This is a genomic window from Amycolatopsis ruanii (assembly GCF_003385175.1).
Taxonomy (GTDB): domain Bacteria; phylum Actinomycetota; class Actinomycetes; order Mycobacteriales; family Pseudonocardiaceae; genus Amycolatopsis_E; species Amycolatopsis_E thermalba.
On record NZ_PQHY01000025.1, the window covers coordinates 1 to 57671 of the forward strand.

A 57671-nucleotide genomic window follows, 5' to 3' on the forward strand; every position below is an offset into this window, starting at 1 on the left:
GGGCCGCCGCGGACCCGGCCAGCACGCCCTTGCGCTTCAGCGGTGACGGCTTGGCCTGCTGGTGCGGCTTCGGTGGCGGGATGAACGCCGCCGTCGGGTTGCGCGGGCTGCGCTGCTGCGACAGGGCGGGGGGCGGGGCGGGCGGCGCCGCGGTGGCGGCGCCGGTGCGCTGCCACGGCGGCCGCTCGGCAGGCGCCGGGGCTTCGGCGGGCACGGCCGCGGGCCGCCGGCCGCCGTTGAACAGCGGCGGCGACACCAGCGTGCCCTTGGTGTCCTTCTCGCCGTTGGCGAGCGCGGCCAGCCGGTCGCGGGCCTCCAGCATGGTCGGCCGCTCCTCCGGCTCGACCCGCAGCAGGCTCATCAGCAGCGCGGTCGCCTTGCCGGCGCTGCGCGGCGGGATGACCTGCCCGTTCGCCGCCGTGTAGAGCAGGGCGAGCTGGTTGGAGCTGTTGCCGTAGGGCGGCTGGCCCTCCAGCGCGTGGTAGAGCGTCGCGCCGAGGGAGAAGACGTCGGAGGCCGGCGCCGGGTCCGAGCCGCGCGCCAGCTCGGGCGCGAGGTAGGCCGGGGTGCCGCCGATCAGGCCGGTCTGGGTGAGCGTGAGGTCGCCCGCCGCCCGCGAGATGCCGAAGTCGGTGATCTTCGCGGTGCCGTTCTCGTCGATCAGGATGTTCGCCGGCTTGATGTCCCGGTGCACGATCCCCGCGCGGTGCGCCACGACCAGCGCCGAGGCGACCTGGTGCCCGATGCGGGCGACCTCGGCCAGCGGCAGCGTGCCCTGCTCGGCGATCACCGCGGAGAGGCTGCGCGAGGGCAGGTACTCCATGACCAGGCACGGGTCGCCGCCGTGCTCGGCGATGTCGAACACCACGATGGCGTTCGGGTGCTGGAACCGTGCCGCGTTCTTCGCCTCGCGCATCGCTCGCTGGCGCATGCTGTTGCGCTCGGCCTCGGACATGCCCGGCTGGGCGAGGATCTGCTTCACCGCAACCGAACGCTCGAGGCGCTCGTCGACCGCGCGCCACACGACGCCCATGGCGCCGCTGCCGATGTGCTCAACGAGGCGATAGTGCCCTGCGATCAGCTGACCGGTGTCGATGGGACTACTCCTCGGAAACTCTCCGCATGTGCTGGCTTGGCTCAGCGCGAACGATCTCCTCGCGCACCGGGTCGAGTGTAGCGGGCTGCCTGATACGCCCGGCGTAAGCAGTCCCGCGGGCGATTCGCGCCAGGCCAACGGCACCCGCGAGCGCGAAGGCACCGTAGCAGGCCAGCAGCGCCGGCGGGGTGCTGCCGGTGAGCGCGTCGCCCAGCACCACCACCGCGATCGTGCCCGGCAGGCTGCCCAGCACGGTCCCGATCAGGTAAGGGCGGAACCGCACCGAGAGGATGCCGCAGCAATATCCCAGTGGCGCGAAGGGAACCACCGGGATCAGCCGCAGCGACGCGATCGCGACGACACCGCCGTCGGCGAGTCGTTCGTCGACCGCGCGCACCACTTTCCGTTCCAGGTGGCGGGACACGAGGTCGCGCCCGACCAGGCGGGCCAGGCCGAACCCGAGCGCGCCGGAGACCGCGGTCGCCGTGATGGCCACCACGATGCCGAGCGCGTCGCCGAGCAGCAGTCCCGCCGCGAGGTTGAAGACGGTGCGGGGGATGGGGGCGACGGTGAGCACCGCGTAGGCGGCCAGGAACACCAGTGCGGTCACCGCGCCCGCGCCGGCGGCCCAGTTGCGCAGTTCCGCCGGGCTGGGCACCGGAAGTGTGAACGCCGCCACCACCGCCCCGGCGAGCAGGACGAGCGCGACGATCATCTTCAGGCGGCGGGGCACGACGTCCACGGTAAGGCACGCGCGGAACCGGCCCGGCGGGGCTACGGTGATCCGGTGGCAGCACGCGGTGAGGCGGTCGAATACCAGGTGGGCGCGCGCACGGTGCGGGTGTCCAATCCGGACAAGGTGTACTTCCCGGAGCGCGGGATCACCAAGCGGCAGGTCGTGGAGTACTACCTCGCCGTCGCGGAGCCCTTGCTGCGGGCGGTGGGGGAGCGGCCGACGACGCTGAAACGGTTCCCGGACGGCGTTTCCGGTGAGCCGTTCTACGCCAAACGGGTACCTCGTGGAGCGCCCGAATGGGTGCAGACCGCGCGGATCACCTTCCCGTCCGGGCGGACCGCGGACGAGGTCTGTCCCACCGAGGCGGCGGTGTTCGCGTGGGCGGCCAACCTCGGCACGCTCGACTTCCACCCGTGGCCGGTCCGGCGGGCCGATGTGGACCATCCGGACGAACTGCGCATCGACGTGGATCCCCCGGACGGATCCGGGTTCGGCGACGCGGTCCGCGTGGCGCTGGTGGTGCGGGAGGTGCTGGCGGACGCCGGGCTGACCGGGTACCCGAAGACCTCCGGCGGGCGCGGCGTGCACGTGCTGGTGCGGATCCGGCCGGAGTGGGACTTCGTCGACGTGCGGCACGCGGTGATCGCGCTGGGTCGCGAGGTGGAGCGGCGCGTGCCCGATCTCGCCACGATCGCGTGGTGGAAGGAGGAGCGCGGCGGCCGCGTGTTCCTCGACTACAACCAGGCGGCGCGGGACCGGACGGTGGCGTCGTCGTGGTCGGTGCGCGGCACGCCCCGGGCCACGGTGTCCACGCCGCTGACGTGGGAGCAGCTGCCCGAGGCCGACCCGGACGACTTCGACGTGCTCACGGTGCCGGACTGGCTGGCCGAGCACGGCGACCCGCACGCCGCCATCGACGACCGGGCGTTCGGCCTGGAGGCGGCGCTGGAGTGGTACGCCCGCGACGAGCGCGACCACGGCCTGGGCGAGATGCCGTACCCGCCGGATTATCCGAAGATGCCCGGCGAGCCGAAGCGCGTGCAGCCGAGCAAGGCGCGGCCGGGCACGTGAGGTGGCCGCGGGTGGCAGGTGTGCAGCGGATCGGTGCTCACCGGCCTCGCCCGGGCGATCTTCGTGCCGGTCCGGTCCGCTCCGAGTGACGCTGCTCGCGCCGGGACCGGAACACGTGGCGGGGCCGGCGTGTTGACCAAGGCGTGAAGCTGTCCGTGCTCGATCGGTCCCGTACCCGCGAAGGTGGCACCCACGCCCAGGCCCTGCGCGAGACCGTGGCGTTCGCGCGGGAGGCCGAGGCGCTCGGCTACCACCGGTTCTGGGTGTCCGAGCACCACAGCGTGCCCGGGGTGGCCGGGTCCGCGCCCACCGTGCTCGCCGCCGCCGTCGCTGATGCCACCTCGCGCATCCGCGTCGGCACCGGTGGCGTGATGCTGCCCAACCACCAGCCGCTCGTCGTGGCGGAGCAGTTCGGTGTGCTGGAGGCTCTGCACCCCGGCCGGATCGACATGGGGCTGGGCCGCTCGGTCGGGTTCACCGGCGGCGTGCGGCGCGCGCTCGGCCACGACAAGGACGACGCCGACCGCTTCGGCGAGCAGGTCCGGCTGCTGCTCGGCTACCTCGACGGCACCCAGCGCGCGTTCCCCGGGGTGCACGCCTTCCCGGCCGAGGGGCAGCCGGTCCCGGCGTTCCTGCTGGCCACCGGGGCGGGCGCGGACCTGGCCGCCGAGCTGGGGCTGCCGCTGGTCATCGGCTCGGTGCGCGGCGAGGCACCCATGATCGAGGCGATCACCCGCTACCGCGACGGCTTCGTCCCGTCGTCCCGCTGCCCGATGCCGTACGTGATCGTCTCGGCGACGATCGCCGTGGCCGGGACGCGCGCGGCCGCCGAGCGGCTGCTGGTGCCGGAGGCGTGGTCGTCGGCCTGGTCGCGCACGCACGGCGTGTTCCCGCCGCTGCGCCCGGCGGGGGAGATCCTGGCGACCCCGATGACCGACCGCGAACGACGCTACTTCGACGACGCCCGGCAGGGGCAGATCGCCGGCACCCCGGACGAGGCGGCCGCGGCCCTGGCCGGCCTGGTGGACCGCACCGGCGCCGACGAGGTCCTGGTGACCACCAGCACCTACGACCGCGCCGAGATGCTGGACTCCTACCGGCTGCTGGCGGAGGCGGTCGCCGTGGGCAGCGCCGCCGGGTCCTTCGGCGTCCGGTAGTACAGCGCGACCGCCACGAACACCGCGAACGTCAGCCACAGGTAGGCGTTCTGGAACAGCCACGTCAGCCCGGCCGGCTGGAAGCCCAGCACCGTGTCGGCCTCGAAGCCGATCAGCGGCAGCACCCCGCCGGAGGTGATGAGCGCGGCCCCGGCCAGCCCGATCCACCCCAGCACCGACCCGCGCAGCGCGACGTTCGCCAGGCAGATCAGCAGCATCGCCAGCCACACCCAGTGGTGCACCCAGCTGTAGGGCGACACGGCCGTCGTCGCCAGGCCGCACAGCGTCGCCGCCACCAGCTCCTCACCGCGGGCGGCCAGGCGGCGCGCCAGCAGCAGGCACACCACGGCGGTCGCGGCCGCGGCCAGCAGCCACACGAGTTGCATCCCGCCGGTCACCCCGGTCGCCCGCGCGAAGAACCCGCGCAGCGACTCGTTCGCCGGGTTCTCCGGCACGCCCACGCGTGTCGGGTCCATGAACGCACCGGACCAGAACGTCACCGAGTCGCGCCACAGGAACGCGAACCCGGCCGCCACGGTCACCACGAACGTGCCCGCGGCGACGATCGCCGCCCGGTAGCGGCGTGTCACCAGCAGGTACAGCACGAAGAACGCGGGTGTCAGCTTGATCCCGGCGGCGATGCCGATCAGCGCGCCCTTGACCTTCGACGAGTCCGGCAGCGCCAGGTCGAGCAGCACCAGCGTCATGAGCAGGATGTTGATCTGCCCGAACGCCATCGTCTCGCGCACCGGCTCGCACCACATCAGCAGCGCCGCGACCGCCAGGCTGACCAGCACCAAGCGCAGATCCCGCCGGAACCGCAGCAGCGACAGCGCCGCCCACACGCCGACGGCCAGCATCGCGTAGTCACCGAGCGCGCCCACCCACGTGAAGAGTTCACCCTTCAGTGGCGCCAGCGGCGTGAACAACAGCGCGGCGAACGGGGTGTAGACGAACTCCCAGTGCCCGCGGATGTTGCCCAGCAGCGGCGTGTCGTAGACGGACACGCCGCCGAGCACGCGCTCGCCCGCGATCCGGTAGACGCCCAGGTCGAGCAGGTGCAGCAGCGCGGGCAGGTGGGTCAGGACCTCTCTGACGTACCAGAACCCGGCGACCGCGCCCAGCACGAGGACGGGCCACACGGCGATCCAGGGAATCGGTCGTCGCGCGCTGTCCCGGGGCGCCGGCGTCACAGCCGGCGTCTCGACCGCGGAAGACGGCACAGTCACTCCCAGTACTCAGTGGTCCGGCGGATGGAGGACAAGCCTAAACGGGGGCCGCGCCGGGTCCCCTAAGCGGGGCAGAGGGTGCCGTCGGCCGGGACCTTGCCGTCGACGAGGAACGCGCGCACCGCTTCGGCCGCGCACGGCGAGCCGAGCGCCCCGTGCCCGGCGCCCTGCCACGCGACCCGCACCGCGCTCGGGATCTGCTGCGCCGCGCGCACCGTGCCGGTCTCCGGGGTGACCGGGTCGGTCAGGGTGCTGGTGACCAGGATCGGCGGCAGCCCGGAGGTGCCCAGCGTGGGCAGCGGCTCGGTGCGCGCCGGCCACGGCAGGCACCACACGAGCCGCTGCGTCACCAGCCCGCCGAAGACGGGGTAGCGGCCGCGCAGCTCGGTGGTCAGCCCGGAGATCCGGTCGGCGGGCATCCGCTCGACCGTGTCGTTGCACTCGGTGGCGAGCGTGCCGTCCAGGTGGGACGGCGAGACGTCCGAGCCGTTGAGCATCGGTGCGACGAACCCGGCGAGCCAGCGGGCGTCGCCCGCCCGGCCGGCGTCCAGCGCCCGGGCCAGCTCGGTCCAGCGGGCGCGGTCGGCGAGCCCGGTGACCACCGCCCGCAGCGCCGTGCCCGCGCCGAACACCGCGCCGCCGGGCAGGACCTGCGGCGCCGCGCGCAACCGGTCCATCACGGCGTTCACCGTCGCCGCCGCGTCCTGGCCGACCGCCCGGCCGTAGGCGTCGAGGGTGGCCTGCTGCGCGGCGGCCAGGTCGCCGAGCACGGTGACCGTGTCGCTGGAGGGGTCCGGGATGCCGTCCATCACGAACCGCCCGACCCGCTCCGGGAACCGGGCCGCGTAGGAGATCAGCACGTGCGAACCCTCGCCGTGCGCGAGCGCGTGCAGTTTCGGCACGCCCAGCTCGTCGCGGATCTCCTCGAGATCGCCCGCGGTGCGCCAGCTGTCGAACGCCTGCTGCGCGCCACCGAGGTCGATCGCGCACTGCTGCCCGGCCTTGCGGGCGGCGTCCAGCAGCGGTTCCAGGTCGTCGTCGGCCGGGTCCTGGTTGAGCAGCTGGCTGCGGGTGTCCTCGGGCACGCACGACAGCGGGTCCGACTCGCCGGTGCCGCGCCGGTCGACGCCGATCAGCGAGAACCGCTGTAACAGCGCGGGCGGCAGCGCCGAGGCGAGCCGCGCGGCGTGGAGGGTGCCGGGCTCGCCCGCGACGTCGTTGACCACGACCAGCGGAATCGCGCCGTTGCCCGCCTTGAGGACGGACACGCGGGTCTGCACGCGGCCCGGCAGGGCGGGGTCGTCCAGTGTGGACATCACGGTGCCGCAGCTGAACCGCAGGTAGCCGGGCGCTTCGGTGCCGAGCCGGCTGCGGGTCTGGGCGTCGCAGTCGGCCCAGTCCAGTGCGGGCGAGCGCGGTTCGGTCAGCGGCGGCAGCGGCACGTCCGTGGCGGAGCTGGCCGGCGCGGAGGACACCGGCTCGTCGTTCTCCACGACCGGCGGCCGTTTCGACGGCCCCGCCGTGCAGCCGGCGAGGAGGGCCGACAGCAGCACAGCGAGCACGAGACCACGGCGCGGCACGACGTTCCTCTTTCCCTGGGTGCGTGTTCGCCCCCGAGGTTCGCACGACGCCGGTGTGCCGGGGGTGAGCGGGGTCGGTGCGCTCAGACGCCGTGGACGGTGAACCCGCCCGTGCTGAACCCGCCGGAGCCCGCGGTCCCGGTTCCGCCGGGCCGGTAGTGGCCGGGCGCGGACGACCGCCGGGGAGCCGGCCGGGCCGGCTGCGTGGGCCCGCCGGGCAGCCGGTCCAGCGCCCGGCGGGCGGCGGCAACCACGTACGGGACGTCGGGCTCGCCCACCGCGCTCAGCAGCATCTCGCGCAGCTGGCGCTGGTCGTAGCGGGCGATGAGCCCGGGCCGGACGTCCACCAGCGCCAGGATGACCACCCACGGCAGATCCCGGCCGTCCCGGGCGTTGCGGTCCGCTTCGGCCGCCAGGACCGCCCGCATGGCGTGCCAGATCTTCTCCCGCCACAGCGGGCTGGTGTGCCACGCGCGCTCCAGCGTGGTGCGCGCCCGGTCGGCCGCCTCGTCGTTCCGGGCCTGGCACATCACCCGGACGAGCGTCTCCGGCGAGCGGCGGTGGCGGCGGCACAGGTGGGCCGTCGCGAGGACGGCCAGCCGTCCCGGGCTCCGCAGCGCGTGTCGTTCGATCCGGCCGGTCATCAGCGGGTCCGCTTGACCTCGCCGTGGAAGACCGCGTCCAGGTCGTAGCGGGCGACCTCCTCGAGCTGGGCGTAGGTGCACGAGTCCGGCTCGCGGTCGGGGCGCCAGCGGATGAACTGCGCGGTGTGCCGGAACCGGGACGGGTGCCCGCCCTCGGTGTGCTCGTAGGCGACCTCGACGACCCGCTCCGGCCGCAGCGGCACCCACGGCTGCTCGGTCGAGCGCCACCGCGTGACGCCGCCGGGCAGGCGCTGCCCCTCGACCGTGCCGTCCAGCCACGGGTGCCCGGCGCCGTCGGTGATCAGGCCGGCGAACTCCTCCGCCAGCTCCCTGCGCCGCTTCACCGGGAACGACCCCACCACACCCGGGTGGTGCAGCACGCCGTTGTCGTCGTAGAGCCCGAGCAGCAGCGATCCGACGGCCTCGCCGGGCGTGGAATCCTTGTGCCAGCGCAGCCCGGCCACCACGCAGTCGGCGGTGCGCGAATGCTTGTACTTGATCATGATCCGCTTGCCCGGCTCGTACCCGGCGTCCAGCGGTTTGCCGATCACCCCGTCCAGCCCGGCGCCCTCGAACAGCTCGAACCAGTGCCGCGCGGTGGCCGGGTCGGTGGTCGCCGGGGTGATGTTCAGGTCCTGCCCGGCGAGTTCCGCCAGGCGATCCCGCCGCGTGCTGGTCGGCTCGCCGAGGAACGCCTCGTCCCCCAGGGCGAGCAGGTCGAACGCGACGAACGTGGCCGGGGTCTGCTCGGCGAGCAGCCGGATGCGCGACTCGGCCGGGTGGATCCGCTCGGTGAGCGCGTCGAAGTCGAGGTGCCCCTCGCGGCCGACGACCAGTTCACCGTCCAGCACCACCCGGTCGGGCAGCAGCGGCGGCAGCTGCGCCAGGACCTCCGGGAAGTACCGGTTCAGCGGCTTCCCGGCCCGCGACTGCAGCGTCAGCTCGTCGCCGTCGCGGAAGACGAGGCAGCGGAAGCCGTCCCACTTGGGCTCGAACAGCAGCTCGTCGGAGTCCGGGATCGACTTCGCCGGTTTCGCCAGCATCGGCTGGATCGGCGGGGTCAGCGGCAGCATCTGCCCACCTTACGGGCGGCGGCGGTACCGCAGCATCGTGAAACCGTCTTCGACCAGGATCGATGCCAGGTCCATGTCGCGGGCCTCGGACGCCATCCGGCCGATCGCGATGCGGTCCGCGCCGCCGCCGGCCAGCAGCGGCGCGACCGTCAGGCACAGCTGGTCGACCAGGTCCTCGGCGACCAGCTCGCCGAACAGGTGCGGCCCGCCCTCGCAGTTGATGCGCATCAGCCCACGCTCGGCGAGCTGGTCGAGCGCGCTCCGCAGGTCGATGGTCTCCACGCCGGCGATGAGGAGGTCCGCGCCCGCGTCCGCGAGGGCGCGCCGCCGGTCCGCGGGGGCGTGCTCGGTGGTGATGATGATCGGCGGCACCGTGGTGTCGGTGAACAGCGGCGCCGACGGGTCGAGCCGGGCGCTGCCGGTGACCACCGCGATCGGCGGGACCTCGGCCAGCCCGAGCCGGGCCCGGCGCTCGCGGCGTTCCGGGCTGGTGCGGGCGCCGCGGTAGTTCTCCGCGCGGACGGTGCCGGCGCCGGCCAGCACGACGTCGGCCAGCAGGCGGCCGTGGAAGAAGATCCGCTTGTCCGCCGGGCCGGACAGGCCCTCGGACCGGCCCTCCAGGGTCGAGGCGCCGTCGGCGGAGGCGGTGAAGTTGGCCTGCACGAACGGCCGGTCCAGGGCCGCCGGGTAGCCGTAGATCCGGTCCAGGTCGTCGTCGGTCACGTCGTCGAGGGGGTCGGGCCACAGGCTGCGCACGATCTCCATCACATCACGCCGCCGTCACCGGGGCCGGGCGACCGGGTCCGGATAGCCTGGGTCAATGCCCGCGCACCTCACCGACCGGCAGCCCGAGCTGGGAGCGGACGAGCTGATCGCCGCCCTGGTGCCGCCGCCGCGCTTCGACGCCGTGCGGTTCGCCACGTACGTGCCGAACCCGGACGAGCCGAGCCAGGCCCAGGCGGTCGAGTCGTGCTCGGCGTTCGCGGCGCGCATCGAGAAGGCGGCGCCCAGGAAGTCGAAGCTGCGGTCGCTGTTCGGCGGCGGTTCCGCGCCCGCGCCCGGCACGCAGGGCCTCTACCTGGACGGCGGGTTCGGCGTCGGCAAGACCCACCTGCTCGCCTCGACCTGGCACGACGCGCCCTCGCCCAAGGCCTACGGCACGTTCGTCGAACTGACCCACCTGGTCGGCGCGCTCGGCTTCGGCGAGGCGGTGCGGCGGCTGTCCGAGCACCGGCTGCTCGCGATCGACGAGTTCGAGCTGGACGACCCGGGCGACACGATGCTGGTCACCCGCCTGCTGCGGGAACTGACCGACGCCGGCGTGTACGTCGCGGCGACCTCGAACACGCTGCCGGACAAGCTCGGCGAGGGCCGGTTCGCGGCCGAGGACTTCCTGCGCGAGATCCAGTCGCTGTCGTCGCGGTTCTCGGTGGTGCGGGTGGACGGGCCGGACTACCGGCACCGCGGCCTGCCCGAGGCGCCGCCGCCGGTGTCCGAGGAGACCCTGCTCGCGTCGGCGGACAGCCGGGAGGGCTCGACGCTCGACGACTTCGACGCGTTGTGCGCGCACCTGGCGAAGCTGCACCCGTCCCGCTACGGCCGTCTCGTCGACGGCGTGTCGGTGGTGCACATCCGCGGGGTGCGGCCGGCGCCGGACCAGAACGTCGCGCTGCGGCTGGTCGCCTTCGCCGACCGGCTCTACGACCGGGCCGTCCCGGTGGTCGTCTCCGGTGAGTCGCTGGCGGCGCTGTTCACCGAGGAGATGCTGCAGGGGGGCTACCGGAAGAAGTACCTGCGGGCGGTGAGCCGGCTGACCGCGCTGGCGCGAGACGCCGCGTCGGTGAGCTGAGCGCGAGCACCACGGCGACGGCGAAGCACGCGCCGCCCAGCACGTCGGTGGGGTAGTGGTAGCCCAGGCCGACGAGCCCGATGCCGGCGATGATCGTGACGAACCCGCTCAGCGTCGCGGTGACCGCGGTGGCCGGGCCCGGCCGGGCGAGCAGCACCAGCACGGTGAGCGTGGCGACCATGCTGACCGTGTGCCCGCTCGGGTAGGCGAGGTAGTCGGTCTTCATCCGGTCGAACAGCGGCTTGAGCACCCAGGTGTTGAGCGCGACCGGCACCGCGACCCCGAGCACCGCCAATGCCACGCCGTCCCAGCGGCGGCCCAGCGCGCAGGCGAGCACCACGATCGCCAGCAGCGGCAGCAGCACGACCGGTTCGGTGGGCAGCACGAACAACCGCAGCAGCGCGGGCTGCCCGCCGACCGCGTCGCCGATCCACGCGGTGATCGTCGCGTCGGGCCCGCTCGCCGTGGTGTCCCCGGCGAACGGGACGCCGATCGCCACCGCGGCCAGCAGGCAGACCGCCGCGAGGCCCCACCTCACGCGTCAGTCCGTGATCGCCGGGAACCGGCCGTTCTTGACCGCCGTGACCAGTTCGGCGTGGTCGGCCTCGGTCTGGTCGGCGTACCGGACGGCGTAGCGGCCGATCGCCTCGTCGAGCTGGTCGTCACCGTCGAAGTATCCCGCCAGCAGCCGCGGGTGGACCGAGCGGATGTGGGCGCGGGCGAGCAGCGCGCCGGCGAGGCGGCCGTAGTCGTCGAGGTCCTTGCCGCCCAGCTCGGTGGGTTCGATCTCGCCCTTGTAGTTGCGGAACTGGCGCACGATGAACGGCCTGCCCGCGACGGTGGTCCAGCCGAGCAGGATGTCGGTCTCGGCCTGCACCAGGCGGGCGCCGTGCACGATCCGCTGTCCCTCGTGCTCGGTGCGGTGCTCCGGCAGGTACGGCGTGAGCGCGGACGGCCGGGCCTCCTTGACCTGCAGCACCAGGTCCTCGTCGGTGTTGCCGTGCAGCAGCACGAGGTAGCTGCGCAGCCCGACGCTGCCGGTGCCGACCACGCGGAAGGCGACGTCGGCGATGCGGTAGCGGGCGATCAGGTTGCGCCGCGACTCCCGCAGCGTGTGCACATAGGACACCAGCCCGTCCGCGACGGCGTCCGCGGTGGCCTCGTCGACGTGCCGCAGCACGGGCGGGTCCTCGACGAACCGGTGGCGGCTCAGGCCGGTGGTGTGGTCGTCGATGCGCTCGGTCCACTTGGCGGAGACGCGGGCGCTGGTGTTGCGGCGGGCCTTTTCGGTGGCCTCGCTGAACTCGTCGGCGAGGTCGTGGGCCTTCACTTTGGACAGTGCGTCCGCGTCGCCGAGCGCGTTCCACGACCGCAGGAACGACGCCTCGCCGAGCTGGCGCACCACGCGCCGGTAGGACTTGACCGCGTCCTCGGCCGCGTCCCGGCAGTCCTCTTCGGACACGCCACCCTCGCGCCCGGCGAGGACCAGGCTCGCGGCGAGGCGTTTGAGGTCCCACTCCCACGGGCCGCGGATGGTCTCGTCGAAGTCGTTGATGTCCATGACGATCTGCCCGTCCGGTGTGCCGTACAGGCCGAAGTTCGCGGCGTGCGCGTCACCGCAGATCTGGGCGGACAGGCCGCTGTGCGGGGTGCCGGCCAGGTCGGCGGCCATCAGCCCGCCGCCGCCCCGGAAGAACGCGAACGGGGAGGCGATCATGCGCCCGATCCGCAGGGGGATCAGCTCGCCGAGCCGCCCTTCGTTGCTGCGCTCGACGAACTCGGCGACGCCCGGCCGGTGCTCCCCCGCGGCGGCGTGGTCGGGCGCGGTCGGCGGGGTGCGCTCACCCAGCTCCCGGCCCCGCGCGTGCAGCTCCTCCGGATCGCTCGCCTCGCCCGGCACCAGTGCCCGTTCCATCCCCTGCTCCCTCCGTTGCCTGCCCAACGTACGGGAGGGACGGAGGGTTTCAACCGCGGCACGCGAGTCCCACGCTCCCGCGCGCGAGTCCCACGTTCCGGCGCGCGAGTTCCACGTTCGCGCCCGTGGTGGCGTGCTCGCGACGGCGAGTGCCACGTTCGCGCTTGCGGTGGCGAGTTCGCGCTCCTGTCCGGCGAGTCCCACGTCCGCGTTCGGCGAGTCCCACGCTCCCGCGCGCGAGTCCCGCGCTCCCGCGCGCGAGTCCCACGCTCCCGCGCGCGAGTCCCGCGCTCCGCCCCGCGAGTCCCGCGCTCCCGCACGTGAGTTCCGCGCCCGCTGCGCCGAGTGCCACTTCGCGGCGGCGGGGTCCACGGCGGCGGTCAGCGGCCCAGGACCTCCGCCAGGATGTCCAGCCCCCGATCCAAATCGGCCTCCGTGATCGTCAGCGGTGGGGCCAGCCGCAGCGTCGCGCCGTGGGTCTCCTTCGCCAGCAGGCCCTTTGTAGCCAGGGCCTCAGACGCCTCGCGGCCCGACAACCCGCCCGGCGTGATGTCGATGCCCGCCCACAGGCCGCGTCCGCGCACCTCCGCCAGCCCGTGCCCGACCAGCTCACCGAGGCGCGTGTGCATGCGCGCCCCCAGCTCCGTGGACCGCCGCTGGAACTCGCCGGCGGACAGCAGCCCGATCACCGCCCGGCCGACCGCGCACGCCAGCGGGTTGCCGCCGAACGTCGAACCGTGCTCGCCCGGCTTGAGGACGCCCAGCACGTCGGCCCGGCCGACCACCGCGGACAGCGGCAGGATCCCGCCGCCCAGCGCCTTGCCCAGCGTGTACAGGTCGGCGCGCACCCCGGTGTGCTCCAGCGCCAGCAGCGTCCCGGTGCGGGCCAGTCCGGACTGGATCTCGTCGGCGATCAGCAGCGCCCCGGCCTCGTCGCACAGCCGGCGCGCCTCGGCCAGGTACCCCTCCGGCGGCACCAGCACCCCGGCCTCGCCCTGGATCGGCTCCAGCAGGACCGCCGCGGTGCGCTCGGTGATCGCGTCGCGCAGCGCCGCCGCGTCGCCGTACTTCACCACCGTGAACCCCGGCGTGTACGGGCCGAACCCGGCGCGCGCGGACTCGTCGGTGGAGAACGAGATGATCGTGGTGGTGCGGCCGTGGAAGTTCGACCCGGCGACCACGATCTCGGCCCGCCCGTCCGGCACGCCCTTCACCTCGTAGGCCCACTTCCGGGCGACCTTCAGCGCGGATTCCACCGCTTCGGCGCCGGAGTTCATCGGCAGCACCATCTCGGTGCCGGTCAGCTCGGCCAGCTCGCGGCAGAACGCGCCCAGCTGGTCGTGGTGGAACGCGCGCGAGGTCAGCGTGACCCGTGCCAGCTGCTCCTGCGCGGCGGCGATCAGCGCGGGGTGCCGGTGCCCGAAGTTCAGCGCCGAGTAGGCGGACAGGAAGTCGAGGTACCGGCGGCCCTCGACGTCGGTCACCCAGGCGCCCTCGGCCTCGGCGATCACGACGGGCAGCGGGTGGTAGTTGTGCGTGCTCCAGCGCTCGTCGAGCGCGATGAACTCGGCCGCGGAGGTCGTCATGACATCAGGCTAAGGGCAGTTCAGGCTGGGAATCATCCGTCGATCGTTGTTTCGGCGGACTGATCGTTGCGCAGTTCCGCCGCCAGGTGGCAATTCGTTGTTCCCCCGTGCACGGGTCGCCAAGAGCGGTGCTGGTTTGACAGAGTGCGAGGCGTGACCGACGAGCTCTCCTTCCTTCGCCAGCAGGCCCGCACGCAGCGCTTCACCCTCGGCACCCCACGCGAGTTCCGCGTCGCGCCCGATGGGGCCCGGCTGCTGTTCCTGCGTTCGGAGTCCGGCACCGACCGGCGCAACAGCCTGTGGGAATTCGACCTCGCCACCGGGACCGAAACCAAGGTCGTGGACGCCGCGGAGCTGCTGCCCGGCGAGGAGGAGCTGCCACCGGAGGAGCGGGCCCGCCGCGAGCGCATGCGGGAGAGCGCGGGCGGCGTGGTCGGCTACGCCGTCGACGACGAGTTCCGCCTGGCCGCGTTCTCCCTGTCCGGCAAGCTCTACACCGTCGACCTGGCCAGCCGTGAGGTGTCCGAGCTGGTCGACACCTCGGTCGTCGACCCGCGGCCGAACCCGCCCGGCACGCACATCGCCTACGTCCGGGACCGCGCGCTGCGCGTCATCGACCTCGCCACACGCGAGGACACGGTGCTCGCCGGTGAGGACGGCGAGGACATCGCGTGGGGGCTGGCCGAGTTCATCGCCGCCGAGGAACTGGGCCGCGCCCGCGGCTACTGGTGGTCGCCCGACGGGCAGAGCCTGCTCGTCGAGCGCACCGACCGCACCGGCGTGCCCCGCTGGACCATCTCCGACCCGGCCCACCCCGAGTCCGGCGCGAACACCGTCGCCTATCCGGCCGCCGGCACCACGAACGTCGACGTCTCGCTGTCCTTCTTCGGTCTCGACGGCACCCGGGTCGACGTCGAGCGCGGCGACTGGGAGTACCTCGTCGCGGTGCACTGGACGGCCGCTGGCCCGCCGCTGCTCGCCGTGCAGCCCCGCGACCAGCGGGAACTCGCGATCTACGCGGTGGACCCGGCCGACGGCTCCACCAAGCTGCTGCACACCGAGACCGATCCGCACTGGGTCGAGATCGTGCCGGGCGTGCCGGCCTGGACCGCCGACGGGCGGCTGGTGCACGTCAGCGCCGCCGACGGCAGCTACCGGCTGGTGATCGACGGCGACCCGGTCACCGGGCCCGGCCTGCAGGTCCGCTCCGTGCTGCACGTCGGCGCGGAGGTCCTGTTCAGCGCTTCGGCCGAGGACCCCACGCAGATCCACGTCTACCGCACCGGCCCGGACGGCGTGACCCGGCTGTCCGGCACCGACGGCGTGCACGTCGGCGCCGGCACCGCGGAGATCACCGTCTTGTCGTCGTGGAGCCTGCGCCGCAGCGGCCCCGAGGTCAGCGTGCTGCGCGACGGCCGCCCGCTGGCCAACGTCGAGTCCTACCCGGTCGACCCGGGCCTCGAACCCGACCCGGAGTGGCTCACCGTCGGCGAGCGCGGCCTGCGTGCCGCGCTGCTCCTGCCCACCGGCTACCGGCCCGAGGACGGGAAGCTGCCCGTCCTGCTCGACCCCTACGGCGGCCCGCACGCGCAGCGCGTCCTGCAGAGCCGCAACGCCTTCCTCACCTCGCAGTGGCTGGCCGACCAGGGCTTCGCGGTCCTGGTCGCGGACGGCCGCGGCACCCCGGGCCGCGGTCCGGCGTGGGAGAAGGAGATCGTGCGCGAGCTGGCCGAGGTGACGCTCACCGACCAGGTGGACGCGCTGCCCGCGGTCGCCGCCGATCACCCCGAGCTGGACCTGTCCCGGGTGGCGATCCGCGGCTGGTCCTACGGCGGCTACCTGTCCGCGCTGGCCGTGCTGCGCCGCCCGGACGTCTTCCACGCGGCGGTCGCGGGGGCCCCGGTCACCGACTGGTCCCTCTACGACACCCACTACACCGAGCGCTACCTCGGCGTGCCGGACGAGGAGCCGGAGTCCTACGAGCGCAACTCGCTGATCGCCAGTGCGCCGGAGCTGCGGCGCGCGCTGCTGATCGTGCACGGCCTGGCCGACGACAACGTGTTCGTCGCGCACGCGCTGCGGCTGTCCTCGGCGCTGCTGGCCGCGGGCCGCCCGCACGTGTTCCTGCCGCTGGTCGGCGCGACCCACATGACGCCGCAGGCCGAAGAGGTCGCGGAGAACCTGATGAAGGTCCAGGTGGACTGGATCAACCGAGAGCTGGAGGCTGCTGCGCGATGAAGCGCTGGGGAATCACGATTCCGCTGACCGGGGTGCCGCTGATCGCGCACCGTGAGCTGATCGAGCGGCTGCCCGCGCTCGGCTACACCGACGCGTGGTCGGCCGAGACCGCCGGGACGGACGCGTTCTCGCCGCTGCTGCTGGCTTCGCAGTGGGCGCCGGAGCTGCGGCTGGGCACCGCGATCGTGCCGGTCTACACGCGCGGTCCCGGCCTGCTGGCGATGTCCGCGGCGACCCTGGCCGAGGCCGCGCCCGGCCGGTTCGTGCTCGGCATCGGCGCGTCCTCACCGGTGATCGTGCAGGGCTGGAACGCCGCCGCGTTCGACAAGCCGTTCGCCCGCACCCGCGACACCCTGCGGTTCCTGCGTGCGGCCCTGGCGGGGGAGAAGGTGACGGCGGAGTACGAGACGTTCTCGGTCAGCAAGTTCCGGCTGGAACGCGCGCCGGAACCGGCTCCGCCGATCATGCTCGCCGCCCTGCGGCCCGGCATGCTCAAACTGGCCGCCAAGGAAGCCGACGGCGCGATCACGAACTGGCTCTCGCCCGCCGACGTCCGGCAGGTGCGCGCCGAGGTCGGGCCGGACACCGAGCTGGCGGCCCGGATCTTCGTCTGCCCGACCACCGACCGCGACGCCGCGCGGGGCCTGGGCCGGATGATGATCAGCAGCTACCTCACGGTGCCGGTGTACGCGGCGTTCCACGACTGGCTCGGCCGCGGCGAGGCGCTCGCGCCGATGCACGAGGCATGGCGGGCCGGCGATCGCAAACGGGCGAACGAGGTGATTCCGGACGAGGTGGTCGACGACCTGATCGTGCACGGCAGCCCGGAGGAGTGCCGTGCGAAGATCCAGTCCTATGTGGACAACGGGCTGACCACGCCGGTGATCGCGCTGCTGCCCACCGGCGAGGACCCGGTGCGGCAGGTGGAGGCGCTGGCACCCCGGTGACCCGGCACACGCCGCTGTGACCCCTTTGGCGGCATGACTTGCGCTCCCCGGGCGGGCACTTTGGGAGGAACGTGCCCGCCGGGGGTGTGCCCGCGGCGCACGGTGTCCGTATCGTGGCTTAGCGTAGGCATACCTAAGGAGCGGTGAGTGGGCGAATCGATGCCGGAGGGCGCCGGGCTGGCCGGCGGCCGGGAGGGTCACCGGCGGCTGGCCGAGCTGATCCCGTTGGTCCTCGACGCGATGGGCGAGGGCGCGGCGGAGCGCGGGGGACCGGGCCCGGCGGGCGGACCCGCGGCCGTCGCGGCCGGGGTGGCGGCCCTGACCCGCGCGGAACCCCTGGCCGGGGCCACCGGCGTGGGCGCGGAGCAAGCGCTTACCGAGCTGTCCCGGCTGCTGGCCGCGGGCTCGGTCGACCCCGCCGATCCGGCGTGCGCGGCGCACCTGCACTGCCCGCCGCTCGCGGTCGCCGTCGCCGCCGATGTGGTGGCGAGCGCGCTCAACCCGTCGATGGACTCGTGGGACCAGGCGCCGGTCGCCAGCGAGATCGAACGCGAGCTGGTCACCCTGATCGCCCGGCTGTGCTACCCGGACGCGCCCGCGCCGGACGCCGTGGTCACCACCGGCGGCACCGAATCGAACCTGCTCGGGCTGCTGCTCGCGCGCGAGCCGGACCCGGCGGTGCGCCCGGTGTGCGGGCGCACCGCGCACCACAGCGTGGCCCGCGCCGCGTGGCTGCTCGGGCTGCCCGCGCCGGTTCCGGTGGACTGCGACGGCGAGCGCATGCGCCCGGCCGCGCTGGCGGAGACCCTGCGCGCCCTCGGCGGGCCCGCGGTCGTGGTCGCCACCGCGGGCACCACCGACACCGGCGAGATCGACCCGCTGCGCGAGGTCGCGGAGGTGTGCCGCCGCCACGGTGCCCGCCTGCACGTGGACGCCTCCTACGGCGGGCTCGCCCTGTGCAGCGCGCAGCTCGAGCCCCTGCTCGACGGGCTCGACCAGGCGGATTCGGTGGCGCTGGACGCCCACAAGTTCGGCTGGCAGCCGATCTCCGCGGGCCTGCTCGCGGTGCGCGACGCCGCGGATCTGTCGGCGTTGTCCGTGCGCGCCGAGTACCTCAACGCCGGTGACGACACCGAGGCCGGGCTGCCGGACCTGCTGGGCCGCTCGATCCGCACGTCCCGCCGTCCCGACGCGTTCCGGATGGCCGTCACCTTCCGCGCGCTGGGCATCGAGGGCGTGGGCGCGCTCGTGGAACACTGCTGCGCCACCGCCGCCGAGGTCGCCGAGATGATCGAGCGGCACCCCGCGCTGCGGCTGTGGGGCAGGCCGGCGCTGTCCACCGTGTTGTTCAAACCGGCCGACGCCGACGACGAACTGGTCGCCCGGGTGCGCCGCACGCTGCTGGAAGCCGGCACCGCGATCGTCGGCCGCGCCACCATGGCCGACGGCGTGTGGCTGAAGCTGACCCTGCTGCACCCGCGGGCGACCGCGGAGGACTACCGCCCGCTGCTGGACGCGGTGGCCGCGACCGCCGCCGCCCAGGCCGCCGAGGTGGTCCTGCGGTGACTCCGGTCGATCTGGCCGGGGTCGGGATCGGCCCGGCCAACCTGTCGCTGGCCGCGCTCGCCGAGCCGGTCGCGGACCTGACCGTCACGCTGTACGAGCGCAGCCCCGAGTTCCGCTGGCACCCCGGGCTGCTGCTCGACGGCGTGACGCTGCAGGTGCCGTTCCTGGCCGACCTGGTCTCGCTGGCCGATCCGACCAGCGCACTGTCCTTTGTGAACTACCTGCACGCGAAGGACCGGCTCTTCCCGTTCTACTTCGCCGAGCGCTTCCACATCCCGCGCGCCGAGTACGACGACTACTGCCGCTGGGTGTCGCGGCGGCTGGGCAGCTGCCGGTTCGGCACCACCGTCACCGGGATCGAGTGGCGCGACGGGCTGTTCCGCCTGCACGCGGCCGCCGGCGAGATCAGCGCGCGCAACGTGGTGCTCGGCATCGGCACCGAGCCGTGGGTGCCGGAACCGTTGCGGGCGCTCGCGGACGATCCGGACGTGCCGGTGATCCACTCCGCGGAGTACCTGTCCGAGCGGGAACGGCTGCTCGCGCTGCCCGCGGTGACGGTCGTCGGCTCGGGCCAGTCCGGCGCGGAGGTGTTCCTGGACCTGCTGCGGCACCGCAAGCAGCCGGACGGCCTGCGGTGGGTGACGCGGACCGTGTCGTTCGCGCCGATGGAGTACTCCAAGCTCGGGCTGGAGCAGTTCACGCCGGACTACACGCGCTTCTTCCACCGGCTGCCCGAGGCCGAGCGCGACCGGCTGCTGCCCGCGCAATGGCAGCTCTACAAGGGCATCGACGCCGAGACCATCGCCGACATCCACGACGAGCTGTACCGCCGCACGATCGGCGGCGGCTGGCCCGGCGTGACGCTGACGCCCGGCGTGGAGGTCGTGTCGGCGCGGCGGGACGGGGAGCGGATCGCGCTGGGCCTGCGGCACCGGCAGGAGGGCAGCACGGCGACCTGGCTGACCGACGCGGTGGTCGCCGCCACCGGCTACCGCGAGCGGCCGATCGACGGGCTGCTCGGGCCGCTGGCGGACGCGGTGGCCCGGGACGGCAGCGGCCGCCCGGTCGTCGAGCGCGACTACCGGCTGCGGCTCGCGCCGGAGATCGGCGGCGCGATCTTCGTGCAGAACGCCGAGCGGCACACGCACGGCGTCGGCGCGCCGGATCTCGGGCTGGTGGCGTGGCGGGCCGCCTCGATCGTCAACGCGGTCTGCGGCCGCACGGTCTACCGGTTGCCGTCGCGCACGGCATTCACGCGGTTCGGGTTGGAGGAGTGAGCGTGGACTCAGCGCAGGCGTGGCGCGCGGCCGGCACGCTGATCGTGCACAAGATGCTCGGCGAACTGTCCTACGAGGGTCTGTTCGACCCGTCGCCGGCGGACGACGCGGAGCACCGGCTCTGGCGGCTGGCGTTGCCGGAGGTGACCTACGAGTTCCGGGCCCGGCGCGGTGCCTTCGAGTCGTGGACGGTGCAGCCGGGTTCCGCGTCGCGGGACGGCGAACCGGCCACCGACCCGCGCGTGCTGGTGGTGGACGCGCGCAAGGAGCTGGGCCTGTCCGGGCTGCGGCTCGCGGACGTGCTGGCCGAGCTGACCGCCACGGTCACCAACGAGGCCGCCCGGCTGCGCCGCGCCCCCAGCGCCGCGGAACTGTCCACGATGGACTACAACCTGGCCGACGGGCACCTCACCGGGCATCCGCGGCTGGTGCTGAACAAGGGCCGGGTCGGGTTCTCCGCCGGCGACCGCGCCCGGTACGCGCCGGAGGCCGGGGCCGACGTGCGGCTGCGGTGGTTCGCCGTGCACCGCGACCACGCGCGGTTCCGCTGCGTGGACTCGTTGTCGGCCGAGACGCTGCTGGCCGGGGAGCTGGACGACGACCAGCGCGCGGAGTTCGCCCGGCTCGCCGACCCCGCCGAGTACGTGTGGGCGCCGGTGCACCCGTGGCAGGCCGACGAGATCCTCGGCACCCTCTACGCCGGGGAACTCGCCACCGGGGTGGTGATCGAGCTGGGCGAGTCCCGGGACGCCTACCGTCCACACCAGACGGTGCGGACGCTGGCGAACGTGTCGCGGCCGGACCGGTACGACGTCAAGACCGCGGTGTCGGTGCGCAACACGCTCGTCTACCGCGGGCTGGCGGCCGGCGCGACGCTCGCCGGGCCGGCGGTGACGAGCTGGCTGAAGCGGGTCGGCGCGGCGGATCCGCTGCTCGCCGGCGAGTACCGGTTCGAGCTGCTCGGCGAGGTCGCGAGCGTGTCGGTCGAGCACCCGCTGTTCGGCGCCATCGAGGACCTGCCGTACCGGTTCCACGAAACACTCGGGGCGTTGTGGCGGGAACCGCTGGTGTCCCGGCTGGCCGAGGGGGAGCAGGCGATCTCGTTCGCCGCGCTGCCCTACCGCGATCGCTCGGGCGCGTCGGTGATCACGGGCCTGATCCAGCGGTCCGGCTGGGACGCCGAACGCTGGTGCGCCACGGTGTTCGACCTGCTGCTCACGCCGCTGCTGCAGTGGCTGCTGCGTTACGGCGTCGGGTTCTGCCCGCACGGCCAGAACCTGATCCTGATCGTCGACGAGCGCGGGCGGCCGCTGCGGGTGGCGATCAAGGACTTCGCGCAGGGCGTCGACCTCCTGGACGAGGACCTGGACTGCTACCGCCTGCTCGCGCCGGAGGCGGCCGGGGAGATGCTGCGCTGGCCGGCGCACCTGCTCGCGCAGTCGCTGTTCAGCTCGGTGTTCTCCGGTCAGCTGCGGTTCTGGGCGGAGATCCTGCTCGACGACCTGGCCTTCCCGCGGGCGCGGTTCTGGGAGCTGGTGCGCGAGGTCGCCGGCCGCTACCGGGCGGAGAACCCGGACGTCGCGCGGCGGTTCGACGCGTGCCTGCTGTTCGCGCCGGACGTCGAGCGGGTCACGCTGAACCGGGAACACCTGGCCGGGCAGGGGTTCGACAAGGTCGACCGCGACGACGAGTTCGACGTGCGGTGGGGGCGCGTGCCGAACCCGCTGCACGCCCCGGACCCGGCGGGGGCGTGGTGAGAGCGCCCCGCCCGGTCGGGCCGCGCACGCTCGCCGAGCGGGCCGCGGCCGCCCGGGGCCTGCGCGTGGCGCTGGCGCGCGGGGACGTGCCGCGGGTGCTGCTGCTGGTGCCCGATCCGCACGCCCGGTTCGCCGCGGTCGAGCTGTCCGGGCGGTTCGTGGCCGAGGAAGTGCTCTCCGGCGGTTACGGGGTCTGCACGTACGTGTTCGCCTGGGACGTGGAGCGGGAGGCGCTGCCGGCCGGGCCGGACAGCCCGCTCGCTCGCTACGTCGGCGGCTACGGGGACCTGCGGATGCGGCCCGATCCGGCGACGATGACCGCGCTGCCGGACGGGTTGTGCGGCATCGTGTGCGACGTCGAGTGGCCGGACGGCGAACCGGCGCGAGCGGCTCCGCGGCGGGCCCTGACCGAGCAGCTGATGGCGCTCGAATCGCTCGGGTACGTGCCGTCAGCGGGGTTGGAACACGAGGTCGTGTTCGGCGACGCGGACGGCCCGCTGAGCGCGCACGGCGTGGACTACGCGGTCGGCGGGACCGAGCGGATGCGGCCGGTGCTGCGTGATCTGCGGGTGGCGCTGGAGCAGTCCGGGCTGGGGGTGGAGTCCGCGCGTGCCGAGTGCCATCCCGGGCAGTACGAGATCGTGCTGCGGCACCGGGATGCGCTCGCCGCGTGTGACGACGCCTTGTTGCAGCAGCTGATCGTGCGGTCGGTGGCCGCGGAGCACGGGGTGTCCGCGGCCTACCTGGCGGCGCCGGAGCCGGGGCAGGGGTGCTCGTGCCACGTGCACCTGTCGTTGTCTTCCGTCGCGGGGGAGCCCGCGTCGGGGAACGGGACCGCGCTGTCGCCGGTGATGGCGTCGTTCCTGGCCGGGGTGCTGCGGGACGCGGCGGCGCTGGCCCCGGTGTGGGCGCCGACCTGGAACAGCTACGTGCGGCTGCGGACAGCGCCGTTCTCGCCGCGGGAGCTGCGGTGGGGCGTGGACGACCGGACGGCGTCGGTGCGAGTGGCCGGGCGCGACGCGTCGCTGCGGCTGGAGTTCCGGTTCGCCGGCGCCGACGCGCAGCCGCACCTGGTGCTCGCGGCGCTGCTGGCGGCGGGCCGGGCCGGCATCGAGGAGGGGGTTCCCCTGGCGGCGGCGGGGGAGGTCGTGGGTGCGTTGCCGGGCACGCCGTGGGAGGCGTTGTCCGGGCTGGACCGGGTGGCGAAGCTGCTCGGTGACGAGGTCGCGGCTCAGCAGGAGGCGCTGCTGCGGGCCGAGCTGGAGGCGGGCTGCTCCGCGGTCACCGACTGGCAGCGCCGGCGGGGCGCCTTGCGGGCGTGACCGGCGTCAGCTCGCGATCCTTCTGACGGGGGATCGCGAAGGCCAGCAACAGGGCGACGCCGACCAGGACGTAGGTGGCGGCGGAGAGCTGCTCGGGGAACGTCCAGTCGCGGTGCACGACCGGGAAGTCGGTGTCCGGCAGGGTGTGGAACGGCGCCCAGACGAAGAACACCGCGGTCAGCGCGCCCCAGCCGAGCCACGCGGTGGCCAGCCACGAGCGGTCCTCGGCGCGGCGGATCGTGATGCCGAGCATCACCACCAGCGCCGGGACCACCCACACGTAGTAGTGCGACCACGAGGTGGGGGAGACGAGCAGGGCGAGTCCGGCGCAGGCCATCAACGCGAGGGCCGGTTCGGCGCGGCGCATCGCGTTCGCGACCAGCGCCAGCAGGCCGAGCACCAGGACGAGCCACACGGCCTTCTCGGCCGCGCCGGTCAGCCCGGTGCGCACGACGACGGCCTCGATGGCCTGGTTGGTGGCGAACGCGGTGCCGCTGACGCCGCCGCCGCTCAGGCCGCCCTGGAACCAGTAGTGGATCGAGCCGCCGAAGTCCGCGACGAACCCGATGACGGAGGCCACGGCGAACGTGATCGCCGAGGTGATGGCCGACCGGTGGTCGCGGCGGATGAGGAAGAACAACACGAACGCGGCCGGGGTGAGCTTGAGGGCCGCGGCCAGGCCGATGCCGAAGCCACGCGGCCAGATCGTGCGCCCGGCCAGGCAGTCGACCGTCACCAGGGCCATCATGATGATGCTGACCTGCCCGAAGCCGAACGTCTGGCTGACCGGTTCGAGGAAGACGGTGAGCGGAAGCACCACCGACGCGACGGCGACCCCGCCGTCGCGCCCGAGCTGCGGCCGGACGGCGCGCGCGAGCGGGTAGACGGTGACGAACATGCTGAGGCCGTTGAGGACGTACAGCGTGACGACGGAGGCGTCCCACGGCAGCATCGCCAGGGGCGACAGCAGCAACGCGGCGAACGGCGGGTACACGAACGGCAGCTGCGCGCCGTTGGCGACCTCCGGCAGCGCGCCGTACATGTCCCGGCCGTCCCACCAGGCCTGCACGCCGTGGCGGTAGACCTCGAGGTCGATCTGGGGGCGGGTGGGCAGGTAGTGCATCATCCCCTGCACCGCGAAGAAGAGCCAGACCGCACACGGCACCGGGACCAGCCACAGGTATTTGCGCATCGGGCACTACTGTAGATATTCGATAACGACAGGTCGCGGCGTGGTACCGCTCCGCGCGCGGGTTCCACCGGCTCGTCCGGGGTTCGCCTCGGTGGTCGTGCGGCGGGCGGCCCGGCCCGCTGCTCCTGACGGTGCAGGCTCGGGGGGTGGGCTGTCCGGTTCGCGTGGGTACCCCGCCTTTTGGCGGTCGTGCGGCGGGCGGCCCGGCCCGCTGCTCAGGCGATGCAGGCCCGCCGGTGCAGGCGCCGATACGCCGACGGCGGGGTGCCGCACAACTCGACGAACGCCTGGCGGAGCGTCTCCGCCGAGGTGAACCCGCACCGCCGGGCCACCGCGGTCAACGGCAGGTCCGTAGTGGCGAGCAGCTGGGAGGCGGCCTCGGTGCGGGCCCGTCTGACGAACCGGCCCGGCGGTACCCCGGCGTGTTCCTGGAACAGCCTCGTCAGCTGCCGCTCGCTCAGCCCCGCCCGCTCCGCCAGCGCCCGGGTCGACAAATCGCCGCCGGGGTGGCCGGTGATGTACGCCGCCAGGTCGGCCACCTGGCGGTGCTCGGGCGGCGGCGCGGCGAGGAACATGCTCACCTGCGCCTGGTTGCCCGGCCGCTGCAGGTACGTGACCAGCGCGCGGGCCACCTCGCGCGCCAGGCTCGGCCCGTGGTCGGCCTCGACGAACGACAGCGTCAGGTCCAGTCCGCTCGTCACGCCCGCGGCCGTGTGCACGTTGCCGTCCTGGACGAACAGCGGCGCCGGGTCGATGCTGATCTCCGGGTACTGCCGGGCCAGCTTCGCCGCCCACATCCAGTGCGTCGTCGCCCGCCGGCCGTTGAGCAGCCCCGCCGCGGCGAGCACGGACGTCCCCGTGCAGACCGATGCGACCCGCCTGGCCGTCGCCGCCACCCGGCGGACGTGGGTGGTCAGCCTGACGTCCGCCGCGGCTCTCGCGTGGCCCGTCCCGCCCGCGACGATCAGCGTGTCGACCGGGCCGCGGAGCCGGTCGAGCCGGTCCTGCGCGGCGAGGGTGAGCGCGTTCTGGCAGCGGATCGGCCGGCCGTCGAGGCTGACCAGGGTGACCTCGTACGCCGGGGTGGCGCCGTACCGGTTGGCGGCGTCGAGGACGTCCGCGGGGCAGGCGATGTCCAGCAGGGCGGACTCCTCGTACCCGACGATCACCATCCGGCGCATGGCGTCAGCGTAGCCGTCCGTCCGACGACGATCCCAGGTTTTCGGACATCCCCTGCCCGGGCAGCCGTGGTGCCCGCCAGGCTGCGGTGCATGAAGACGATCGCTTTCGTGCTGTATCCCGGGCTCACGCCCCTTGATCTGATCGGTCCGCTGCAGGTCCTGGCGTCGCTGCGGCACGCGGACCCGTCCTTCGAGGCCACGGTGGTCGCGGAGAGCCTGGACCCGGTGCACTCGGACATCCCCCTGTCGCTGACGGCGGAGCGCACCTTCGACGACGTGCCCGCGCCGTACGCCCTGGTGGTGCCCGGCGGCCAGGCCGGCACACTGCGGGCCCTGACGAACGAGCGGTTGCTGGACTACGTGCGCTCGGCGGCCGCGCGGGCGGAGGTGACGGCCTCGGTCTGCACCGGTTCGCTGATCCTGGGCGCGGCGGGCCTGCTGGAGGGCCGGGAGGCCACCACGCACTGGTCTTTCCTGGAGGCGCTGCGCGCGTTCGGCGCGATGCCGGTGAGCCGCCGGTGGGTCGACGAGGGCAAGATCCTGACGGCGGCGGGCGTGGCCGCGGGGATCGACATGGCCCTGCACCTGGCGGCCCGCTTCACCAGCGAGGACGTCGCGAAGTTCCTCCAGTTCGGAATCGAGTACGACCCGGAGCCACCCTTCGGCGGCCTCGACTGGTCGGCCACGCCCAGGGAGCTGTTCACCACCATGGCGACAGCGTCGATCCGGGAGGAGCTGTCCGGCGCACCGGAGCTGGGGGCGCGGCTGGCCGCGCACCTGTGAGCTGGTGGCCCGCCGGTGTGGTGGCGGCGCACTGGTGAGGGGCGGGGCCGTCCTGGGGGCCCGGCCTCATCCGCGCAGGCCAGCGACTTGAAGGCACCCCGCTACCGGGCTGTGTGCGGTCCGTAATAAGCTATCCCCCGTCGCCGAGCCTCACGGCAGGCGACGGCCGGGCTGTGGCGCAGTTTGGTAGCGCACTTGACTGGGGGTCAAGGGGTCGCAGGTTCAAATCCTGTCAGCCCGACGGTCTGGATGAGCCCGCTGGCTCTGGGTGGAAGCCCAGGTCGGCGGGCTTTTTCGTGTTTTCTTCACGTTCGTTGCAGCTCGTCGACTTCAAGATCAACGGGGGTGTGCAGGAGCGATTCTGGAGTGGATCATGCTTCCGGCGGCAAATGGGGTCGCCTAAACGCTCCTGCTCGGCCGCTCTTTGACCAACTGACCTGAACCTGCTCGAAGCGCCCGGAACCCGATTCGGGTTCGTGCCGGTTGCGGCCAGATAGGCGCCGTTGCGCTCCGCTGACGGCCGCGCTGGACGGCTGGGGCCGGTGGGCGGTGGTTCGGGGGCGATACGGCTGCTTGGCAACGCCTGCGGCGCTCGACGAGATCCGGATATGACGGTGGCCCGCTGCCGGACGGGCAGCGGGCCACGTGATGGTGAATGTCAGGCAGCGAGCAAGAGCGGCTGCGTGATCGTCGGCCCGTGATTTTCGTGCACGCTGGCGACGGCGTCGTGCCAGCGGCGTTCGAGACTGTCCAGCAGACGGGCCTCGACCTCGGCGGCTACGTGGGAGTAGACGTCGCGGATCTCGTCGGGAATCCGGTGCCCCAGTCGCCGCGATTGGGCGACCTCGGGGATGCCGTCGGCGATCATCCAGGTTTTGTGGCTGTGCCGCAGGTCGTGGAAGCGCAGTCCGGGCAGGATCGGCCGCACCCGCACCTCGGGCCGAACCCGCTGGAGATTCCCATCTGCCGCGGGTCGCATCGCACGGCGCGAGAAGTTCGACCGCCGCAGCAGCTGGTGCTCGGCGCTGACGAACACATGCGGATGGTCGTGACTGTCGAGGTAGGCCCGCAGTGGCGGGATGAGGAACGGCGGCAGGGAGATGGTGCGCGCGGAACACGCCGTCTTGGGCGGTCCGAGTTCCAGTTGTCCGTTGACTTCGTGCAGCGCGCCGATCTGCGGGTCGATGATGATCTCACCGTCGTCGAGGTGGGCGTTGGGGCGTTGCAGGCCGGTCAGTTCACCCCAGCGGGCGCCGGTCCAGGCCGCGGTGATGATGAGCAGTCCGGCCCACAGCCCGACCAGCGCGCTGGCCTGCGCCGCGATCGCGACGACCTGTTCCGGTGTCGCCCACAGCTGTTCGGTCCGGGGCTGGTGCCGCCGCCGTCCGCGCCGCCGGGGCTGGATCGGGTTGACTGGGATGAGGCGCTCGTCGGCGGCGTCGGCCAGCATCATGGTCATCAGCTTGATGATCGTGGACACCGTCGAGGTCGCATACCCCTGGCCGCGGAGCTTCTTGCCCCAGGCATGCACGGCGATACCGGAGATACTGTTCAGACTGGTGTCGCCCCAGCGGGGAATGATGTGGTTGTCGGTCAGACTGCGATATTGCGCGAGCGTGGCGGGTGCGACGTCGATGGCGTCGAACCAGGTCACGATCCACTCCGCCAGGAGCAGCTTGCCGGCCTCCGGGTCGAGGAACGTCCCACGCCGCTTGTCGGCATCGATCTCAGCGGCCTTGTCCTGCGCCTCCTTCTTCGTCCGAAACCCCGACAACGACCCATGCGTCCCGTCGTCCCGCCAATAACGAACCCTCCACAAGTCTTTTCCGCTTTTCTCGACGAAAGCCATGACGAATCACCCCTCAATGTTTTTGCGTGGATGAATTGACGGACATATGGACGCTGAATGTCCGTCAATAAAGCAAGCCGCCACTGAAGGTTCTTTGAGGTCACGAGCTCTTTCGCGGCTTCCGGGCACTCATCTCGGCGATGGCCTCCAGGTCCGCGCGAGCGAACCGCAGATGCTTACCCACAAATCGACACGGCACTGCCCGCGCCGCCGCCTTCCGTCGCAACCACGACGGCCGCACCTGCAAGATCACCGCCGCCTGCTCAGCAGTGAACAGCATCGGCGCCGTCGACTCGGACGGCTGAGCCGCCGGGGAAGCATTCGAACCCTGCCCGCCACGAGACGGCGCACGATCGACGCCCCGAGGTGCCGTAGGCGGCCGAGTAAGCCGAGAATGCGACCCTGCCCGAGAAAAACTGCTCATAGGCGCCAACCTCCTTCGTCACGACCGCGCCAGGTCGAGCGGCCGGTGTACCCCTAACTCCGGCGAACCGACCCGAAAGGGACATGGCGAGAGGAAGGCAAAACTTCCGCCCCGAGCCCAACCGCTTCCTGGCGGAACGCTTTTCCACGGTGAGCGATTCTCTGAGCTGGGGCCAATGGGGTGAGGCCGGCCGGCACAGCGGCGGTGCGAGACCGTTGAGGAGCCGGATGGTGGTGTCGATGCTGAGGGGTCTGCCCAGACTTCGGTTGACACCGGGGCTGACTGTTTCTCAGGCCGCTGCTGCGGTCGTGTAGATGGTCTCAAACTCGACCGGGGTGAGCTTGCCCAGCCTTCGTTGGCGGCGTTTGCGGTGGTACTTCGTCTCGATCCAGGACACGATCGCCAACCGGAGTTCGTCGCGGGTGTGCCATCGCCGGGTGTCGAGAACGTTCTTTTGCAGCAACGAGAAGAACGATTCCATCGCGGCGTTGTCCCCGCAGGCACCGACCTGGCCCATCGACCCGGCCAGCCCGTGTGCGTGCAGCACACGCTGGTAGGTCGCCGATCGGAATTGGGCGCCGCGGTCGGAGTGGACGACGACGCCGCGCGGGTTACGGAGCGCGATCGCGTTACGCAGCGCCGCGACCGCGAGCGAGGCCCGCATGTGCGAGGCGATGGAGTATCCGACGATCTTGTTGGAGTAGCAGTCCTTGACCGCGCACAGATACAGCTTGCCCTCGCCGGTGGGATGCTCGGTGATGTCGGTCAGCCACTTGGTATTCGGCGCGTCAGCGGTGAAGTCGCGGCGGATCAGGTCGTCGTGCACCGGCGGCCCCGCCGTGCGGGAAAGGCCCTTCTTTGTGGCGTGCAGCGAGAAGATCTTTTGCATCGAGCAGATCCGCCACACCCGGTTCTCCGACGCGGTGAACCCGCGACGGGCGAGTTCATCGGCGACGAACCGGTACCCGTCGGCCGGGTCGTCGGCATGGATCTCGAGGGCGGCGTCGATCAGGTGCGCGTCGTCCCAGTCCCGCTGCGAGACCGGAGACGATCGCCACTGGTAGTAGGCCTGCCGGGAGATGCCCAGCACCCTGCACGTCACCGCGGCCGGCACCCGAATCGGTGCGCCGGCCGCGGCCAGTTCACGGACGAGCGGGAAGACTATTTTCCCGGCAGATTGCCCTGCGCCAGATAGGCAGCCGCCTTGCGCAGGACTTCGTTCTCCTGCTCCAGCAGCCGGTTGCGCTTACGCAACTCGCGTAGCTCGGCGGACTCGTCCCGGGTCACGCCGGGCCGGGCGCCGTCCTCCACGTCGGCGGCGCGCAGCCAGTTGGCCAGGCATGACTCGGAGATCCCGAAGTCCTTGGCGACCTGCTTCAACGGGGTCTCGCCGCGGCGGGCCACGGCAACGACATCGTCGCGGAACTCGCGGGGGTAGGGCTTGGGCACGATGACATCCTTCCAGGCGAGGCCGAGCCTCACACGTGAGATGTCAACCAGACCCTGGGCAGACCCGAGGCCGTGGGCTTAGGGGTCGAGGAGGCCGACGTTGAAGCCGCAGGTGGCGGCGTAGGTGTCGAGGTAGCCCATGCCGAGAGATCACACGCGGGGTGCATGGGCCGTTCGAACTGCCGGACGGGCCAGGTGTGTATGCCTTAACGGTGGAAGCGCCCGCTAGTCGCGCAACCGGCGCCGCGCCTGATGAGCTGTGGCTCCGCTTGGTGAGGACAGGCGATCCGACGCCTGACGAGGATGAGGACTAGGTAACCCCCCCGATCTTGCAGTGCCTTCTGACGGCCCGAGGTGTTACCCAGTGGGTCCTCAAGCACCCGAACGAACGCCACGCCTGCCCTCGGAAACACCTGCCTGACGTCGATGGTTTTGGCGGGAGCGTCCGCTGGTGACTGCTCGACCCGAGCGGTGTCGGGGCTGGCAAAGTAATCCACGACGTTGACCCGACGAATGCCCGCCCTGGAAGTGGACGCCCTTCGCTGGCCGCGGGAGGTCGAGGTAGAGCAGGTGGCGTGGCGCTGCACAGGACGGATAGGTGTAGGAGATCGTCACGTCCTGGTCGACGACGTCCTGGCCGAGGGTCACGGAGGCAAACTATGCTCCGTCGCGCACGGTACGGCGGATCTTCGCGCCTTTCCGTCGACGGCCAGCTGCGCAGCGTGAAGACTTCGGAAGTTCGGCAGGATCGAGGCCGCCCGAGAGGTCGAAGTTCCAGACTGAGGCGATCGTCGGGTTGCGGAGGAGTTCGCGGTACTCCGACTCGTCCGAGAGGCAGGCGAAGCGCATCGTTGGCACGTTTGGCTGGACCCGGTACTGCCACCGAACCGTCGCGACGAACATCGAGCCCTTGCCTGTCGCCGAACCAGCCGATCACGGGCTCACGGATACGGTCACTCCAACAGGCGTAGGCGTAGTCACTGTGGCTCGTGCCGGCGTCCTCGTGTCCATGGGGTGCACGCGACCTTCAGCCGTTAAGGGCCACCGTCATGCTTCTTCCGTCCACCGAGTCGACGGATCACAGTAGCGACACTCTCGCGTAACGCGCCCATCGGCTGCGGAGACGATGCCGTGATCGGCGAAATGGCCGTTGCTGCAATCCGTCGTCAGCGAGAATTGCCGTTCAAGATGAAGGACGGCAGTTCGGTCTGGCTCGGGTTTTGGTGTCCGTTCGAGCCATCGGGACAGCGCGTCAGCGAGGTCGCGTGCGCGCATGTTGGTGCCGACAGGAAGCGACGAGGTCAGGCCGCGTTGCGCGCACAGCCGCTCGAGGTCTTCGGTCGAACGGTCCAGTATTCGGTAGGCGCGGGCGTGATAGGCCCTTAGCCAGTTCTCGGCGGCTTGACGCATCGCGGCCAGCTCGTTGATCGGCTTATCGCGCGCCGCGAGCGCTGCCATCCAGACCGGGTCGCGTCGCTCTGCGGGGAGCACCAACTGTTCCGCCAGGAGCCGACGCGAGTGGGTCTCCTCGTCGACGGTCTCGCCGCCCGGATACTGCCATCCACCCGCCACTCGGACGGGCTCAGTCTGCTTCTTCGGCTTGGCCTTCGCTGGCTTCGGCTTGGCGTCTGGTCGCTCCGAAGTAGGCGAAACGATCATCCCGATGATCGCGAGAAGTAGGAGAGCCCCACCCAGAGCCGCGACCACGACCCAGTTGATCGACGCCACGACAATCAGCAGGCCGACGCCGACCAGCACTTTGCCCTTCACAGGGGCGCAGCTCTCTTGCTCATCCTGCCGTTCCTCTCACAGGGGCTCATCAAGAGATCTGTCACGCCAGTCGTTGTGTTACGACCGGCGAGATACTGAGCGGCAACGGCCCGAGGCTAGTTAGGTACGATCAGAAGCGGAGATTGTTGATCGCAGCGAGTTCGATCCCATACCGGGCGTACACCTTGATCGTGTTCTCGCTCGTCAGCTGGTCTTCGCCGAACCCGAGCAAGGAGGCTGTCCGGACGACGTCATCAGGGGCGTCGGCCTCAATCTCAAGGTACGGCGGGATGAGGGGCCACTCGTCAATCTCCAAACGGGCGCCGTCAAGCAGGAAGCTCGTGCGACGGTTCTCCTGGTACGACTTGGGCGTGAAACCGAGGAGGCCTAGCAGTTCGTTGGTGCCGGCGAAGTCGTCGACGGTGACTTCGACTTCGTGTGTCCCGTCGATGGCGTCGCTGCGGATCTCCTTGACGCAAAGGGTGGTCTCGCTGCCGGTTTCGCGGAGCCGGATCCACTTCGACTGATCTCCCGGCGTGATGTCGTAGACGTAGCGTCGCATGAGCTTGGTCTCGCTGACCTGCCGGCCACCCTTGTTAAGGATGAGTGTCGCGATGGCGTCAGGGGCGATGTCGAGGACCTTGGCTTCGTGCTCGACTGGCACTGGCAGTTCTCCTTCGTCGGGTGGTGGTCGAGCCTAGCGAGTGGTGGGTGTGAGTTCGGCGAGCTCCTGCTCTCGGAGCCGGCGGATTTCGGCCGGTAGGTCGGACTGCAGGAAGTCGTCCAGAGGACGGCAGAGGTCCATCCGCTGAATGCAGACGCCAACTTGGTAGGCACCGCGGCGGTCGCGGTAGAGGCGGACACCGTAGAAGCCCTCTTCGCAGTCGGTGTCGTTGTTGAAGCGGCAGCTGGCGCAAGTCTGGGGCAGGCGAACCCGCCGGATCTGCTTGTAGAAGACCCGGCGCCCGTCGGGCAGTCGATAGGCGGTACGGGCTCCGGAGACGCCGGCGGTGAGGTGTCGGACTTCGGGTACGGCGCCTCGCTCTTCGAGAGCCTGGTTGATGGCCCGGATCGATGCATCGCCGTGGTCGAGCGAGTTGAGGAGCCGTATGGACAGCCGCGGTGAGTACTCATCGAGCAGGCGGTGGATCCGTGGAATGTGGCTGGCGTCGGGGACCACGATGTTGGCGTTGACGCCGACGCCGGCAGCCAGGGCGGCGTCGATGGACGCCCTGAGCGCCTCCAGCTTGCGGGTGGCTCGGCCGAGGTTGCGGTACCGATTGTGCTGGACCGCGGCCAGCTCCTCAGGGGTCGTGCCGAAGACGGAGAAGTTGATTCGCTCGAGCCCGGCCGTGGCGCATGCGGCCATCTGATCAGCACCCCGCTCACCATTCGAGGTCATCCGGACCGAGAAACCTGCCCGCCGGGCGACCGTCACGAGCTGTGGGAGACCGGTGTGCAGGGTGGGTTCGCCTCCGGTGAGATGGAGCTCGTCCAGGCCGAGGGCGTCACGGAGCGCGATGAGGGCCTGTTCGAAGCTGGCATCGGGCAAGACGGGGGCCGGTAGGAAGTGGGCGCCGTTGGTGCCGGTGTAGATGGAGACCCTACCGGTCCGCCCGGAGGGGACGAAACTGCTGATCTCGCGGCCGAGGTTGTCGGCGACGACGGGGGTGCCCTCGTTGTGGCAGAACGTGCAGGTCATTCCGCAGGCGTCGATGATCTTCACGCGGAGGGTGTGGTCGGTGTCGACCTGTATGGGCAACGTCGTGATCGGCGTCATGGAGGGCTACTCCTCGAAAGGTGGTGGGGCGGACGGAGGGCGGAGGCCTTCGACGAGGACGCGGGGATCGACGGCGAGTGCGCGGGCCAGTTGTAGGAGGTCGGGCAGATTTGGCTCAGTCCGACCGTGCTCGATGAGAACCACGCGAAACCAGGAGCAACGGCTGCGCTGGCTAGCCGCCGGTTGGTCCAATGCCGCTCCTGACGAAGTTGCCGCAGGCCCCGGCCGACCTGTCGTTGGACGGTGAGCCACCGGTACCGCGCGCGCGTCCAGCGCAACCAATGTGTCAGCACGGTGCGGACCGGCGTGGCCGTCTGTGGTGCGGGTCCATCGCGGGCAGCTCCTTTCCCGAGGGCGGTCGTGATGTGGGGGATTAGTCAGAAAGCAGCGGCCTCGGCTGGGCGACGCGTCCGCGGTCCGGGTCAGCCCGTGGCCACCTCACGTCGTGGTGCTGGTCCTGCTGGTCTTCGTGGACCCTGCGGACGATGGCCGCCACGGATCGCGGTTCGGCGGACCGCTGGTGCTGGCGGAGGTGATGGCGTCGCCTGAGCGCGAGGACCAGGAGGTAGAGCAAGGGGAGGCCAGCGGTCAGCGTGAGGAGTGCGGCGGCCGCAGGTGTCATGGTGGGGGAGTGGAGCTCCCGGCGTCGGGGCTTGCCGCCTGGTCCATCTCGGCATGGCGGTGGACCAGTTGGCCGAGTTCGACGAGCAGGTCGCCCAGGGCATGCTGGCGGGCCGGCCCCATACGACCCTCCCGCAGTTCGAGCGCCGCCATCGGCAGGTTGGCGGCCATGCTGGCCAAGGCCTTGACCAGGGCTTCCGCTTCCGCGGTTGGTTCGGCCATCGTCAGAACCCTTCACGCAGTCGGTAGGCCAAGCAGACCGACGAGCGCGGCCATGGTCGGCCACACGTCCTGCAACCGCCAGATTGTGGGCGCGGCGCGTGCAGCGTCAGCGTCAAGGCGGTCAGGCTGTAGAGGAGCGCGGGCTCGGGAAGGCGGGGCTCAGTGCTGGTAGCGAGACGGTTGTGTCCCCGTTGCCAGCAGGCCGGGATCGGGGAGGGGGTGCGTTCGATCAATCGGGTCGCCATAGACGTTGTCCTGGTGAAGTCGCTGGTTGGGCAGCGCCCGCCGCCGGGATCGGGGAGGTGTCTGAAAGGCTCGCCCGGCGGCGGGCGCCTGCCACTGACTTCAGCGCGTGTCAGTGGTGTGCACAACCCTGTGCACACAGTTGGCACACGCGGCGTCACCTGACAGAATCGAGCACCGGTGGACCACCGCGTCGCAAGGTGGGTTGTGAGGGGTATGGACACGGAGCCAGGCGAGGTCACGGAGCGGCAGCGGGCGCTCGGAGAGCAGCTAAGCGCGTACCGGAAGCTCGCCGGCCTGACGCAAGCCCAGCTCGCGAAGCGGCTGTACTGCGACCGCACGACCCTGGCCCATGTCGAACGCGGGCAGCGGTCCAGAGATGAGGCGTTCTGGCGAGCGGCTGATGAAGCACTCGCCGCGGCTGGCCAGCTCCTCGCGGCCTACCGAACCTTCGAGAACGCCAGGGCTCAGGCCGAACACGCCGCCCGAATCGCCGAGCTGGAGCACCATCAGCGCAAGATCGCTCAGTGGGGTAGTGGCGCGGGACTACAACTAGTCGGCGTCGGTCCAGGGACGGACGTCGCCGCCGCCGGTGCGTCCGCCATGACGCTCGGCCCGGCTTTGGGTGCCGCGGCTGATGCCGCTCGCGGCCCCGACTTGCCGGTGGTGACTTCGACCCAGGTCCACGAGATGGTCGACCACCTGCGGGAGCAGTGGCACCTCCTGGTTAAGACGGACAACCTCTTCGGGCCCCGCTACGCCTTGACGTCGGTGCAGAGCCACTTGGTGATGATCGGTGACTTGCTGGCCGTGACGCGTGACCATGCCCGGCGTGAGGTGGCGCGGGTAGCGGCGCAGTACGCGGAATCCGCAGCCTGGCTGCACGAGGACGCGGGCGGCCTCGACCGCGCGGTGTACTGGACGAATCGGGCACTGGAGTGGGCCCACGAAGCTGACGATCGCGTGATGTTGGCCTGGACACTGTTTCGGCGGAGCCAGCAGGCCGCGGCGAGTGGTGACGCTGGCCAGACCATCGGCTTGGTGCAAGCTGCCCAACGAGATGAAGCCGCGTTGGCTGGTCCGATGCGGGCGGCCTTGGCTCAGCAGGAGGCACACGGGTACGCCCTCGACGGGGATGCCGGTTCCACGCTGCGAAAACTTGACGAAGCGCTGGCGTGGGCCGCCACAGACACCGACGGGGACGCTCGCGGCGGGCACGGATCGTTTTGCACGGAGAGCTACCTAGAGCTGCAGCGGGCGTCCTGTTGGCTGACGCTTCAGCAACCGAAACGGGCCATCGAGGTGTTTGACCGGACCCTGCCGACGTTGCCAGCCGTTTACCGGCGCGACCGCGGGGTGGCGTTGAGTCGCTTCGCCGTAGCCTACGCGGCCGTCGACGAGGTGGAGCAGGCTGCGTCTGTGGCCAGGGAAGCGCTTGGCATTGCCCGCAGTGCCGGTTCCGTCCGAACGGAACGTGAGATACAGGTTGTGGGGCAACGCCTTCACCGCCACCAACGCGTCGCGGAGGTCGCCCACCTGCTTGACGACCTTGCAATCGCCGGGATGCCGTGATGGCTGCACCCACTGAGCTCGCCGCCATGCGGCGAGCCATTTCCCTTGCTGCGCTTGGTCTTGGGACGACCAGCCCGAACCCGCCGGTGGGCTGCGTCATCCTGGACCGACACGGCGTCGTGGTGGGCGAAGGCTTCCACGAACGTAAGGGTGATGCCCATGCTGAGGCGCATGCCCTGGCAATGGCCGGCGACCGGGCACGGGGCGGGACGGCGGTGGTGACGCTTGAGCCGTGCAACCACTTCGGCCGGACGCCACCATGCCGGAAACTGCTAATTGAGGCGGGCATCGCCCGCTGTGTCATCGCGATTATCGATCCGACTTCACGGGAAGAGGGCGGCGCGGCGAGGATGCGGGCCGCAGGCGTCGACGTGGAGGTCGGCCTTCTGGCCGACGAGGCCGAGTTGGTGCTGGGGCCATGGCTGCGCGCTCTGCGGACCGCACGTCCGTTTGTCACCTGGGCGTCACTGGCGGAGGTGGAGGGTGGCCGCTCTTCGCTGTCTGACCCGTTCCTTGACGAGATGCGGGTATCCGTGGACGCCGTTCTGACGGAGGACGGACGGGTCTTCGAAGGGGTACTGGGTGGTCATGGCCTGGGCATGATCGAACTTGACGGCGTCGCCAGCGGCGGCTCGCCTGAAGAGCTCCTGGCGTCATTGCATCAGGGCGGCATCCGGTCAGCGGTATTGAACTACAGCGCAACGAAGGCGGCGCCGTTTCTCGCTGCAGGTCTCGTCGACCAGGTGCTGGTGTATCTGCCAGCGCGGACGGCCGGCGCTGGCAGCGTCGGCTACGGACCGGAGGAGTTTATACCCGCGCGGTACGGGCTTCGAGAAGTGCGGAAGACCAACGGCTTTGTCGTGATCAGGGCCGAGCGCGCCTAGCGCGTGTCCTATTAGCACCGTGCCGACAGTCGGTCGGAGGCGATGTCGTCATGGCCGGTAGGGTCGACGCTGCATTGGTTCCTCCGCTGCCTGTTGGAGGAGCGGTGCCTTGCTCGATTGATGACAACCACGATGACGGGGAAGATGTATGGCACAGAAGGTGACCGTTGAACTGGTCGACGACCTCGATGGTTCGGTGACCGAGGACATCAGCACGGTGTTCTTCGCACTCGACGGCGTGGATTACGAGATCGACCTTACTGCCGACAACGCTGGTCGGTTGCGCGATGAGCTTGTTAACTTCGTCGCCAATGCGCGAAAAACAGGCGGACGGAGCAAGCGCGGAGTGCGGCCGAGCACGAACGGCCACGCCGCGTCCCCGGCTGATCGGGAGAAGACGCGCGCCATTCGTGAATGGGCCAAGGAGCAGGGGTACGAACTGGCTGACCGCGGTCGGATTCGGGCTGACGTGGTCGAGGCCTATGAAGCGGCTCAGGCAACTCCCGCTAAGCCGAAGGGGCGGAAGAAGGCCAAGTAGGACTGCCGGGGCAATCTGTTACTAGACGTGCGTCAGGCGGCTGTTCTGATGCATGATCGAAGCATCACTGCGAAGGGCAGTTGGATACCGGCGGTCTCTGGGGGCAGGCATGACGGTCTTGTTCGACGGCGAGCTCGACGTTCTTGAGGGCTACATCAGCGTTGAGGCAGCCCAGGCGCGGTTCGGCGATGTGGCAGAGGGCATTTGCCGGGCAGTAGAACGGTTTCCGTGGAGCCGCTTTGAGTGGCCGCTTGGCGTTCATCACCGGCCTGCCGACCGGGCGGGTTCCGTTACAGGTTGAGGCCTTGAGCGGCCCGCCTGACCTTGATCCTGAGTGGGAGGACGTGGTTGAGGTTTCCTTCGAGTCCGCTGGTGAGGTTTGCCTGCGGGACTGGTCAGGGCTGCAGTCCCGGAGGCTCGCCCTGCACGAAGGTCCGCTCCGGGTCCGCTACTGCCTCCGTGGTGTGGACCTGGTGTGCGACCGACGTGCACGCCGATTCGGCCGGCCGACGGTGACCCCACATCTCATCCAGTTCTGGCCGGCGCTGCTGACTCGAGATGCGGTTCTCAAGCAGGGGAGCGTGACCGCCGCGTCCTGGCACCAGGCTTGGGCTCCCGGGAGAAAGTGGCGAAATGTCCGCGACAGGGGCCTCAGCGCCGCTACAGCTTGAGTTGTGGCGTCGGCATCTGTCAGGGCTTGATCTGCGGGACGATTCGGGAGAACTCCGCGTACGAGGTCAGGCAGTCGGGTCTCTCAAATGTGGTGCACTGGCTACCCGTGCCCGCGTCCGTTAGCCGCCATCCTGCGGTCGCTGCTGCTGAGGCGAGCTGTTCAGCTCGCGAAGGATGCCGAGCAGGGTCGAGGCGGCCCGGGGATTGAGTTCCGGGAGCTTTTCAGGTAGGTGGACGGTCAAACGGTCATTTCGGCCGGCGTTAGGCCGGCGTGGTGGCCGCGGTGTGGGTTCGTACTCGCCCAGTGGTTGAAGTTCCATGCACTTCACCTTGGCTGCTGCCAACGCGATCTGCGGGAGAACCGGTCCATTTCATCCAGACGGGGCATCTCGATTGCGCGCCAGGGCGCCGTCGGACGTCACGGTCCTGGCGTCTTGAGCTACCCAGAGTTCTTGATCTTCACCCGGGGGACGCTGATATGGCGCAACGCAGGGTGAAAGCCTTGACAGTACGGCCGCGGTGTGCAGGTGAGGAGTGCTCGAGGAGATCTAGCCCGCCGTTCGTGAACCATCGAGATAGCACTCCGCAGTCGAACGCTTGCGACCAGCGACGAAGTGTGTTCAACTGAGCCGCTCTGGGAAGTGGTCAGCCGCGACGACCGGTCGCCGGGAAGGTTAATGCGGCTGAAGTGATCGGCTGGACTAGTTACGCTCGGTTAATTTTGCGGTTCACCCGACCGCCGGGCGCTTCGGCTGAACCGCTCGGCGCGACGCATCCGACGGCGCGAGCAGGCAGCGGTGCGAAGCGGTCACAATGGCTCCAATCGCACCAGCGCCTGCGTGCTGGTGGGTGAAAGGTCGTGGCCCCCTGCGGGAACAGGGGGCCACGTGAGTGTCCATGAATGCCGGCTAGACAATCGTGAGGACCTGATGACTGTACCGCCCGCTGCTGGCGACCCGCCAGAGAAGGCCCCGCCCAAACGGGTCCGTGTGATCCTGAACCACCCGGACGAGAAGCCGAGGCGTCCGCGGCCGGCGGCCGCTCCGTCAGGTGGTGTCGCCAAGCGGCCACATGCAGGCCGCCACCGCAAGGCCCCCGCTCGTGACGGTTGGTTGTGTCTGGCTGCCCAATTTCTGAGCGGCTGGTCGACGACCCTGCGCGCGTGCGTGCTGTTGGTCGTCGTCGGCGCGTTGATCGTCGCGATCGCGCTGACGACCGTTCCGGCCATCGGTGCCTCCCTCGGGACTGTCGTGGCGGGGCTGGGCGCGCTGACCTTCTGGACCGCTCAGGCCCCGTCGGGCTCCGCGGCCGCGCTTGTAGCGCCGCGGGGACGCGGTCCGGCCTCTCGCCGACCTGAGTCAGGTTTTCGGAGCCTTCGAGGTCAGCCCAATCGACCCGGACACACTGCCGCCCGCTGCGGTCGGCGGGGATGACCGGTGATGCGACGGTGACGCCGCCAGTGCGCCTTGACACTGTCCGACTACCCTGAGTTAGATCAGTGGCCGGGGGCTGGTGGCATCGTTCGGTCGTACCCCAGGACTATGCTGCCTCGGGTGATCACGGGTGAACTACGTAGCAAGATCGATCGTCTGTGGGATGCCTTCTGGTCGGGTGGGATTTCCAACCCCCTTGAGGTGATCGAGCAGATCACGTACCTGATGTTCCTGCGCCGGCTGGATGACCTGCAGACAGCGAAGGAGCGAAAGGCCGCTCGGACGGGCAGACCAGTCGAGGAGGCGATCTACTCCGACGACGCGCAAGCGCTTCGCTGGTCGCGACTCCGGGATCTTGATCCCGAAGGCATGTTCGTCGTCATGCGGGACGGCGTCTTTCCGTGGTTGCGGGCGCTCGGCGGTGACGACACCACCTACGCGCACCACATGCGAGATGCCCGGTTCACCATCCCGACTCCCAACTTGCTGACCAAAGCCGTTGACCTTTTGGATGACATACCTCTTGGCGAGGGGGATACCAAGGGCGATCTGTACGAGTACATGCTCAGTAAGATCGCAACCGCCGGTCAGAACGGCCAGTTCCGAACCCCCCGGCACATTATCGAGTTGATGGTCGAGATGATGAGCCCAGGGCCGAGGGACGAGATCTGTGACCCCGCATGCGGGACAGCCGGCTTTCTCATTGCCGCTGTTGACTATGTTAGTCGAGAACATAAGGATGCGCTACTAGAATCGGCCCAACAGCGACACTTCCACCAGAGCATGTTCCATGGCTTCGATTTCGATCGTACAATGCTGCGCATTGCCAGCATGAACATGCTCTTGCACGGTATCGAGCAGCCTGACATTCGTTACCGGGATTCGCTGGCCGAGAGTGCTTCCGGTGAGGCTGAACAGTATTCCCTCATCCTTGCAAACCCGCCTTTCGCGGGAAGCCTGGATTATGAGGCCACCGCTAAAGACTTGCAGCAGATCGTCAAAACAAGGAAAACCGAACTTCTTTTCCTGGCGCTCTTCCTTCGGCTACTCAAGCCAGGTGGTCGGGCCGCCGTTATTGTACCCGATGGAGTGCTCTTTGGTTCGACTAAAGCCCACAAGAGTATCCGTCAGATCCTAGTTGAAAAGCAGAAGCTCGAGGGTGTCGTTAAACTGCCAAGCGGGGTTTTTCGGCCCTATGCGGGCGTATCCACAGCCATCCTAATCTTCACCAAAACCGATTCAGGCGGAACAGATTCAGTCTGGTTCTATGACGTGACTGCCGACGGGTTCAGTCTCGACGACAAGCGGGCTCCACTGGTGAGCGCCGACAAGCTTGGCGTCCGTCCTCGTCGGGCGCTCGAGGAATCAGATCATCGGAGCAATAATCTGCCGGATATCCTGACCCGATGGAATCGTCGGAATGGTTCGGAGCAAACTCGGGTACGAACGGACCAGAGCTTTTGTGTGCCAAAAGAGGAGATTGTTGCCAACGGGTATGACCTCAGTGTGAACCGGTACAAGGATGTCGTCCATGAGGAAGTCGAGTATCGGCCGCCGCTGAAGGTTGTAGAAGACCTTGAGCGCCTTGAATGTGAGATTCAGCGCGGTGTTTCCGCCCTGAAGGGAATGCTGGAATGAACGGTGAGCTGGTTAAGCTTGGTGATCTGATAGAGCCTGCGCCTGTTGAGCTTGCCGGTCAATCTTCTCATCCTGTTTTGTCTATGACCATGCATCGAGGCTTGGTGGAGCAGGGTGACAAGTTCAAGAAACGGGTAGCAAGCGCGGATACTTCTTCTTACAAGGTTGTGCGACGTGGTCAGCTTGTTGTTGGGTTTCCTATCGATGAAGGGGTCCTGTCGTTCCAAACGCTCTATCCGGCGGCGATTGTCAGTCCGGCGTATGGAATTTGGAATCTGAAAAGCGACAATATTTGCCGAAGGTACCTCGAGAGGTACCTTCGGTCGCCGCGTGCACTCGCGTACTACTCGTCAAAGCTCAGAGGAACGACCGCTCGGCGACGAAGCTTGCCTCAGGACGTCTTTAAGAAGCTGCCGGTTCCGATCTTTCCGTTTGAGAAGCAGGAATATGTCGCAGACATTTTGGATGCCATGGATGAGTTGCGCGCGAAGCGTCGGGAGGCTCTTGGGCTCCTCGACGATCTTTCGGAGGCAATTTTCATCGCCATGTTTGGCAATCCTGTCGCTAACGAAAAGGGATGGCCCATTGGCAGAATTGGCGACATAATTGAGTCTGCAAGATATGGCACTAGCGAGAAGGCCGATGAGCACGGTGACCTTCCAGTGCTGCGAATGGGTAACATCACGACGCGTGGCCGCATAGACCTCTCGGATCTCAAATATTTGCCGCGTGAAAGCCTAAATGACCGCTACCTGGTTTATCCGGGTGACGTGTTATTTAATCGCACGAATAGTCCGGATCTTGTAGGTAAGACGGCGGTTTATCGCAGTGGTGAACCGTTGGCTTATGCGGGCTATCTAATCCGTGTCAGGATGCGCGCTGAAAATCACCCTGAGTATCTTTCCGCATTCCTCAACAGTAGGTATGGAAAGGCCATTTTGCGCAATATGTGCAAGAGTATTATTGGTATGGCTAACATAAATGCCCAAGAGCTGAAGCGTATTCCAATTCCGGTTCCCCCTGTGGATTTGCAGCGCGATTTCGCTCGTCGCGTGGAGGAGGTTGAGCAAGTTAGGACCCTCCAGGAGAAGGATTTGGCGTACCTTGACGAGCTCTTCAATGCCTTGCAGACGCGTGCTTTCGTCGGACACCTGTGGCAGAATTGATCTTCCTGTCGTCCTGGGGAGGTTGATGCGTGAGTAACTTCGGGTTCCTGCAGGCTGAGTGGCCCGACCTGCACGACGAGGCAGTGCGGGCGGAGCGGAACGCGGTGGCGGACCCGCGGGCGGCCTGCTTCTACGCTCGTCGCACGCTCGAGTTGGCCGTGAACTGGCTCTACCGGGCTGATGGAACCCTGAAGCTGCCGTACCACAGCGAGCTCGCCGCCCTGATCGCCGAACCCACCATGGTTAACCTGGTCGGGCCGGCGATCCGGACGAAGATGGATGTGATCAGGCGGCAGGGCAACACCGCGGTGCACAGGCCGGGGCCGGTGCAGCCCAAGGACGCTGTGCGCACGGTTGCCGAGCTGTTCCATGTTCTGTACTGGATCGCCCGGCGGTATGCCCGCAACCAGGAAGATCTCCCGGCCGCCGGCCTGACCTTCGACCAGTCGCGCATCCCGGTACCCATGCCCGAGGAGGTGCGGCGGAAGAAGCAGGCTGAGATCCAGGCGATGGCGGAGCAGTTCGCCCGCCAGCAGGAGGAGCTGGTCAAGGAGCGTCGGAAGAACCAAGACCTTGATGCTGAGGTCGCCAAGCTCCGGGCCGAAATCAAGGCGGCCAAGGCCGCCAACCTGGCCCAGCCGGACACCCACGACTACAACGAGGCTGATACCCGCAAGCACATCATCGACCTGCTGCTCGGGGAGGCGGGCTGGGCTCTCGACAAGCAGGAGGACCGGGAGTACCCCGTAGATGGGCTGCCGACGCCCAGCGGGAAGGGACGGGTCGATTACGTCCTCTGGGACGAGGACGGCAGACCGCTGGGCCTGGTCGAAGCCAAGCGCACCACCAAGGACGCCCTGGCCGGTCAGCAGCAGGCCAAGGCCTACGCGAACGCTCTCGAGCGGCAGTTCGGCCAGCGGCCGGTCATCTTCTACACCAATGGCTACCAGACGTTTCTCTGGGACGACGTGGACTACCCGCCGCGGGAGGTCCAGGGCTTCTACACGAAGGACGAGCTTCGGCTCCTGATCCAGCGGCGAACGAGCCGGCTGGCCCTTGGCGGCGTTGCGATCAACGACGAGATCGCCAGCCGCTACTACCAGAGCCGAGCGATCCGACGGATCGCTGAGTCGTTCGAGCGGGACAAGCAGCGCCAGGCCCTCCTCGTCATGGCGACCGGCGCTGGCAAGACCCGCACCATCATCGCGCTGGTTGACTTGCTGCAGCGCGCGCAGTGGGTGAAGCGCGTCCTCTTCCTGGCTGACCGGCAGGCCCTGGTGACGCAGGCCGCGAACGCCTTCAAGCAGCACCTGCCCGGGACTCCCACGGTCAACCTCTTGACGGAGAAGAACATCGACGGCCGGGTCTACGTCTCAACCTATCCGACGATGATGGGGCTGATCAACGAGATGAAAGGCGGGCTCCGGCGCTTTGGTCCGGGGCACTTCGACCTGGTCATCGTCGATGAGGCGCACCGCTCCGTCTACCAGAAGTACCGGACGATCTTCGAGTATTTCGACTCACTGTTGGTCGGCCTGACGGCCACGCCGAAGGACGAGATCGACCGCAACACCTACCGCCTGTTCAACCTCGAGGACGGCGTGCCCACGGATGTCTACGGCCTGGAGGAGGCCGTGGCGGAGGGCTACCTGGTCAAACCTCACACCGTCAACGTCCCACTGAAGTTCCCCCAGCGCGGCATCAGGTACGACGAGCTGTCGGAGGCGGAGAAAGAGGAGTGGGACCTCGTCGACTGGGATGACGAGGACGGGCAGCCGGATGAAATCAGCGCGGACGAGGTCAACAAGTTCCTCTTCAACGCCGACACCATCGACAAGATGCTCGAGACGCTGATGACGTACGGCGCGCACGTCGAAGGCGGAGACCGTCTCGGCAAGACGATCATCTTCGCCCGGAACAGGAAGCACGCCGAGTTCATCGTCCAGCGCTTCGACACTCTCTATCCAGAGCACCAAGGTGGCTTCGCGCGCATCATCACCCACGATGTGGCCCTGGCCCAGGATCTCATCGACAAGTTCTCGATGAAGGACTCGGCGCCGCACATCGCGGTGTCGGTCGACATGCTCGACACCGGTATCGATGTGCCCGAGGTTCTGAACCTGGTCTTCGCCAAGCTGGTCCGTTCAAAGACCAAGTTCTGGCAGATGATCGGTCGGGGGACGCGCCTGTGTCCCGACCTGTTCGGCCCCAACAACGACAAGCAGGGCTTCCTCGTCTTCGATCTGTGCCGCAACGTCGAGTTTTTCAACCAGGACATTGCGCCCGCGGAAGGGCGGCTGCAGCCGTCCCTGCGCGAGCGGCTGTTCCGCCGGCGGGCCGAGCTCTTGTACGCGTTGGACCAGGAGCTGCCGGAGGTCCCGCCGCCGAACGAGGATCAGCCGGTAGATGGAACCCAGACCGAGGTCGGCCTCCGATGGGACCTTGCTGCGCGGCTGCAAGCCGAGGTCGTGGGCATGAACCCGCAGAACATTGAGGTCAGGCGCCGATTGCGGGAGGTGGAGACCTACCAGGACTTGGCCAGCTGGGGGAAGATCACCGCGGACAAGCGTGACGAACTGGCCGAAACGCTCGCTGGCCTCCCGACTGAGTTCAAGGAGGATGAGAACAGCGAGGAAGCCAAGCGGTTCGATCTGCTGGTGCTACGACTGCAGCTCGGCCTGCTCCAGGGTGACCCCGCCTATGACGCGCTGCGCCACCAGGTGCAGGAGATCGCGGAGGCGCTGCTCGACCCCACGACGTTGAACAACCCGGTCGTGGCGAAGCAGCAGGAGCTGCTGTCGGACCTCATCAGTGATGACTGGTGGCAGGACGTCACGTTGCCCATGTTGGAGTCGATGCGCCGGCGGATCCGGGGTCTCGTCCGATTGATCCCGAAGATCCGCCGAGGCGTGGTCTACACCGACTTCGAGGACGAGCTTGGCGAGCTGACCCAGGCTGAGCTCCGTGGCATCACACTCGGCACGAACCGGAGCCGGTTCGAGACCAAGGTGCGGACGTATCTGCGTAGCCACGAGCACGAGCTGGCTGTTCAGAAGCTGCTCCGCAACCGTCAGATCACCGCCGTGGACCTCGAACAGTTGGAGGCGGTATTCGTTGAGTCCGCCTTCGGCTCACCTGAGGACATCGCCCAGGTGAAGGAGGAGTACGGCGGGCTGGGCTTGTTTCTCCGTTCGCTGACTGGCCTGGACTATGAGTCAGCGGCGGCGGCCTTCGATCAGTTTCAGGCGGGCAAGACGCTGTCGGCATCGCAGCTGCACTTCCTCAAGCTGCTGATCGACTTCCTGGCCAAGAACGGGACCGTTGACGTGGGCGCGTTGTATGAGCCGCCGTTTACTGCGCTCGCTCCGGGTGGGCCGGAAGACATCTTTGAGAACGCCGAGGTCAATGCCATCCAGACCGTGCTGAACGAGGTCCGCTCGCGGGCAGTCCCCGAGGAGAAGGCTGGCTGACACCGAGCGGTGATGCGTTGGAGGTAGGGCGGCCTGATGGTTGCTATCATCGCGACGGGCGACATCTCGACGCGCCTCGACGCGCGCTGGATCGTGCGACGCCAGCGTACGTTTTCCGTGGCGTGGCGGTCCGAGCAGTGGAAGGGTGTCAAATCACATCTGGCGCTGCTGCTCGACGACGAGAACCAGGTCAGATGGTTGGGTCGGGCCCGTGGCCGGCGACGGGTGTCAGACCTCGAACGTCGAGTCGAGATCGTCGAGATTGAGGAGGTGCCGGCCTTCTCACTCGAAGCGCTGCGCAAGCAGTTGCCTGACCGACTCCAAGCGCGGGTTCAGCCGGGCGTGTTGACCAGCGCTGTGGGAGACGCTGTCGTGGCCGCTCTCGTCGCCATGTTCCCAGAGATGGCCGATCTCATCCGGCGCTTGAACCGACGAGATGAGGTTGGGCCGCCCGCCGGCGATCGTAGCCTCGTCCTGAACGAGCAGCGAGATGGCACTGGCTTGGTGCTCGAGATGGCCGGTGTTGGACGCGATGCGCTTGGTTCTTGGAGACTGCCGACGGAACAACAGCCATCGTTTCTCGCGGGGATTGATCGCCGGCTTGTGTCCGAGGAATCGCTCATCAATCATGACGTTCACACCTTCCCCGGCCTGGTTCGTGGCCAGTCTGGTCATGTGGACTGGGGTGTTTTTGGTAACGGACGGCGTCGAGTCTTCGTCTTAAACGCCAACACTGAGCCGTTAGAAACCGTGCTGGGTGTGGACGTCGTCTATTTCAACCAGACGTTCCGCTCTTTTGTGCTTGTGCAGTACAAGCGCATGGTGCGGGATGGCCGCAGGGAGGGAGGCGGGGCCCTCTGGTACCGGCCAGACAAGAACCTCGCCAGCGAGATGGAGCGCATGCGCCGGGTTGACGAGCTATTTGGCGGCTCTGCAGGGGACTACCGTCTGTCCAGTCAGGCCTGCTGGGTCAAGTTGTGTGACTCCTGGGGGCGCCTCGAGGAGCCGAAAGAGCTTGTCAAGGGGATGTACCTTGCTCGGGAATACTTCGCGGAGCTGCTTCGAACCTGCAAGGGCCCAAACGGTGGGACCCGTCTCGGCTACGACAACGTGCCGCGCCATATCAACAACACGATGTTTGCCGCACTGGTCAAGGATGGCTGGATCGGTACTCGTGGTACCGGGACCGCCGAGCTCGAGGAGGTGGCACGTGGAGTGCTAGCGAACCGTCGAGCGCTTGTTCTCGGCGTGGCCTTCGAGTCGAGTCGACGACAGGCTTCTTCGAACGACGAGCAGTAAGTCGGGTGCGGAAAGCGACGAGCAATCCGCGTGGTGCTTGCGGCTCTAACGACGCTTCCCGTTGCCGACCGGGTTCGTGACAACCGAGGTGATGCCCCGCGTCGCCGTTATCCATTTTGGCGCGCTAGAGCGAGAGGACGACTTGGCGGGATGATAATATTTTGCCTTCGCGCCCTTTTTCTTCTTGGATTTGGATGCCTTCCGCGATTTGGATTTTTCAGCCTTGGCGCGGTTCTCGGCGCCGGTGCTCCCCCGCGCGCCGGCTCCGGTGCGTCGTGAGGCGCCCTTAGGATGCAGGAACGCCTCAACTTCGTCCTTCGGCGAGCGCAGCTTCACCGGACGCCTGCTCGTTGCAGACCCGGCCTCTGGTCTCAACGCCGGGGTTCGGCCAGTGCAGTGGCAGCAGCTCTTCTCAGCGCAATAATGACCACAAGAACAGGTCCACATGGACTTCACATGACCCCCGTTGGCTGTCTGCCTTTGCCCAATCAAGCGTTCCCGACGAGTGGTCTGTTACTGCTACGGGCGAAGCAGCCCCAATCGGTCGAGCCGGTAACGCTTGGATCGGCAGAACCGACTACGACTTGCTAACCCTGCCTTGGCTGCGGCCGGGGCCCGCTGAAGGAGCGAATAGCATGCCAGTTCCTCTTCCGCCGGAACCTCCGCCCATCGTGCGCAGCGTCGAGGACGCGATGGACGCTGAGCGCGAATCGAAGAAGCAGCGCGAGAAGCGCACGGACGACATCGAACAGGGCGTCAACGCAAGCAACCAACCGAAGACCAGCGGGCGTTAGTTGTTGAACTTCACGGGGTTCGAGCAGGTGGTAGCCCTCCAGCCGGCTGGCTACCACGTGTCCGCGTCCCTGACCGCAGTGAGTTGAGGGGCCCGGGTGGCAAGCAATCAGACGCCGGACGAAGCGCTGGCTTTTCGAAGGTTGCAGGGGTTCGCACGCAAGGTTGCGGCTGATCTCAGGCGTGCAGGTGTGCCCCGGGATTCCGTCGTAGTGCGCGAGGCGCAGCAGGTCAAGAGGCCAACACCTGGCGGGCTCTTCCGCAGAGCGAAGGCCGAGGTCGTCGAAGCGCCGGATCGACAGCAGGTCATCGACGGGTGGCGGGTGTTCTCGGAGGACCAGGAAGAACAGCTGCTCCAGGACACCGCGGGGTCGATACGCTCAACGCGGTATACGAAGCGCTCCTTCGAGGTGTGGCTGCTCGGCTCAGGACGTCTGGTGGCGGTTGACTTGCGACACGAGACGGTCTCGAACAACGTCCGCGGTTCGGCGCCAACGTCGTACCGGTCGAGGTGAAGCAGCGTGATCTCGATTACCCCACTGCTCGGCGACTGGACGGCGCCAGCACATGGCGCGAGAAGACCATCACGTGCAACGGCGTGCTGCGCACCGACGAGTGGCGCGAATACCGCAGCCCGCGGCCGTCCATGCCGCCCTGCTTGACCCCTGTCCAAGCGGCTAACCGAGCTTCGAAAACGAGCCGCCACTGGAGGATCGCGCTAGAAGGCCCGGTCACCACTGTCTTTGCCAGCTGTTGACGTTGGCCTCGGGGCCGTGAGGGCTCCAGGAGCCTAGGTAGGGCTTGAGATCATCCGGCGTCAGCTCCGGCGTGGCCGGCATGTCCGGCAGGGTTTCTGTGGGGTCGGTCCTCGTGATGTGCTGGTCGATCCACCCCAGCCACTGACGCGTGCTGTCGAGGTCTTCATCAGGGCCAGCGTCTTCCAGACGTTGCGCGAGCTCGGCCCGATAGGTCCGGAGCTCTTTCGCGCGTTGCCACCGCACGACCTGGTTGTCGAGGATCTTGCCGTAGTAGGCCTCCGTAGCCTTCTGTCTCGCCACGGCCATGGCCCGTTCCCAGCGGACCTTGCGCTCCGCCTTGGCGCGCTCTTCGTCGAGTTGGCGCTGCCGGGCTTCGCTGGCGCGCGTCTCCAGCTCGTGGAGGGCTGCCGCAGCCCGTCCTCGATAGTCCGGGTCTTGCCATCTGTCCAGCGATACTGCCGGCCCTCGGAGCGGTACACGGGCAGCTCGAGTACGAGCCGCTTCTTCTTCTCGGGATCCTCCGAGTTGGGGCTTGCCTCTTGCACCGTGACGTCGAAGTCGAACCCGTCGATGACCACCGTGAGCTGGCCCTCGCGCCGCGAGTACTGAGGTCCCGTCGGCCGCGGACCGTAGCCGTAGTAGTGGTGGTGATGACGCTGGTCGACGGGCTTCTTCTTCACCACGTGGCCCCGCCGGGTTGCTTCCGCGGCGAGGGCCTGGAGTACGAGGAGACAGCGATGGCGCGAGGGCTTGGGCATGACGAGCCGGCCCTTGTCATCCCGGAGGTCGGCGACGACCGGATGCGGTGACCGCAGGGTCTCGGCGACCGGGATGGCCGGCAGGTCAAGCCCGTCGCGCTTGACGTTGACGGGACGGCCTTTCCGGAGCCAGATGTGAAGATCGCGGCCCTGATTCCACTGGCGGATCTTCTCGATGTAGCGGCCCTCGGGCACGAGGTCATGGCGCTTGGCGAAGTCAACGATCTTGCGCCAGCGGGCGAGGTCTGCCTCCGTTGGGGCCTTGACGACGTAGACCTCGTGCACGGTGAGGTGCTCGATCAGTTCCGTCGCTTCGGCTCGGCGCCGCTCGGTCGTCTTGATCGTGGCGCGGGGAGGTTGGCGCGAGTTGGCTCGTGCGGTCGCCGGTTCAGCGAGCTCGCCGTCGAGATCGTCCGTGTTCTGCGACGGGGCAGGCTTGGCCGTGACTGCGGAACCGGTCGTCATGCGGGATGTGAACCGCGGGTCGTCGGGGTGGTGGCCGTGATCAAGGTAGAAGCGACCGGCCTTGGTAAGTTCGGCTCGCCAGACGCCGCCGCGCCGGCTGACCGTGATGAGGCCGCGGTCGCGGACAGCGTTGGCTGAGTGGCGCAGGTTCGCATGGTCCGGGCCGCTGAGGTCTTCGCCCGCGTCGACGCGCTTGAGAAGGTCCAGCTGCCGATCGTTGAGGGGATCCCATCGACGCATGAGCTTCAGCTCACCACGGACGATCGAACGCGGCAAGATCGGCCGTTGCTCGCTCTGGGCTCCGAGTGCACCGCGCGCACCTTTCACACGCCGCTGGCATGTGCTGGTTACGTACGATTCTGCAGAATTTCCTCGGCGCGGAGGCGAACCTCGGGCTCAACCTGTTCGCCCTGTTTGTGCAGGTCAGTTATGGTCAAGGCTGCGGCGTCGCTGAGGTTTTCGACGCGGACGACGCCCGTGATGCTGTCGACGACGACCGTCTCCGGTGCCAGGCGCTCGAGACAGACCAATCCCGTTGAGGCGATCTCGGCCATGAGGTCGTTCGGCGTCCTGCCAAGACCGAGTTCAGCGCAGTCTGCCAGCGACATAATTGCGACGAACTGCTCGCACCAGAAGTAGGCGAAGAGGAAGACGCGGGCAGCGAGCATGCTGTCGCCCTGGTTGCCGGCCGCCGCAGCCACTGCCGATAACCAGCGCCAAGGGCCATTGACGTCGGCCTCGCCGTGTCGGAGGCTGTGTTCGAAGCTGACGAAACCGCCGGCTTTCGAGCCCCTCAGCGTCGCGGCCCGCACGGCTTGATCCGTCGTCCCAATGGCTTGTTCCCAGGCAGATAGGACTTCATCGGCGCGCCGTAGGTCCTGCTGGCTGATCGAACTACGCGCAGCCGGAGGTGCGTCATCCTGCTGCTTGCGTCGGCTGAAGAGACCCATCTTGGCTTTCCTCTCGGGCGTGTGGTCGTGAGCGGGCGATAGCTACCTGAGCTCGGTGCTTGGCCGGCGGTAGTCGTCTTCGGGACGGGCATGTCGTGGTGGCTGGCGCCAGAAGGACACGACGATCTGGGGAACCCGGAGCGCTGCCCGGCACGCCAAGATGTAGCTGATGGACAGAGCGCCGAAGACGAACACCATGACGACCTGATCCTTCGTGAAGGTGTTGGCGTAGATGTCGAGGTATCCGAGGTAATCAACGAGGATCATGGCGCCGCCGAGCGTGCCGAACAGGGCGAACGGCAGCACCGGCAGGGCAAGCACCAGGGCGAGGTTTCTCGCGTGCTCTGGGGTCCTGATCGCTCGTCGGCGATATGCAGCGAGGAGAGCAACGAGGCACACTGCAAGGTAGGCCCTGAGAGACCCAGTCCCCCGCAGCAGCCGCGTGAGAGAGCCCAGTGGCACAGACTAGAAGTCGACCCCGCGGCCCCGGTGGTACCCGACCTCCATCGACAAGAGGTTGCCGACGGGCGTAGGCCGTGTAGAGCCAGACCGCGTTATCAGGCTCGGGAAGGTTCTTGAGGTCCACCGTTCACCTGCCTGATGAGAGGATGCGCGCCCTGGTGTTCCGGCAGGAGCGCGCCCGGTAGCCGATAACTCGCCTCGACCGACTCGTCGTTACAGACGGCGCAGGGCTGCGTGACGATTGTTAGCGAGGGACAAGGCCAAAGACCGGCGGGATCGGAAAGAAAGTTGCGGATTGACGCTACGGCGTGCCGGTTCGCGGAGGCGGTAACGCGCTGGCACTGGTCGACGACACTCTTGTGAGTTCAGGGCGAGAGGGGTCGCGGAAATGAATGAAACTGAAGCTGTTGACCTGATGGCCGCGTTCCTCGACCACCAGTACAACGGCTCATGGGAAGGTCAGAGATAGGCAACAAGACGCTCTACTTCGTGCAGTGCGACGGCCGTGTCCTGACCGTCCTGTGGATCGCAGAGCAGTCCGACAGTGCCTTCATTTCCATGACTTGCGGACTCGCACTGAATATTCCGCATAACCCCCGAGGTGCTCGAGTTCGTCAACGACAAGGTTCAGGGCATGTTCTTCGGCAAGATGTACACCCTGGAGGTGTGCGACAAGGTGCACACGGTGGTTGCGCACATACTAATCCCAGTGGCTCCCCTGTCGTACGTGCATCGCGAGAGTATTGACTATGCCTTCTTGGCTATCAACACTATGATCGCCCAGTCCGAGGGGCTCGTGACTGAACTGGTGGACGGGTACGGTGGGCAGCACTTCGCCTTCACCTCCTTTGCCGCCGACCTGCTCGCGATGTGCTCCTAACGGCAGTACCTACCATGTCAGCGATGGACCGCCTGCCTATCGCGGTCCTTGGGAGTCGATGACGTAGTCGTACGGACCTCCTGGCGCCTGGGGAGCGCTAACTTCCAGCCAGGTGTAGTGACCGTTGACCATGTCGGTTGCGGTCGCCGAGGCGGGGTACTGCACGAACTGGCCTCTGGCGCAACTCGGTTCGCAGTCGTTTTGCCATAGCTCACCGGTTGCGTGCGCCGTGGGCGTGCCCCAGCCTGTCCACTGCAGCTTGTCGAGCCAGGTGTTGGCGTCCGCGCAGGTCAGTGTGTACTGAACCGGCATCGAGACGGAAGATCCGTCACAAGTAGTTAGCGTTGCGGTCTGACTCGGAGGCGGGGCGGTGACGGTCACGGTGATGGGTGTGGGCGCGCCAGTGCACCCGCTTGCGACGATCGCGGCACACCCGGCGAACGCTGTCTTGATCCAGGGTGTCCCCGGGGTCGGACGTCGGGGGGTGATTGGGTGCACGAGGGCAAGATCGAGCGGGCCTCCGGTGTCGTTACAACTCCGGCGTCGCAGGGAGAAGGCCGTTACGGTGTAGGACGGTCGGGGATCACCGGCGGCCGGACTGGACACGCCAGATCGCATGATCGAGCTCCCAGGGCGTACAGCTGAGGCGGGCGGCTACGGCGGCCAGTAGTTCGCGCGCAGTTCGGGCAGTGACCGGTTGGCCAAGGTGGTGAGTGAGCCAACGCAGCACCATGCGATCCGGCTTCACCCGGTGATCATCGCCGGACACCATCCAAAGGTAGTTCAGTCGCACGTCGTTGCCGCCGTTCCCTGGTACGCGGCGCAGGGCGTCTTCGACCATTGCCAACCGGGCGTCGTCGGAGAGGAGAGCAGGGATGTCGCCGATTGTGTCGACGTGGTGGTTTGTGAGGATGTCGGCGTAGTGCAAGACCGCTTCCGCCTTGAGGATCCCGTTCCGCGTGCTGGTGCGGCCGCGGTGGCGGAGGACGGTGCTGGCGAAGATTTCGGGGTCGGTGGACCGAATATGGGTCACGAGATCATCGAGCGGCTGCTCGCGGTGCGTTCCAACGATGGTGCCCAGTTCATCCGCGGGCAGCAGGGGGTCAGGCAGAGCCGCATAGTTGGCGTAACGCCAGCAGAGGCGGGTGACGTTGGAGTAGCGGGCCCCGATAGAGAAGACGGCGTCTAGGACGCACAGTGACAGGTGGCTCCATCGCGGACCACGCGGTTGAAGCGAAAGACCCGTCGCGGCATCGATGAGCCGCTGAAGGGTAGGCGCGCCGCTCATGGCGTGGCTCCCTCTCGACGGTGGCCCGAGCGGATCGGCGTCCGCCCGCCTCGCGTTTGACGAAGGGGCTCTCGAAGTGCCAGGACACCTGCTGGCCGCGGTTGGGGGCGCGCTCGCGCGATCATTCCGGCCGCTCGAGCTTACGGACGAGCCGGTCCAGCTCAGCTTCAACGTCGACATCGAGTTGGCGGAGCTTGATTTCGGCCTGCTTGCGGACGGTGTCGTCGAACAATGGCTTGTACCAGGGCAGGAGGACCCACATCTCGACGCTCATGTGCAGCCGTCGGAGTGTCTTCAGCCGCCACAGGCCATACGAGGGGTCGCGGGCCAGGACCAGGCGGCGGGCCGCTTCGATGGGCCCGTGCTCGGCGAGCATGGTGTCGGAACAACTTGGCGTCGTAGCCCAGCCGAGCTAGCTCGATCACCCCGCGCTGCATGTCAGCTGCGAACTGCCGGGCAAGTTCCGCACGCTCCGCATCATCGACCACGTTGATCGATCGCGGCGGAGCAGTGCGGCGTTACCTGGCGAGCGGGTGGGTTCATCTCGATCGGTTCCGTGACCAGTTACGTTTGCGGATGGCCTCGGCGTGCACCTTCGATGAAGGTCAGTGGTGGCACGACCAAACCAGCCCGGCGGATGCTTGAGCGATGGCCTCGTCTTGACCTAGGCCGTCGGCACGATAGCGCTGGACGCCGTCGACTGCGTCCTGCAAGTTCGCTCTGGTGATGCCGCTCGGGAGGTCCCAGGCCGCCTGATCAAGGCTCTTGCTGCCGTTACGACTGCATGTACAAGGTCCGTCACGGTTCTGTCGCAACTCCAGTCGGCCCAGCAGCAGGATGCGCTGACACCGACGTGGGCGCCGGAGCGAGAGTCAGTGCGGAGGGTGTGGGTACGTTGCGACGCGCGGCCGGCGATGGCACTGCCGACCGTCAAGGCGGACGCAACCCTGTCGAACTAGTTCGGCCTGCGCGACGTGGCGAAGATCGACGGGTTCGTCGCGATCAAGGCGACGCGAGTCTGACGGCCGATTGAGGTCGAAGAGTGTAGCTCAAGATTGTGATGATCGCGGTTTCCGAGGGGAATGGCGGGCAGACTGAGGGCGATTTGTTCCGATCAACGCCTGGAGGACGTTCTCGAGATGCTGCCGCGTCTCCTGAGGTGTCAGCGCCAGGGCGTCGAGTTCGGCCAGCAGCGCGCGGTACTGGGCGACGACTTCTGGGTAGGTCAAGTACGTCGACGCCCCAAGGTGTTGGATGTGCACGACCGCAGGTTCGTCCTCGCGCTCATAGAGGACGAACCCGCCCAGTTGGCCATCGTGCCAGTCAAGATCATTCGGCACGAGCCGAACCTCGGTGGTAGTCCGCTCAGAGGCGACGAGCAGCTTCTCGATCTGCTCGGCCATTACACTTTTGCCTCCCACTCGGGATGTCAGTGCCGGCATTCCGAGATAGGCCCTGTAGTGAATCGTCTTGTTCTCGAGAAGTACGCTCTGGCGTCCGAGTTTCAGCGTTGCGCCATGAGCGGCGTTTTCCTTCGAGGTGTTCCGCGCATAGTGCGCTGTTTGTAAAAGATCGGGGATGCGAAGAGGTGACCACTCCGCTACGGTCCTGGCCTGCGATTCGAGGTTCAGGATTTCCGTGAAGGCATCCGAGATGCCTAATAGTCCTGCAGTGCGGCCGCGTGCGCTGGACCACTGAGCAAGCTTCAGGAGGTCGTCGCGGGCCCGTCCTGTGATCTTGAGAACGTCGGCAAGGGCCCTCACCTGGTCCTCCGACGGCGTGCGCGAGCCGTCCAGCCAGCGGCCGAGCGTGGTGTGCACTACGCCCAGTCGCTGGGCGACGGAGCGCAGGCTCTCCTGTGGCTGCCGGGCCGACCAGTGAGAGCGCAGCAGTCTGGCCAGTGGCTGCTCGTTGCCCGCTCGTGCCTCTCGGTCATCGCTCGCCATGAAGTGAAGAGTACCGATCACACTCTCTTTGTGCGAACGACCCGCTTGGGCTATTGCCAGCTCGTATTGCGCTAATGCACGGTTTGGGTGGTGCCAGAATCGGCACCGGTTGGCACCAACAATTGGAAGAAGGTCGATCATGTGGCCCCGTGTGTCTTTTCGCGGTCTGTTTCCCGCTTCGAACTCGCGATCGCGGCGAAAGGAATTAGGTCGTCATGCGAAGCCGCAACGGGTCAAGACGAAGCTCAATGCGGAGAACGGTTGGGGGCGGGTTAGGGGGAGCTGGCGATGAGCCAGCGCGAGCGCACTCCCGAGTTCGCCTACATGCTCGTCGCGGAGGAGATCAAGTCTCGGATCGAGAGTGGCGAGTGGCGGCCCCACCGCCCGCTTCCTGCGGAGAGGCGTCTGGCGCAGGAGCTCGGGTATGCGCTGGGGACGGTCCGGCATGGGACTCGGATTCTCCGGGACCTGGGCTTGCTCTACACGGTGCCCGCGAAGGGGACGTTCGTCGCGCCCGAGGCTCCGGCATTGCTCAGGAGGGGAGTCGGCGCCGACCTGCTTGGCGGATCTTTCGGGGCGGGCCGACCGCTTCGGGCAGTGGGCTCTGAGTAGTTCTGCTTAGGCCGCGCGAGTGGTCCTACTGGGACTTGTAACCCGTCCGGGTGCACCTGATGTCATGTTCGTTGCTCGGTGTCGTGTGGTGACGTATTCAGGAGGCGTCGAGTAGATCTTCATTGCTGAGCTGCTGGCTTACACAAATGAATTTCAGCTGTTCACGGTTGTCGCCCGAGGGGGCGGCGAACCGGTCCCCGGCGGCTGCTGTGCGTGGGTCTTCTCATTCGGTGTGGTGAGGAGCTGCTTCGCCGTGGGGGAGAGGTATGCGGGTGATCAACAGCTTTGCCACGGCGGTGCACAGGCTGCGCCGCGAGCGCGGCATGTCGGTGCGGGACATCGCCCACGCGGTCGGCTACAGCGAGAGCTACCTGTCGAAGATGCTGCACGGGCACAGGCGGCTGTCACCGGAAGCGGTCAAGGCAATCGATTCGGCTCTCCGAGCGGACGGTGAACTGGAACGCATCGCCCGCGAGCAGGATGCCGGGCGCCGTCCGCCGGCACGGCCGATGCAGTTGCCTGCAGCCGCGGCCGACTTCGTCGGCCGGGAGGAGTTCCTGCATCAACTCGACACCGCGCTGATCACGCAGGCGCGTCCGGGGACGGCCGTGACCGCGGTGATCGAGGGCGTATTCTGGGTGGGCAAGACCGAGCTGGCTCTGCAATGGGCCGCGCGGGTGCAGGGCCGGTTCCCGGGCGGATGCCTCTTCGCCGACATGCGCGGGCTGGCGCCCGGCACGGCCGCGGAGCCGAACGAGGTCCTCGATGCTTTTCTGCACGCTCTCGGCGCCGGTCCGGACGCACTCCGCGGCTCGATCGACGATCGCGCCGCGAGCTACCGCTCGCTGCTCGCTCAGCGGCCGGCGGTGGTCGTACTCGACAACGTCGCCAACTACGACCAGGTCCGGCACCTACTCCCAGGGGCAGGTAGCGCGGTGGTCGTGACCAGCCGGGAGCATCAGCCGGGCCTGTTGCTCCACACCGGCGGCCTCCACCTCGAACTGCCACCCCTGAGCGAGCAGGAGGCCCTGTCCCTGCTCGGGCGGCGCATCGGCGACGCCCGGGTCATGGCCGAGCGGCGCGCGGCTGAGGCGGTCGTCCAGCGCTGCGGACGGCTGCCCATGGCGGTGCTGATCGCGGCCGAGCACATCCGGCAACGGCACCATGGCTCGCTCACGGGCCTGGCAGAGGAGCTGGCCGCGGACGCGCGCCGGCTGGACCTGTTCGCCTCACCGGAGCCGTCGGTCAGCATCCACGCTGTCGTCGACCTGTCCTACCTCGCCCTCCCGCCGCAGGCTCGCCGAGTTTTCCGGCTGCTCGGCTTCAGCCCGGCGTGGCTGGCCAGCGTGGAGTCCACGGCAGCGCTCACCGGGTTGAGCGGGGAGCGCTCCCGGGCGATGCTGGAGGTCCTGCGCCACGCGCACCTGCTCGACAACGCCCACGGCGGGCGGCTGCGCATGAACGACTTGCTGCGGGCCTACGCACACCAGCGCGCCGTGGTCGAGGAGCCCCTGTCCGAACTCGAACGGGC

At 68.7% G+C, this 57671-nt stretch carries 50 protein-coding genes and 1 tRNA gene (1 of these 51 running past the window's edge); 24 read left to right on the forward strand and 27 right to left on the reverse strand.

Translation table 11 applies throughout. The features are described from left to right. Together D0D28_RS15935 and D0D28_RS15940 are read right to left on the reverse strand one after the other, a co-directional pair. Positions 1 to 1033: serine/threonine-protein kinase (locus D0D28_RS15935; protein WP_240323226.1), on the reverse strand; the 1033-nt coding region annotated here is incomplete at its 3' end. A gap of 67 nt (positions 1034 to 1100) precedes the next feature. Continuing rightward, positions 1101 to 1829 (reverse strand): TVP38/TMEM64 family protein, encoded by a 729-nt coding sequence (locus tag D0D28_RS15940; protein WP_233157393.1) that lies wholly within the window; start codon positions 1827 to 1829, stop codon positions 1101 to 1103. A gap of 54 nt (positions 1830 to 1883) precedes the next feature. On the opposite strand from D0D28_RS15940, the gene ligD reads away from it, so the two are divergent. Together ligD and D0D28_RS15950 are read left to right on the forward strand one after the other, a co-directional pair. Further along, positions 1884 to 2903 (forward strand): non-homologous end-joining DNA ligase, encoded by a 1020-nt coding sequence (gene ligD, locus D0D28_RS15945; RefSeq protein ID WP_116111080.1) that lies wholly within the window; start codon positions 1884 to 1886, stop codon positions 2901 to 2903. 143 nt (positions 2904 to 3046) lie between these two features. Next, positions 3047 to 4060: an LLM class flavin-dependent oxidoreductase gene (locus tag D0D28_RS15950; RefSeq protein ID WP_116111081.1), complete on the forward strand. Its 1014-nt coding sequence runs from the start codon at positions 3047 to 3049 to the stop codon at positions 4058 to 4060. Here D0D28_RS15950 and D0D28_RS15955 read toward each other — a convergent pair. The 5 genes from D0D28_RS15955 to D0D28_RS15975 all read right to left on the reverse strand — a co-directional run bounded on the left by D0D28_RS15955 (position 3997) and on the right by D0D28_RS15975 (position 9351). Further along, positions 3997 to 5202: a glycosyltransferase 87 family protein gene (locus D0D28_RS15955; RefSeq protein WP_233157394.1), complete on the reverse strand. Its 1206-nt coding sequence runs from the start codon at positions 5200 to 5202 to the stop codon at positions 3997 to 3999. The genes D0D28_RS15950 and D0D28_RS15955 overlap by 64 nt on opposite strands. 149 nt (positions 5203 to 5351) lie before the next feature. Continuing rightward, on the reverse strand, positions 5352 to 6869 hold the full coding sequence (locus tag D0D28_RS15960) for an alpha/beta hydrolase (protein ID WP_205413278.1): 1518 nt from the start codon (positions 6867 to 6869) through the stop codon (positions 5352 to 5354). A gap of 83 nt (positions 6870 to 6952) precedes the next feature. Continuing rightward, the gene (locus tag D0D28_RS15965) at positions 6953 to 7513 is read right to left on the reverse strand and encodes a hypothetical protein (RefSeq protein ID WP_094007232.1); all 561 of its coding nucleotides are present in this window, start codon (positions 7511 to 7513) and stop codon (positions 6953 to 6955) included. Continuing rightward, positions 7513 to 8586 (reverse strand): ATP-dependent DNA ligase, encoded by a 1074-nt coding sequence (locus tag D0D28_RS15970; RefSeq protein WP_094007233.1) that lies wholly within the window; start codon positions 8584 to 8586, stop codon positions 7513 to 7515. Before D0D28_RS15970 ends, D0D28_RS15965 begins: the two co-directional genes overlap by 1 nt. 9 nt (positions 8587 to 8595) lie before the next feature. Next, the gene (locus D0D28_RS15975; protein WP_205413279.1) at positions 8596 to 9351 is read right to left on the reverse strand and encodes a pyrimidine reductase family protein; all 756 of its coding nucleotides are present in this window, start codon (positions 9349 to 9351) and stop codon (positions 8596 to 8598) included. Positions 9352 to 9406: 55 nt separating this feature from the next. Here D0D28_RS15975 and zapE point away from each other — a divergent pair, with 55 nt between their 5' ends. Further along, positions 9407 to 10435 carry a cell division protein ZapE gene (zapE, locus tag D0D28_RS15980; RefSeq protein ID WP_116111083.1) on the forward strand — a complete coding sequence of 343 codons (1029 nt, stop codon included), beginning with the start codon at positions 9407 to 9409 and terminating at the stop codon, positions 10433 to 10435. On the opposite strand, the gene D0D28_RS15985 is transcribed toward zapE, so the two are convergent. The 3 genes from D0D28_RS15985 to rocD form a co-directional block, all read right to left on the reverse strand. Beyond that, on the reverse strand, positions 10338 to 10973 hold the full coding sequence (locus tag D0D28_RS15985) for a phosphatase PAP2 family protein (RefSeq protein WP_116111084.1): 636 nt from the start codon (positions 10971 to 10973) through the stop codon (positions 10338 to 10340). The genes zapE and D0D28_RS15985 overlap by 98 nt on opposite strands. Before the next feature lie 3 nt (positions 10974 to 10976). Next, positions 10977 to 12350 carry a DUF2252 domain-containing protein gene (locus D0D28_RS15990; RefSeq protein WP_116111085.1) on the reverse strand — a complete coding sequence of 458 codons (1374 nt, stop codon included), beginning with the start codon at positions 12348 to 12350 and terminating at the stop codon, positions 10977 to 10979. Between the two features lie 380 nt (positions 12351 to 12730). Further along, positions 12731 to 13936 carry an ornithine--oxo-acid transaminase gene (rocD, locus tag D0D28_RS16000; RefSeq protein ID WP_116111086.1) on the reverse strand — a complete coding sequence of 402 codons (1206 nt, stop codon included), beginning with the start codon at positions 13934 to 13936 and terminating at the stop codon, positions 12731 to 12733. Between the two features lie 153 nt (positions 13937 to 14089). On the opposite strand from rocD, the gene D0D28_RS16005 reads away from it, so the two are divergent. The 6 genes from D0D28_RS16005 (at position 14090) to D0D28_RS16030 (ending at position 23043) form a co-directional block, all read left to right on the forward strand. Then, positions 14090 to 16174, forward strand: a complete 2085-nt coding sequence (locus tag D0D28_RS16005; RefSeq protein WP_116111087.1) for a S9 family peptidase — start codon at positions 14090 to 14092, stop codon at positions 16172 to 16174. Then, a complete protein-coding gene (locus D0D28_RS16010; protein WP_116111088.1) occupies positions 16171 to 17121 on the forward strand; it encodes an LLM class F420-dependent oxidoreductase in 951 nt (316 codons plus the stop codon). Before D0D28_RS16005 ends, D0D28_RS16010 begins: the two co-directional genes overlap by 4 nt. Positions 17122 to 17280: 159 nt before the next feature. Then, positions 17281 to 18687: a pyridoxal phosphate-dependent decarboxylase family protein gene (locus D0D28_RS16015; protein WP_116111145.1), complete on the forward strand. Its 1407-nt coding sequence runs from the start codon at positions 17281 to 17283 to the stop codon at positions 18685 to 18687. After that, the gene (locus D0D28_RS16020) at positions 18684 to 19964 is read left to right on the forward strand and encodes a lysine N(6)-hydroxylase/L-ornithine N(5)-oxygenase family protein (RefSeq protein WP_116111089.1); all 1281 of its coding nucleotides are present in this window, start codon (positions 18684 to 18686) and stop codon (positions 19962 to 19964) included. The genes D0D28_RS16015 and D0D28_RS16020 overlap by 4 nt, the downstream gene beginning before the upstream one ends. Before the next feature lie 53 nt (positions 19965 to 20017). Beyond that, positions 20018 to 21721, forward strand: coding sequence for an IucA/IucC family protein (locus tag D0D28_RS16025; RefSeq protein ID WP_429728412.1), 1704 nt, complete (start codon positions 20018 to 20020; stop codon positions 21719 to 21721). Next, complete coding sequence (locus D0D28_RS16030; RefSeq protein ID WP_116111146.1) at positions 21715 to 23043, forward strand: glutamine synthetase; 1329 nt, start codon at positions 21715 to 21717, stop codon at positions 23041 to 23043. Before D0D28_RS16025 ends, D0D28_RS16030 begins: the two co-directional genes overlap by 7 nt. Here the strand turns inward: D0D28_RS16030 and D0D28_RS16035 are convergent. Together D0D28_RS16035 and D0D28_RS16040 are read right to left on the reverse strand one after the other, a co-directional pair. Continuing rightward, the gene (locus tag D0D28_RS16035; RefSeq protein WP_116111091.1) at positions 23003 to 24235 is read right to left on the reverse strand and encodes a glycosyltransferase family 87 protein; all 1233 of its coding nucleotides are present in this window, start codon (positions 24233 to 24235) and stop codon (positions 23003 to 23005) included. The two genes, D0D28_RS16030 and D0D28_RS16035, sit on opposite strands and share 41 nt — an antisense overlap. Before the next feature lie 215 nt (positions 24236 to 24450). Next, complete coding sequence (locus D0D28_RS16040; RefSeq protein ID WP_116111092.1) at positions 24451 to 25416, reverse strand: GlxA family transcriptional regulator; 966 nt, start codon at positions 25414 to 25416, stop codon at positions 24451 to 24453. 90 nt (positions 25417 to 25506) lie between these two features. Here D0D28_RS16040 and D0D28_RS16045 point away from each other — a divergent pair, with 90 nt between their 5' ends. Beyond that, on the forward strand, positions 25507 to 26199 hold the full coding sequence (locus D0D28_RS16045) for a DJ-1/PfpI family protein (protein ID WP_116111147.1): 693 nt from the start codon (positions 25507 to 25509) through the stop codon (positions 26197 to 26199). Between the two features lie 167 nt (positions 26200 to 26366). Then, a tRNA-Pro gene (locus tag D0D28_RS16050) sits at positions 26367 to 26440 on the forward strand. 417 nt (positions 26441 to 26857) lie between these two features. Here D0D28_RS16050 and D0D28_RS16055 read toward each other — a convergent pair. The 8 genes from D0D28_RS16055 to D0D28_RS16090 form a co-directional block, all read right to left on the reverse strand. Further along, positions 26858 to 28048: a tyrosine-type recombinase/integrase gene (locus D0D28_RS16055; protein WP_116111093.1), complete on the reverse strand. Its 1191-nt coding sequence runs from the start codon at positions 28046 to 28048 to the stop codon at positions 26858 to 26860. Positions 28049 to 28148: 100 nt separating this feature from the next. After that, positions 28149 to 28472: a helix-turn-helix domain-containing protein gene (locus D0D28_RS37485; RefSeq protein WP_346009486.1), complete on the reverse strand. Its 324-nt coding sequence runs from the start codon at positions 28470 to 28472 to the stop codon at positions 28149 to 28151. Between the two features lie 289 nt (positions 28473 to 28761). Continuing rightward, a protein-coding gene (locus tag D0D28_RS16065; protein ID WP_116111095.1) for an IS3 family transposase occupies positions 28762 to 29921 on the reverse strand; the annotation gives its coding sequence in 2 pieces (ribosomal slippage) (positions 28762 to 29640 and positions 29643 to 29921; 1158 coding nt in all). Between the two features lie 657 nt (positions 29922 to 30578). After that, the gene (locus D0D28_RS35665; protein ID WP_162831075.1) at positions 30579 to 30824 is read right to left on the reverse strand and encodes a hypothetical protein; all 246 of its coding nucleotides are present in this window, start codon (positions 30822 to 30824) and stop codon (positions 30579 to 30581) included. Between the two features lie 144 nt (positions 30825 to 30968). Next, positions 30969 to 31691: a hypothetical protein gene (locus D0D28_RS16070; RefSeq protein WP_162831076.1), complete on the reverse strand. Its 723-nt coding sequence runs from the start codon at positions 31689 to 31691 to the stop codon at positions 30969 to 30971. 130 nt (positions 31692 to 31821) lie between these two features. Next, positions 31822 to 32355 (reverse strand): class IV adenylate cyclase, encoded by a 534-nt coding sequence (locus tag D0D28_RS16075; RefSeq protein WP_116111097.1) that lies wholly within the window; start codon positions 32353 to 32355, stop codon positions 31822 to 31824. A gap of 33 nt (positions 32356 to 32388) precedes the next feature. Next, entirely contained in the window at positions 32389 to 33471 is a 1083-nt protein-coding gene (locus D0D28_RS16080) for a radical SAM protein (RefSeq protein ID WP_116111098.1), read from the reverse strand. A 618-nt stretch (positions 33472 to 34089) separates the two neighbouring features. After that, positions 34090 to 34314 carry a hypothetical protein gene (locus tag D0D28_RS16090; RefSeq protein WP_116111100.1) on the reverse strand — a complete coding sequence of 75 codons (225 nt, stop codon included), beginning with the start codon at positions 34312 to 34314 and terminating at the stop codon, positions 34090 to 34092. A gap of 459 nt (positions 34315 to 34773) precedes the next feature. On the opposite strand from D0D28_RS16090, the gene D0D28_RS16095 reads away from it, so the two are divergent. The 8 genes from D0D28_RS16095 (at position 34774) to D0D28_RS16125 (ending at position 47229) form a co-directional block, all read left to right on the forward strand. Then, positions 34774 to 36129: a helix-turn-helix transcriptional regulator gene (locus D0D28_RS16095; RefSeq protein ID WP_116111101.1), complete on the forward strand. Its 1356-nt coding sequence runs from the start codon at positions 34774 to 34776 to the stop codon at positions 36127 to 36129. Beyond that, a complete protein-coding gene (gene ribD / locus D0D28_RS16100; protein ID WP_116111102.1) occupies positions 36129 to 37013 on the forward strand; it encodes a bifunctional diaminohydroxyphosphoribosylaminopyrimidine deaminase/5-amino-6-(5-phosphoribosylamino)uracil reductase RibD in 885 nt (294 codons plus the stop codon). The genes D0D28_RS16095 and ribD overlap by 1 nt, the downstream gene beginning before the upstream one ends. A 148-nt stretch (positions 37014 to 37161) precedes the next feature. Beyond that, positions 37162 to 37551, forward strand: a complete 390-nt coding sequence (locus D0D28_RS16105) for a histone-like nucleoid-structuring protein Lsr2 (RefSeq protein ID WP_116111103.1) — start codon at positions 37162 to 37164, stop codon at positions 37549 to 37551. Between the two features lie 109 nt (positions 37552 to 37660). Beyond that, positions 37661 to 37852: a hypothetical protein gene (locus D0D28_RS35670; RefSeq protein ID WP_162831077.1), complete on the forward strand. Its 192-nt coding sequence runs from the start codon at positions 37661 to 37663 to the stop codon at positions 37850 to 37852. A 1924-nt stretch (positions 37853 to 39776) separates the two neighbouring features. Further along, the gene (locus D0D28_RS16110) at positions 39777 to 41294 is read left to right on the forward strand and encodes a type I restriction-modification system subunit M (RefSeq protein WP_116111104.1); all 1518 of its coding nucleotides are present in this window, start codon (positions 39777 to 39779) and stop codon (positions 41292 to 41294) included. Next, on the forward strand, positions 41291 to 42460 hold the full coding sequence (locus tag D0D28_RS36185) for a restriction endonuclease subunit S (RefSeq protein ID WP_205413280.1): 1170 nt from the start codon (positions 41291 to 41293) through the stop codon (positions 42458 to 42460). The genes D0D28_RS16110 and D0D28_RS36185 overlap by 4 nt, the downstream gene beginning before the upstream one ends. 29 nt (positions 42461 to 42489) lie before the next feature. After that, positions 42490 to 45930 (forward strand): DEAD/DEAH box helicase family protein, encoded by a 3441-nt coding sequence (locus tag D0D28_RS16120; protein ID WP_116111105.1) that lies wholly within the window; start codon positions 42490 to 42492, stop codon positions 45928 to 45930. A 36-nt stretch (positions 45931 to 45966) separates the two neighbouring features. Beyond that, positions 45967 to 47229, forward strand: a complete 1263-nt coding sequence (locus D0D28_RS16125; protein WP_116111106.1) for a hypothetical protein — start codon at positions 45967 to 45969, stop codon at positions 47227 to 47229. A gap of 45 nt (positions 47230 to 47274) precedes the next feature. Here D0D28_RS16125 and D0D28_RS35675 read toward each other — a convergent pair whose 3' ends face one another. Then, a complete protein-coding gene (locus D0D28_RS35675) occupies positions 47275 to 47565 on the reverse strand; it encodes a hypothetical protein (protein ID WP_162831078.1) in 291 nt (96 codons plus the stop codon). A gap of 335 nt (positions 47566 to 47900) precedes the next feature. Here D0D28_RS35675 and D0D28_RS37360 point away from each other — a divergent pair, with 335 nt between their 5' ends. After that, positions 47901 to 48023, forward strand: coding sequence for a hypothetical protein (locus tag D0D28_RS37360; protein WP_275895905.1), 123 nt, complete (start codon positions 47901 to 47903; stop codon positions 48021 to 48023). A gap of 96 nt (positions 48024 to 48119) precedes the next feature. Then, positions 48120 to 48536, forward strand: a complete 417-nt coding sequence (locus tag D0D28_RS16130; RefSeq protein WP_162831079.1) for a hypothetical protein — start codon at positions 48120 to 48122, stop codon at positions 48534 to 48536. Positions 48537 to 48838: 302 nt separating this feature from the next. On the opposite strand, the gene D0D28_RS35680 is transcribed toward D0D28_RS16130, so the two are convergent. From D0D28_RS35680 to D0D28_RS16150, 3 genes are all read right to left on the reverse strand, one after another. Beyond that, on the reverse strand, positions 48839 to 50278 hold the full coding sequence (locus tag D0D28_RS35680) for a hypothetical protein (protein WP_162831080.1): 1440 nt from the start codon (positions 50276 to 50278) through the stop codon (positions 48839 to 48841). Positions 50279 to 50349: 71 nt separating this feature from the next. Beyond that, positions 50350 to 50952 (reverse strand): hypothetical protein, encoded by a 603-nt coding sequence (locus tag D0D28_RS16145; RefSeq protein WP_162831081.1) that lies wholly within the window; start codon positions 50950 to 50952, stop codon positions 50350 to 50352. A gap of 42 nt (positions 50953 to 50994) precedes the next feature. Continuing rightward, positions 50995 to 51273, reverse strand: a complete 279-nt coding sequence (locus tag D0D28_RS16150) for a hypothetical protein (protein WP_116111111.1) — start codon at positions 51271 to 51273, stop codon at positions 50995 to 50997. 742 nt (positions 51274 to 52015) lie between these two features. Between D0D28_RS16150 and D0D28_RS16155 the strand changes: the two genes are divergently transcribed. Continuing rightward, complete coding sequence (locus tag D0D28_RS16155) at positions 52016 to 52294, forward strand: hypothetical protein (RefSeq protein ID WP_116111112.1); 279 nt, start codon at positions 52016 to 52018, stop codon at positions 52292 to 52294. Positions 52295 to 52877: 583 nt separating this feature from the next. On the opposite strand, the gene D0D28_RS16160 is transcribed toward D0D28_RS16155, so the two are convergent. The 3 genes from D0D28_RS16160 to D0D28_RS16170 form a co-directional block, all read right to left on the reverse strand. Then, on the reverse strand, positions 52878 to 53582 hold the full coding sequence (locus D0D28_RS16160) for a hypothetical protein (RefSeq protein ID WP_116111113.1): 705 nt from the start codon (positions 53580 to 53582) through the stop codon (positions 52878 to 52880). Positions 53583 to 53703: 121 nt separating this feature from the next. Beyond that, positions 53704 to 53958, reverse strand: a complete 255-nt coding sequence (locus D0D28_RS16165; protein ID WP_116111114.1) for a hypothetical protein — start codon at positions 53956 to 53958, stop codon at positions 53704 to 53706. 673 nt (positions 53959 to 54631) lie between these two features. After that, positions 54632 to 55528 (reverse strand): helix-turn-helix domain-containing protein, encoded by an 897-nt coding sequence (locus D0D28_RS16170; RefSeq protein ID WP_162831082.1) that lies wholly within the window; start codon positions 55526 to 55528, stop codon positions 54632 to 54634. A gap of 288 nt (positions 55529 to 55816) precedes the next feature. Between D0D28_RS16170 and D0D28_RS16175 the strand changes: the two genes are divergently transcribed. Together D0D28_RS16175 and D0D28_RS16180 are read left to right on the forward strand one after the other, a co-directional pair. Next, positions 55817 to 56140 carry a winged helix-turn-helix domain-containing protein gene (locus D0D28_RS16175; RefSeq protein ID WP_116111116.1) on the forward strand — a complete coding sequence of 108 codons (324 nt, stop codon included), beginning with the start codon at positions 55817 to 55819 and terminating at the stop codon, positions 56138 to 56140. A 266-nt stretch (positions 56141 to 56406) separates the two neighbouring features. Further along, a protein-coding gene (locus tag D0D28_RS16180; RefSeq protein ID WP_116111117.1) for a helix-turn-helix domain-containing protein crosses the window boundary here: on the forward strand, positions 56407 to 57671 show its 5' portion. Its footprint extends 982 nt past the window's final position; only the first 1265 of its 2247 coding nucleotides appear in the window; it begins with the start codon at positions 56407 to 56409; its stop codon lies off the right edge, out of view.

Bases quoted from the DNA above. Each gene is read 5' to 3' on its own strand.
- D0D28_RS15990 (WP_116111085.1), bottom strand. From the start codon at position 12,350: ATGGAACGGGCACTGGTGCCGGGCGAGGCGAGCGATCCGGAGGAGCTG.
- D0D28_RS16160 (WP_116111113.1), bottom strand. From the start codon at position 53,582: ATGAGCGGCGCGCCTACCCTTCAGCGGCTCATCGATGCCGCGACGGGT.
- D0D28_RS37485 (WP_346009486.1), bottom strand. From the start codon at position 28,472: ATGAGCAGTTTTTCTCGGGCAGGGTCGCATTCTCGGCTTACTCGGCCG.
- D0D28_RS35670 (WP_162831077.1), top strand. From the start codon at position 37,661: ATGACGGTCTTGTTCGACGGCGAGCTCGACGTTCTTGAGGGCTACATC.
- D0D28_RS15965 (WP_094007232.1), bottom strand. From the start codon at position 7,513: ATGACCGGCCGGATCGAACGACACGCGCTGCGGAGCCCGGGACGGCTG.
- D0D28_RS16090 (WP_116111100.1), bottom strand. From the start codon at position 34,314: ATGGCCGAACCAACCGCGGAAGCGGAAGCCCTGGTCAAGGCCTTGGCC.
- D0D28_RS16015 (WP_116111145.1), top strand. From the start codon at position 17,281: ATGCCGGAGGGCGCCGGGCTGGCCGGCGGCCGGGAGGGTCACCGGCGG.
- D0D28_RS16145 (WP_162831081.1), bottom strand. From the start codon at position 50,952: ATGGGTCTCTTCAGCCGACGCAAGCAGCAGGATGACGCACCTCCGGCT.
- zapE (WP_116111083.1), top strand. From the start codon at position 9,407: ATGCCCGCGCACCTCACCGACCGGCAGCCCGAGCTGGGAGCGGACGAG.
- D0D28_RS15975 (WP_205413279.1), bottom strand. From the start codon at position 9,351: ATGGAGATCGTGCGCAGCCTGTGGCCCGACCCCCTCGACGACGTGACC.
- D0D28_RS16025 (WP_429728412.1), top strand. From the start codon at position 20,018: ATGCTCGGCGAACTGTCCTACGAGGGTCTGTTCGACCCGTCGCCGGCG.
- D0D28_RS16175 (WP_116111116.1), top strand. From the start codon at position 55,817: ATGAGCCAGCGCGAGCGCACTCCCGAGTTCGCCTACATGCTCGTCGCG.
- D0D28_RS16080 (WP_116111098.1), bottom strand. From the start codon at position 33,471: ATGACGCCGATCACGACGTTGCCCATACAGGTCGACACCGACCACACC.
- D0D28_RS15970 (WP_094007233.1), bottom strand. From the start codon at position 8,586: ATGCTGCCGCTGACCCCGCCGATCCAGCCGATGCTGGCGAAACCGGCG.
- D0D28_RS16170 (WP_162831082.1), bottom strand. From the start codon at position 55,528: ATGGCGAGCGATGACCGAGAGGCACGAGCGGGCAACGAGCAGCCACTG.
- D0D28_RS16035 (WP_116111091.1), bottom strand. From the start codon at position 24,235: ATGCGCAAATACCTGTGGCTGGTCCCGGTGCCGTGTGCGGTCTGGCTC.
- ribD (WP_116111102.1), top strand. From the start codon at position 36,129: ATGGCTGCACCCACTGAGCTCGCCGCCATGCGGCGAGCCATTTCCCTT.
- D0D28_RS16165 (WP_116111114.1), bottom strand. From the start codon at position 53,958: ATGCTCGCCGAGCACGGGCCCATCGAAGCGGCCCGCCGCCTGGTCCTG.
- D0D28_RS16105 (WP_116111103.1), top strand. From the start codon at position 37,162: ATGGCACAGAAGGTGACCGTTGAACTGGTCGACGACCTCGATGGTTCG.
- D0D28_RS16010 (WP_116111088.1), top strand. From the start codon at position 16,171: ATGAAGCGCTGGGGAATCACGATTCCGCTGACCGGGGTGCCGCTGATC.
- D0D28_RS16055 (WP_116111093.1), bottom strand. From the start codon at position 28,048: ATGGCTTTCGTCGAGAAAAGCGGAAAAGACTTGTGGAGGGTTCGTTAT.
- D0D28_RS16040 (WP_116111092.1), bottom strand. From the start codon at position 25,416: ATGCGCCGGATGGTGATCGTCGGGTACGAGGAGTCCGCCCTGCTGGAC.
- D0D28_RS35665 (WP_162831075.1), bottom strand. From the start codon at position 30,824: ATGTTCGTCGCGACGGTTCGGTGGCAGTACCGGGTCCAGCCAAACGTG.
- rocD (WP_116111086.1), bottom strand. From the start codon at position 13,936: ATGACGACCTCCGCGGCCGAGTTCATCGCGCTCGACGAGCGCTGGAGC.
- D0D28_RS16095 (WP_116111101.1), top strand. From the start codon at position 34,774: ATGGACACGGAGCCAGGCGAGGTCACGGAGCGGCAGCGGGCGCTCGGA.
- D0D28_RS16125 (WP_116111106.1), top strand. From the start codon at position 45,967: ATGGTTGCTATCATCGCGACGGGCGACATCTCGACGCGCCTCGACGCG.
- D0D28_RS16045 (WP_116111147.1), top strand. From the start codon at position 25,507: ATGAAGACGATCGCTTTCGTGCTGTATCCCGGGCTCACGCCCCTTGAT.
- D0D28_RS36185 (WP_205413280.1), top strand. From the start codon at position 41,291: ATGAACGGTGAGCTGGTTAAGCTTGGTGATCTGATAGAGCCTGCGCCT.